Here is a 41,908-nt window from a genome sequence, read left to right as displayed (position 1 = left end):
CAAGGAAGTGGCCTGCGCCATCCAGAACATCGCCCAGGTGACGGAGCAATCCGCCGCCGGCAGCGAGGAGATGGCGTCCAGCAGCGAAGAGCTCGGGGCTCAGTCCGCCGGCCTTCGCGACATGGTCAGCCGCTTCAAGACCGAGTAGACCCACGCCCGCGGCCAACCCTGGCCCGGCGAACCGCGCTCGTGCGGTTCGCCGGGCCGCCGGGGTTTTGGCCCCTCTCCACCGACTCGCTGTTCGAACTCAGTGGGCATAACCCCCCCTCGGAATATGCCGATGCTTACGCCGACCAACCCCTTATCCGCAGCTGCCGCAGTTCCGACCGCGGTCGGCACCGGCCAGCATGAACTCGTCGCCGACGAGTTGATGGCGAAGTATGCCGAGTTGATCTACAAGCAGACCGGCATCCGCATCTCGCCGCAGAAAAAGATCCTGCTGTCTAACCGCGTGCGCCGGCGGCTGCGGGCCACCGGCGTGCCTGATTTTGGCGCCTACTTCCTGCACTTGCAGCGGCTTAACCCGCTCGATCCGGAATGGGACGCGTTCCTGCAGGAAATCACCACCCACGAGACCTATCTGTTCCGCGACGAGGTCCATTGGGGCTGGTTCCGCAACACGTTTCTGCCTGAGCACCATCGCACGCAGGGGGCCACCAAGCGCCGGCTCCGCGTCTGGTCGGCCGCCGCCAGCACGGGCGACGAAGCCGCGACGATTGCCTGCTGCATTGCCGACTGCCTGCCCAACTGGTCGCAGCAATCTCAGGTGCAGATCGTGGCGACCGACATCGGCGTCGGGGCGCTCGAGCAAGCTAAAGCCGGCACGTTCAACGAGCGCGCCATGCGGCTGGTTCCCGACGACTACAAGCAAAAATTCTTCACCAAGGCCATCGGCGCCAACATCTGGCAGCTCAAACCGGCGCTGCTCAGCAAGATCCAGTTCAAGCAGCACAACCTGATGGACCCGCTGCGCGTCGAACCCTTCGACGTGGTGTTCGTCAAGAACGTCTTGATCTACTTCGACACCGAATCCAAGAAAAAGGTGCTGGGGCATATCAAGCAGATCATGCAGCCGCAGGGCTACCTCGTGGCCGGCGCAGCCGAGGGCATCTCCGATCTCGTTCGCGACTTGCGCCGCGTCCAGCCGTGGCTCTTTCAACGGCCCGATCGTGACACGAGGTCCGCATGAGCGCCAATCTGCCCGCCGACGAAATGTTTGAGGCGCTGTTGGGTGACTTTCTCGACGAGTCGTCGCAATTGCTCGACCGTTTGAACGAGAACCTGCTGCAGCTCGACGCGTGGGCCCGGCAATTGGACGAGGGCCAACGGGCCATCTGCGACGCCGAATTACTCAACGAAATGTTTCGCGCGGCCCACAGCTTCAAAGGGCTGTCGGCGATGCTCGGTCTGAGCGAGATCAACGAGCTGACCCACCGCGTCGAGAATGTCTTCGACGCCGCTCGCAGGGCCGAACTCTACCTGACGAGCGATTCGGTCGAACTGCTGTTCCAGGCGGTCGACTGCCTCGTCGGGCTGGTCGCCTGCCTGAAAGAAACGGATCGTCCCGCGGTCGACACGGCGCCCGTCGTCGGCCAGATTCAGCAACTGCTGCAGCAGGCGGGCGCGGAGCGTCAGCCGACAAACCAAGCCGATGCCGAGCGCGCCCTGACAGCCGACTTGCCGCCTGTCGCAGCCGAAACGGCCGTCCCGCGAGTGTCCTCGACGCCTGCCGCGCCGCTCGTCGATTACTTCGTCGACATCTCCGACGAACGAGATGTGCCGGCCAAGTATCTGTCGATCTTCATCGACGAGACCGACCTGGCGCTCGACAGCCTCACGGAGACCTTGCTGGACATCGAAGGCGCCGAGGGCCAGGCAGCCCGCGAAACCCTGCTCGTGGTTTCGCACCGCATCAAAGGTTCGGCGGCCGCCGTCGGGCTGAATCGTCCGGCCAAGCTCGCGCACTTCATGGAAGACGTGTTGCAACAATTGCGAGAGCAGAAAGGCACCTTGTCTCCCGAGCTGGCCGACGCGCTGCTGCGCTGTACCGATGGCCTGCGCGTCTACGTACAAGGCCTGAGGCAGGGCCAACCGGAATCGAATTCGTTCAACCAACTTGCACACGAGCTGTGCGCAGCACAGTCGAGCAAGCCGGCTGCGCCTGCGCGCGTCGCGTCAACCCAAGTTGCCCGCGGCGACGACGCCGCGGCGGCAGTCGAGCTGTCCAACGTGCAAGAACGGCTCGCCGACATCGCGGCCATGGCCCCGCCGCACTCGCCAACGGCGGTGGGCTGCGTGACCTTTGCCTCGGATTTCAATCTCTCTGCGCTGAAGGCACAGCTGCTGCTGCAAAAGCTCTTGCAGTTTGGCACGCTGTACTACTGCGAACCGTCGGCCGATGCCTTGGACGCGCTCGATAGCGTTCATCATTTGTTCTTCGGCCTGCAGACGAACGACTCCCGGGAGACGATTGCAGCCCGGCTCCGCATCGGCGGCGTCCAGGATGTCGTCATCGAATCGTCACGGCCGGAGCCAGCGGCCGAGCCGGTAGCGCCCAGCCCCGCACCGCCCAGCACCGGCGCGAGAATCGAAGTGCCAGCTGCGACCGCCTCCACGGCCACTGCCCCCGCCGAGACGGCTCCGGCTCCGGCCTCGTTGCGGCCTGCGGCGCCGGCAACCCCGAAGTCCAAGCCGGATACCGCCGAAAACCGGCCCACCGAAACGCTGCGCGTCGATATTGAGCGGCTCGACCAGTTGATGAACCTCGCGGGACAGTTGGTCATCAACAAGGCGCGCTTCACCCAGATCGGCGAGGGACTGCGGGGCGTCAGTTCCGGCAAGCAGGCCCAGCAATTGTTCGGCAACCTCGGCCTGCTGCTCGATCGCCTGGTCGAATTGCAGCCCGGCAGCGACCCCCGCGAAGCGCAGCGCGAGTTGGAATCGCTGACTACCTTGGCTCGCCGGATGCAGGCCGATCTCGGCACGGCCCGCGACGAGCTCGATCGCTTCAGCGGGGTGCGTGCTTCGATCAACGAGTTATTCGAGTCGGTGCACCAGCTCGACCGGATTTCCGACGGGATTCAGAAGACCGTAATGGACACGCGGATGGTGCCGATCGGCCCGTTGTTCGGGCGGTTTCGCCGCGTGATCCGCGATCTGACGCGCACCAATGGCAAGCAGATCGAACTCGACATTCGCGGCGAGAAGACCGAGCTCGACAAGCGGATGATCGACGAGCTGGGCGATCCGTTGATCCACATGGTACGCAATTCGGCGGATCATGGCATCGAATCGCCCGAAGACCGGCGGGCAGCCGGCAAGCCGGCCCAGGGCACGATCGTGCTCGACGCCTTCCACCGCGGCAACAGCATCATCATTCAGGTCGTCGACGACGGCCGCGGGCTGAACACCGAGCGGATCCGTCAAAAGGCCATCGAGAAAAACCTGGTCGCTGCCGCCGACGCCGAGCGCCTCACGCCGCACCAGGTCCACCAGTTGATCTGGGAGCCCGGGTTCAGCACGGCCGACAAGGTGACCGAAGTCTCCGGCCGCGGCATGGGCATGGACATCGTCAAGAGCAAGATCGAGGACCTCAACGGAACGGTCGATTTGGAGAGCGTGCCCGGTCAGGGAACGACGTTCACGATCAAGCTGCCGCTGACCTTGGCCATCCTGCCCAGCTTGATGTCCGAGATCGACGGCGACGTGTTCGCACTGCCGATGGAATCGGTCGTGGAGATCGTACGGGTAAAACCGGCCGAGCAATGGACCGTGCATGGTCAACAGACGGCCAATGTCCGGGGTCGCGTGATTTCGGTGGTCCGATTGTCCGACGTGTTCACGTGGAATGATCCGGCTGCCGTCAAGGCGGCGTCGGATGACCTAACCTTGGTCATCCTCGGCCTCGACGGACGCGAGTTGGGCCTGGTCGTCGATCGCGTGCTCGGCGAAGAGGACATCGTGATTAAGTCGTTGGCGGAAAACTACGAAAACGTGATCGGCATCGCCGGCGCGAGCATTCTGGGTAACGGCCGAGTGTCGTTGATCCTGGATATCGGCGCGGTGATCACCATGGCCTCGCGGCGCGTCGCCGCGAACTGAACGAAAGAACTTGTTGCGATGAACGACGTTCGCCGTCTCGAGAACTGCCATCTGGAGCTGCTGCAGCAGTTGCTGGTGGCCGCCACACACGAGGCATCGGCCGCGATGTGCCGGTGGACCAACGGCCTGATCACGCTGTCGCTCGACGAGGTGCGCGAACTGCCGCTCGAGAGCGTCTGCACCGAATTGAACCTGGGCGACGAGTTTCTCACGATGGTCGTGCTCAGCCTGCCCGGCGAAATCGGCGGCGAGCTGATCCTGACCTTCGACGAACACAATGGCCGCCAACTGGCGGCGACGCTGCTCAACCGCCCGGCGCAATCCGACGGACCTTGGTCGCCCATCGAACAATCGGCCCTCTGCGAGACGGGCAACATTCTGGGCTGCGCCTATCTGAATGCACTCCAGCGGCTGATTACTTCGGAACTGGTGCCTTCGCCGCCCTATTTCATCCAGGACTACGGCGCCAGCGTGCTCGAGCAAGCGCTGATGATGCAGGCCGTCGGCACGGACAAGGCGCTGATCTGCCGGACGATTTTCCGCCGCGATGGCGCCGAGTTGAACTGGAACGTGTTTTTCATTCCCACGCACGCGCTGCGCAAGCAATTGGAAGACGCGTTGCACGCCGTCAGTTGAACCACACCTTACGCCCAGCTTCTGGACACCACGCGCCGTTTCACGCGTCGATCATGTTGAGCACCGCCACTCCCACATCCTTCGTCCCGCAGTTGAACCAACTGGTCGGTCTCGGCCAACTGGTGCTGGCCGATGCGCCACATCGGCTTTGGGCCATTCTCGGCTCGTGCGTCGGCGTGGCGATCTACCATCCGCGCAAGCGGGTCGGTGTGCTGGCACACATCGTGCTGCCCAACTCGGGAGAACAAGCGGGCCTCCCGGGGCGCTACGCCGATTCCGCCATCCCGGCGGCCCTCCGCCTGCTCGAAGCTTCTGGCGCGAACGCCGGCGGCCTCGTGGCCAAGATCGCCGGCGGCGCGGCCATGTTTGAAACTCGTGGACCGCTACAGGCAGGCCAGGCCAACATCGCCGCCGTCCGCGCGGCCCTGGAAACTGCCCACATCAAGCTCCTTGCCGAACACGTGGGCGAGACCAGAGGCCGTAAGGTGATCTTTGATCTCGCCACCGGCATTCTCCGGGTGGAGATTGTCGGTCAACCAATCCTTGAACTCTGACCCGCGCGAGCCGACCGGCTCGACCCACGGCGCCCCAGCCCGGAATTAACGACGATGACCAGGAAATTGCTCGTTACTGATGACGCGATGATCATCCGCGAGATGGTCAAGGAAACGGCGCTGGCCGCCGGCTGGGAGATCGCAGGCGAAGCGGTCAACGGCCAAGAGGCGATCGACCTTTACCGCGAGCTGCGGCCCGACGCCGTGACGCTCGACATGGTCATGCCCAAGTACGATGGGCTGCATGCCTTGCGCGGCATTCTCGAGTTCGATCCCGAGGCCAAGATCGTCGTCGTGAGCGCCTTGGAACAAACGGCCGTGTTGAAAGAGGCGTTCCAAATCGGTGCGGCCGACTTCATCGTCAAACCGTTCGACAAGGCCCTGCTGGCCGAGACCCTGGACAGAATCGTGCCCGCCACGGTGGACGCGAACTGAGCCCGCTACAGATTGAGGCCGCTGCGAATCGAGCCATCGCGCCCGCGGCTACGCCAGGAAACGCGAGAGCTGTTCGCGGATCGTCGATTCGATCCGGCCGCGGAACAACAGCAGCGACAGCGGCAGATCGCCACGCAGCGAGACCTGGTTGGGCTCGACAGTCACCCGGCCGCGGCTGGAAAAGCCCATGGCCGTGATCGAGTAGCTCCAGGTGTGGCCGTCCCAGCTTTCTTCCCAGTGGGCGATCTTCGAGCCATACGCATCGCGGGCAAACTCGACGATCCGCTGCAGCCGCTCGACCGCCTCGTCGGGCGTCAGCTCGTGAGCGTGCTGAATGTTGATCTGCGGCATCCGCGCGTTCCTGGTCTGGATGATGCGACTTGGGTCACCCCAGCTTGGCCTTGAGCGCCGCGAGCAGGCGGACTGCGGCGCCGATCTCCTGCTTTTGCCGTTCGGGCTCCTGCGGGATTTCCCGTTCAATCGTCAGCGGCCCGCGATAGCCGATCTCGTCGAGCGTCCGCAGGTAAGTCTCCATGCCGACTTGCCCTTCGCCGAGCGGTACCTCACGACCCCATTCCTCGCCGGGCCGCAGCGCCCAAAGCGCGTCTTTGCAATGCACGCTCCGCACAAACTTGCCAATCTGCCGAAGCGCGGCGATCGGTTCGCCCGACCCGTAGAGGATCATGTTGGCCGGGTCGAAATTCACGAACAGGTTTTCGCGGCCGACGTCGGCCATGAACGCCAGCAGCGTCTCGGCCGATTCCTGCCCGGTTTCCAGGTGCAAGGCCAGCTTGCGCTCGTGGCAGTAGTCGCAGAGTTCCCGGGTCACTTCGAGCACCCCGGCATAGAGCGGATCGTGCCGGTCGTGCGGGACGAAGCCCAGGTGCAGCGCCACGACCGACACGCCCAGGTGACGGGCGAAGTCAGCGATTTCCTTCATCTCGGCGAGCCGCGCCGCGCGGGTTTCCGGCGGCACCAGACCGACGGTCCGGACCACGGTCGGTATGTCGGCGTAGCTCTCGCCGGCAAAGCCGCCGAAGACCGCGGTCAATGTGATGCCGTAGCCGCGCAGGCGCTGCAAAAAGGCGTCGGCCGCGGCCGGCGTGCGGTGACTGCGGCTCGGGGCGTGCAATTGGATGGTCGGCACCCCCAGCTCGTGCGCCACTTCGAGCCGGACGCCCAAACCTTCATCGATGCTGGCAAACACACCCAGGGGCCATTTTTCCACGCGGGCTACCTCCCCATGCGAAACGCTACCCGGCTCCGATTGTGCCGCACGGCTCAGACCGAAACCGACGGCTTGACGTCCTCGGGGGTCGCATCGTTGTCGATGTCGAACCACTCTTCCTGGAATTCGATGCGCCGCTTCTCGCGGATCGCCTGATTCGTCGTCAAGGCGATGATGGCATCGGCCATTGCCACCTTGGGATGGCAGCGCGGGACGTTTTCCGGTGCGCGATTGCGAATGCACCAGGCCCAGTGCTCGATTTCTTCGGTATAGCCGCGGCTGATCGCCCCGCCGAGCGCCGTCTTGCCCACGTCGGCGCCGGCGCGCGGGCCGCCGCCGGTCTCGTACGAATCGAGCGCCGGCCCCGAGCTGCCGGGCTTTTGCACCACGGCCACGCTCGTCGTGGTCGCCGAGTCCTTGAACAGCATGACTTCCTTCTCGCGTTCGAGGATCAGCGTGCCCTTGGTGCCCATCACGACTTCGCCGTATCCGCCGAAGCCGTTGCCGTTGATCGACGAATAGGTCAAGCAGATCAGCTTGTTCGGGTCTTCCTTGTAGCCCGGTCCCGGGAACTCGTACGTGGCGTAAACATGATCGTCCGAGTCACGATCGGGAGGGAACAAATGGCGCCCGCCGACGGCGCTGACGCTCAGCGGGTGCACCTTCTTGCCGTCGGGTTGCATCGAGCTGACGAAAATGCTCGCCGCGTCGAGCTGATGGCTGCCCAATTCGGCCATCAACCCGCCGCCGGTGCGATTCCACAGCCGCCAGCGAATCAGCTCTTCGAGCGCCGGGCGCAGCCGGCCGTCGGACAGGGTCATGTCTTGATAGCCGTACTTCGCGGCATCGACGACGGCGTCGAGCGCCTGCAGTTCCCATTGCCGCTTCTTCTTGAGCAAAGCCTCGTACTGCGCGCCAGGCTTGGCGCCGTCGATGTCGGCCTGCAGCTTGACCAGGTCTTGCTTGAGCTGGTCGGGCAATGGGTTGGCCCAACTGTCTTTGCCCGGCAGATTGCCGCGGTGCCATTGGGCACGGATGTAATGAATCTCACCGATCAGCCCGCGGCGAATCGTGTCAACCGCGTTGTCGTACAGAATGCTGTAATGCCGTTGGTGACCGACGGCCAGCAGCTTGTCGGTCTGCCGCGCGACGCGGGCCATGTCCTTGCATTCGTGCACGCTGTGCGCCATCAGCTTTTCGGTCAGCACGTGCTTGCCGGCCTTCATCGCCTCGATCGCCACCTGGGCATGCAGGTGCAAGGGCAGGGCGATAATCACGCCCTCGACGTCCGGATCGTTGATCAGGTCGTGGTAGTCCTGGTCGTAAACCTTGACGTTTTTGCGGGCCTCGTCCTCGGTCGACCAGCCGTATTTCTTCATCAGCCCGGGCCGCGCGTCGAGCACCGCCTCGTCGCCATGAAACGCGCGATGGATGTTGTACGGACGGATGTCGGCGATCGCCACGACCCGGACGAACTCCGGCGTGTGGGCGCCGATCAGCACGCTCCCTTCGTCGCCCGTGCCGATCACGCCGACCCGCACCGGGTCGCCGACCGACTTGCCATAGGCGAAGTAGAACGAGCCCAGTCCGGCTCCCGAGACGACGCCTGCGGCAATAGCGCCCTCGAGAAACTCGCGGCGCGTGAGCTTGTCGCCGACCGCGGCGTAGAAGTTTTCCTGGCCAATCGCGCGTTCTTCAGGCGAAAGATACATCACGTTTCCTCCGGCTGGTCCACGGACGAACCAGCAGGTGATAGACGAAAAAGTCCAAGCCCCCCCAACGGCCGACGCCGGTGGTCGCCAACACGGCCAGGGCAATCATCTCGACAAATTCCTTGTTGACCAGCAGCGCATGGCCCGCCGAGGGGTGAGCCAGCGGATAGATCGTCGGCCACTCGGGCTGCGAGAGCCCAATGATCAACAGAAACAGGATTCCGCCGACGGCTGCGGCGCGCGTGAACAACCCGGCCATCAGCAACAGGCCGATGATGGCGTTGACCGGGCCCACGGTGCTATCGATCAGCGACAACCAGGTGAACGGCTCGGGCGGCAGACCCTCTGCCTGCTGGTCCTTGTCGAGCAGGCCTTGCAGATCCTGCTCCAGGTCGTGTTGCAACGCGTCGACTTGCGCCAGCCAAGGGGCCGCCGTCGCGGACGTGCGCTGCCGCGCCTCGGCAATCCGCTTTCTCTGGAAGGGCACATCGCGCAATTGCGGGTTGGCGCTCGCCTGCTCGAGCCGCTTCAGTTCGTGGAAATAGTCGTCGATCGCCTCGCGGTTTTCCGCCAGGTAATTCTGCAGTTGGGTCTTGCGGGTCGTCAGCACTTTTTCCGCCTCGGCACGTTGCTCGTCGCCCAGGTTGTAGTGCTTGAGCATCGTCTGAAGCTGGCTCGTCCAGCGGGCAGACAGCTTGTCGTAATTCAGCCGTTCGTAGCCCTGCCGATCGGGAATCAAGTTGAGAAAATGATCGGCCAAGGGCCCCTTGGCCTGCTGCCAGAAGCCGGCCGAGCTGTAGTGGGGCTGCTCGAGCTTCCACAGGCCTTCGTAGAAGAAATGCCAGCCGATGCAGATGCGCAGCAGCACCAGCATGCATACGGCAACGATGCTCAGACGAAAGCGATAGGAATTCAGGGCAGTCTCTCCCCCGGCATGTGCGCAACGGAACGGGCGGATGCCGGCTCGAAAGCTCGCACAGGCAGGACCCCGGACGCCGAGGCGCCCCAATGCACAGGGCAGTGCGAGGCTATTTCGAGAATTGTAGCGGGCGTGCGCACGTCCGCCTAGCGGCCGGAGAACCGTTAAACCTTGCCCGGCTTCACCCCATGAGGACCCGCTGCACCGTAGCGGCGAACGCCACCGTGTCGACGATCGAGAACTATGCACGCCCACCAGGCACAAGCCAGTAGCGCGCCGCCAGGGTCAGCAGTTAATCGGATGCGGGCAGCAACTCGATTTGCCCGACGTCGGAGCGCACGCAGCCGGCGCGCGGACCGTCATGTCTTTGTTCCTGCCAGCGCAGAAATTCGTCTCGATGCGGACACATGACTCGCGGAGCGCGGCGCGGGCTCGCTCAGGCGAACGCAGGAACAATCCCCAGCCCACAACGGGGCGTTCATTGCCGCACCGCCGCCGCTGGCAGGCGTTGCTGGCAACTCACTCCGCTTGACGCTACGCGGCAGGTTTGCGAAGGTTCGCCCCCGCGGTGGCTCGGAGAAAGGAATCTTCATGCGCTCGACGCAAGTTGCGGGGCTCCGCACGGCGTTTGCCGGTTTGTGGACTCCCGGCCTGTCGATGGCGGTCGCGGTTGCCGCAGGACTGATGACCTGGTTTCAAGTGCACCGCGCGGGTTTGTTGGCGGCCAATTGGCCGCTCGCCCAACTCAGCACCTGGAATGATCTCGCCGCCGCGTTCGCCGTCGGACTGCGATTCGATCTCGCGACGACGGCCTACGCGATGACGCCGTTGATCGTGGCCGCGGGACTCGCTCACCGGGCGCGCGGGCCGCGCGTCGAGCGCGGCGTGTACGCCGTGGGGCTGTTTCTCTATATCGCTGCCTTCGCGTTCCTGGGCATCGCCGAAATCGGCTTCTTCGACGAGTTTCACACCCGCTTCAACTCGCTGGCCCTGCAATACTGGTCGCAACCCGGCACCGTCTTGAGCATGATCTGGTACGGTTTTCCGGTGATTCGCTACTTGTGCCTCCTCGGCGTGTTCCTGGGCGTCGTCGCCTGGGTAATTCGCTGGTTGGCGCGGCGCGTCATGCCCGACGATCTGCCGCCGGCGCAGCTCCATGGCCCGCAGCAGGCCATTCAGGCCGCGTTGCTTGTCGTTGTGCTGGTGATGAGCGCACGCGGTGGCGTCCGCGGCACCCCGCTGAACTGGGGCGACTCGGTGCTATCGAATTCGATGTTCGTCAATCAATTGACGCTCAATGGCGTCTGGTGCCTGGGACGCACGGTCATTTCCCGAGGCCGCCACGACCAGCTCGAACAGCTCTGGCGCAAGCCGCTGACCAAGAATGCGGCCATCGATCGAACCCGGGCCATGCTGTGTTTGCCGGGCGAGAGCATCGCGGTCGACGACGAGAGATTCCCCCTGCTGCGGAACTTTCAACCGACGGCAGCCAATGCTACGACCGGTCCGCGCAAACAGATGAACGTCGTTGTCGTACTGATGGAGAGTTTTTCGGCGCGTTTCGTCGGTGCGGTCGGCTCGGACGAAGACTACACGCCCGAATTCAACCGCCTGGCGCGCCAAGGCATCCTCTACGATCGCTGTTTCTCCGTGGGCACCCACACGCATCAGGCCAATTTCGCGGTCTTCGGCGGCTTCCCGAACCTGCCGGGATACGAGTCGCTGATGGAGAACGAGCGCGAAGGATCGCAACCGCTCGAATCGCTGCCGCGCACCCTCAAGCGGCTCGGCTACGACACGCACTATTGCTACAACGGCGACCTGGCCTGGGAAAACCTCCGCGGTTTCTTCCGCACGCAAGGGGTCGAGCACTTCGTCGAGCGCAACAATTTCTCCGCCGAAAGCTCGTTCGATCACACCTGGGGCGTGCGCGACTACGACTTGTTTCGCCGTGTCGATCTCGAATTGAGCCGCGCCAAACAGCCGTTCTGCGCGAGCGTGTTGACCATTTCCAACCACACACCGTTCGATCTGCCCAATCCGCTGCCGTTCCCGCCGGTCACGGACCAGGGCGCGATGAACCAGCGCCTGAACGGGATTCGCTATGCCGACTGGGCCTTGGGCGAGTTCTTTCGGCATGCCAGCCAGCGGCCCTGGTTTCGCGACACGTTGTTTGTCCTGGTCGGCGACCATGGCTTCAGCATCGCGCCCATGTTGACCGAACTGCGCTTGCTGCGGTTTCATGTGCCGCTGCTGTTCTACGGTCCGGGCGTGCTGAAGACCGAAGGGAAACGGATCCATTCGGTCGTCAGCCAGCTCGACATTATTCCCACGCTGTTGGCGCTGATCGATCCAGAGCGGCCGCATCAATCGTGGGGGCGCAACTTGTTCGCGGTACCTGACGACGACCCGGGCCTCGCGGTGTTCAAGCCGAGCGAGAACGCGCCGGACGCCGGACTGGCCCGGGGCGACTTGCTGTTTGTGCGAACCGCGGACGGCCGTGACCGGCTCTACCGCTATTCGCTCGCGTTCCCACCCCAGGCCGATCTTGTGCAGGACAACCCGCAACAGACGCGCGAAATGGACGCCGATTTGCACGCCTTCTTGCAAACCGCCACGCGCGTGCTGCGCGAGCGCACGGCCGCCGCGCCCGAGGAAGTCATCGCCCGGCTGAAGCACGATCAACCCACGCCCGCGCCGGTGCTCGCCAACTGAGCCCGCGCGCCGCGCCAGCAGCGGTCAGCGTTTCGCGGCGCGCCGGGGTGCAGGCTGCCCGGCCTTCCTGGCGGCAGTCTTTTTCGCGGGCCGCGCCGCGCGGATCTCCCGAGCCCTGAATTGGACGATGCGGCGGATCAAACCGAGCGGCAGCGGCTCGTCGAACGGAAACTGTACGGTCCCTTTGCCGCCCTTGTACCTGGCCAGTTCGGCGGCGAACGTCGTGCGCGTGGCGCCCGTCATCGGGTACATGCCGAGGTGCGCGGTGAATGCCGCGAAGTAGACGAGCGGCTTGCCGTGGAGCTTGTAGGCCGGCATCCGATAACTGATCGATTCGACCGCATCCGGCGCCGCGCGGCGGATTGCCTGGCGAACCTTGCGCAATAGTGCACCGACGCGCGACGAATGCTCGGCGATATAGGCCTCGACGGTGATCGGCTCTCGCTTGCTTTTCGCCATATGCGATCGTCAACTCGCGTTGGCGCAATTGACCATCCACCGCACGCCAAAGCGGTCGGTCAGGCTGCCGAAGTAAGCGCCCCAGAAGACGTCCTGCAGCGGCATCTCCACCTGGCCGCCGGCACCAAGCGCCCGAAACAACCGCTCGGCCTCGGCCCTCGTATCGGGCTCGAGGTTGATTGAGATGTTGTTGCCGAACTGGACCTGCAAGCCCATCGACTCGGGCGCATCGGTGCCCATCAGCACGTGTTCGCCCAACGTGCGCAAGGCCACGTGCATGACCAGGTCCTTGTCGGCCTCGGCCAGGGGCGGCTGACCGGGGCCAGGCGGCATGTCGCGGAAGCGGTGGATGCCGCCGATGAATTCGCCGCCGAAGACCGAACGATAAAACTCGAAGGCCTGCTCGGTCGAGCGGCCAAAATTCAGATAGGTGCTGACCTTCGCCATCGAAAACACCTCTAGCTTGAGGACCAATCACATCAGCCGCCTGACATGGCTCCCACGACCATGAAGGGCTCTTCGCCGCGCTGCACAGCCTCGGGCAGCAGCGCATCAGGCAACTCGAAGGAGATGTCGCGCTCGCAGGCAAAATAGCGCAGATAAGCGCGACGCTCGAGTGTGTCGTGATCGCGAATCGTACCGCGCAACATCGGGAAGGCCGCTTCGAGGGCATCCAGCAGCGCCCGCTGCGTGACCGGCGCAGGCAAATCGATCCGCACTTCGCCGGCGACCTGGGCCAGGTTGCGCAGATGAAAGGGCAACACGACGCGAATCATGACAACGACTGCACCTCGACCGACAACACCGGCGGCAAGTCGCGAACGATCGGTATCCACGAATCGCCCGCGTCGGACGAGCCGTAGACCTGGCCGCCGGACGTGCCGAAATAGATCCCGCATGGCTGCAGCTTGTCAACCGCCATTGCCGTCCGCAGCACGTTCACGTAGCAATCTTTTTGCGGCAAGCCTTCGGTCAGGGCTTCCCATTGGTTGCCGCCCGTGCGGCTGCGGTAGACCCGCAATTTGCCGTCGGGCACGAAGTGCTCGGAGTCGCTCTTGATCGGCACGACGTAAATCGTCTCGGGCTCGTGCGCGTGCACGTCGATCGGAAAGCCGAAATCGGTCGGCAAGTTGCCGCTAACCTCGTACCACGAATCGCCGCCGTCGTCGCTGCGCATAATGTCCCAATGCTTTTGCATGAACAGCACTCCCGGCCTGGAGGGGTGCATGGCGATGCGGTGCACACAGTGGCCGACTTCGGCCGTCGGATTGGGAATCTGCTCGCTGCGCAGACCGCGGTTGATCGGCGTCCAGGTGTGACCGCCGTCGTCGGTGCGAAACGCCCCGGCCGCGGAGATCGCGCAATACATGCGATTTGCGTTGGTGGGGTCGAACAGCAGCGTGTGCAGACACATGCCGCCGGCGCCGGGCGACCAGACGTTGCTGGTCGGATGCGTCCGCAGCCCCGCCAGCTCGCGCCAACTTTGGCCGCCATCGTCCGAACGGAAAAAGGCCGCGTCCTCAGCGCCGGCGTAGATCACATCGGGGTCGGTCAACGACGGTTCCAGGCACCAGACGCGCTTGAATTCCCAAGGATGCGGCGTGCCGTCATACCAGAGGTGCGTGCCGGTCGGACCGTCGTAGCTGAACTTGTTGCCGACCGGGGTCCAGGTGCGGCCGCCGTCGTCCGAACGCTGAATCAATTGTCCGAACCAGGCCGACGACTGCGAGGCGAAGATCCGATCGGGCACGATCGGTGAGGCCTTGAGATGGTACACCTCCCAACCGGCAAAGTGCGGTCCACTCGTCTCCCAATTCTGACGTGATTCATCCGACGTGAGGACAAAGGCCCCTTTGCGCGTGCCGACCAACACTCGAACGGCGCTCATCGTTGGCTCCCAAATCAGCAACGGGTGGTGTAGGCAAAGCTGTAGCGGCGGAGATCGCCGATGCAGCGTCGCTCGTTGCAAGCGGCGCGTTAGCCTACCAAGCGGTTAAGCATTTGCCAGACTCCGCGTCAACGAAATTTTCGCCCGCAGCGAGGCCACCACAAGAAAGGGGCCACGCGATCCATGCTTGCCAGCCTACGCCGCGCAATGGGGGCGAATAATCCGAGGCGCGCCCACAAACGCCGCAGCGCTACTGAGCTGCACGCCGTGCTGCGCCCGCTGGACGCGCGCTCGCTTGACGCTTCGACTCAACTGCGGGCCTCGCCGCACGCCAACCTTGCGCCAGTGCTTGACGCAGCGTCTCGACCGCTGACGCGAAATTCGGATTCGCCGCGCGATTCTGAAACTCGTGCGGATCGTCGGTGTAGTCGTAATACTCGCGGCTGCCGTCGGGCCATTCCGTGTAGCGGGCCTGCTCCGTACGTACAGAGCGCCCCAGCCGATCGGGATCAAGCCGATCGCCTCCTTGGATGCCGCCGACGTGGCTCACCACCGTGAACGCCGCGCTTTTCCAGGGGCGCTGCGGCTCGTCGAACAGCGGCACGAAGCTGGTGCCTTCGAGGTGCTCGGGCAGCGGCATGCCACAAAACTCGGCCAGCGTCGGGTAAAGATCGACCAGTTCGACCAGCCGCGGCGAAGCGGCAGCCCGCGCGCCGTGCGGCGCGACGACGATCAACGGCACCCGGGCCGATTGCTCGAACACGGTCATCTTGTGCAGCAAGCCACCGTGCTCGTACAGGTGATAGCCGTGGTCGCTGGTCAGGACGACGAGTGTGTTGTCCCACAGACGTAGCGCGTCGAGCTCGGCTATCAACCGCCCCACGAGGGCGTCGAGATAGGCCGTCGTCGCGTGATACGCGGCAATCGTCTCGCGACGCTGCTGCTCTGAGGGCAGCGGCGTGCCCGGCTTGTACGTCAACGCAATGGCCGGGATCCCGGCCAGGTGTGCGGCAGGCTCTTGCGGCAAACCCATCGCATCCGGGGGAAACAGTTCAAAATAGCGCCGGGGAGCCATGTAGGGCGTATGCGGCCGGCGGAATCCGACGACCAACAAGAACGGTTGCTCGCCGGCGGTCGCCGAGGCAAGCAGGTCGACGCCCCGCTTTGCTAGCCGGCCGTCCCATGCGTCTTCATCCGCCACGTTCAACACGATCCCGCCGTCGCCTTGGCGCCGCTCGATCGTCGCGGGCGCCGGCTGCTTGGCGCGGGGATCCTCCGGCAGGTTCACGTCCCAAACCGGCGGATCTTCGAAACCGGTGCCCGTGTGAAACACCTTGCCGGCTTTGATCGTGCGATAACCGTGTTGGCGGAACCACTCCGGCAGCCAAACCACATCGGGCAGGGCGTCTTGCGGCCGGACGCGGTTGTCGACCACGCGCGTGGTCTCGGGCCGCAGCCCCGAGAGGAATGATGTCCGCGACGGATTGCAGACTGGGTACTGGCAATAGGCGCAGTCGAAGCGAATCCCCCGCGCCGCGAGGCGATCGATGTTCGGCGATTGCGCCGTGGTATCGCCGTAGCACGAGAGCGCGCAGCGCAGATCGTCGCACACGATCCACACGACGTTGGGACGCCGCTCGGGCTCGGCGGCCACGACCGGGCCGCGGCCGATCAACATGATGACGATCCATCCGCAGTACAGACCGATCGACGGCAGCCCGCCGAGCATATTCGCCTTGGGCACGGTCGTATCTCCCTCGCCTCGACGCACGGGGCGGCAAACTCACGCGGACGACATTCTAACCGCGCGGGTTACTCGATGCCCGCGCCTTCGAGCACCAGTTCGGCGTCCGGCTCGTCGATCATCTGGGCCTCGATCACGCGCATCGACTTCCAGCGGCCCTGCAAGAACCGCGCGAGGTAAATCAATCCCAGCAGAATCACCCAGACGGTGATGATCACCCAGGTGGCCATCAACCCAAATCCGAAATGCTCGATGCCGACCCAGGCAATCGTGCAGGGAATCGTCGACATGATCGCCGAGTTGATCATGATGAACCGCGTATCGCCGGCGCCCTTCAAGGCGCCAATGAAGATCAAGTTCATCGCATCGAAGAGGCAGTACAGCGCCACGAACCGCAGCAACACGACGGCCAGATCCCGCGTGGCGGCAAACTGCGCGGCGTCTTCGCCCGCATGCAGCGAAAGAATCACATCGGGAAAGACGGTAAAGACCGTGGAGACGACGGCGATGTAAACCGTTGCCACGTGAAACGCCGTCCAGGCGCCGCGCGCGGCGAGGTCCGGGCGGTTTTCGCCGAGTTTCTGGCCGACGTAGGTCGTTGCCGCGACACTGAACCCGTACAGCGGCAAGAAGCCGATGTTGCCGACGTTGAACACCAGGTTCGTCACGGTCAGCTCGTGTTGTCCTAACCGGCCGACGAGCATCACCAGCCCGGTAAACCCGCCAGCCTCGAGCAGCCATTGCATGCCGCTAGGCGTGCCGAAGCGCAACAACCGCGACAGCAGCTCCCCGTCGAAGCGACAGCCGCTCCAGGTGCCGAAGGCGGCACGGAACTGCGGTTGCAGAAACAGCCACAGGCAAATCACGGCCTTGAGCCATTGGGCAAGGATCGTCGCCCAGGCTGCGCCGGCGATCCCCAACTCGGGAAATCCGCCGCGGCCGAAAATCCACAAGTAGTCGAAGAAGATGTTCACCGCCGCCGCCAGCAAGTCGACCACCATGATCGTGCGCACATCGCCGCGGCCCGTGAAGAAGGCCGACAGCGCCGTGCCGATGACGACGGCCGGCGCGCCGAGCGTACAGATTTGGTAGTAGACCACTTCCTGGTGCTGCACCGCCGCGTCGTGGCCGCTCAAGCTGAACAGCCACGTTGCCATCGGGATCGTCGCGAATAGCGGCGGCGTGATGAACAGCGCGATCCAGACGCCCTGCCAGACTGCCAGCCCGATCCGCTCCGACCGGCCCGCCCCGTAGTATTGCGACACAAACGTGTTGACGTACGAGGCGACTCCGAAGAACACGCAGCAGGACAAGAAACTCACCAGCGCCGACGGCAGCGCAGCGGCCAGCGCCACGGGCGTGTACCAGTAGAGGAACAAGCGATCGATGAACTGCATGATCGTCCACGAGGACGTCGAGATGCACAGCGGGATCGCCAGCGCGAGGATTTCGCGCCCCCCGGCCTCGCGGTTCCACCAGCTTGCCAGCACGGTCTTCATGACGGTCTCTTCGGTGGCTCGTAGGGTGGGTCGGGGCCTTGCTGTCGCGGCCTGGCCTGCGGAACTCGACGCTCAGCGATCCGCGCTTCGCGGCCGGGCACTGCATACGCCGCGCTGCCCGTGCGCCGGCGCCTGCCCCCTTTTGAACCGGGACGCAGCCCGACGTGCGAGACAGGACGCCGGCCCCCGGCGCCAGGTTCGCGCCAGCGACGCGGCCGCTCGCCATGACTTGTGCGGCGCATGCCTTGCCGGCCCGGGTCTTTTGACCACAATAGCCTCGCCGAGGAAATGGGGGGAGTGGTCGCGAGGTGGCCCGTGCGCATTGTGCTTTGCTATCCGGTCGAGCCGCATCACATCGCCGAGATCCAGGCTGTTGCGCCGCACGACGAGATCGTCGACGCCGGGCAGGAGCGGATCGCCGAAGCATTGCTCGAGGCCGATATCTTCTGCGGCCATGCCAAAGTGCCGGTGCCTTGGGAAGAGACCGTGCGTCGCGGCCGACTGCGCTGGATTCAATCGACCGCGGCCGGCACCGACCACTGCCTGGTACCCTGCGTCATCGAGTCGGACATCCCGGTCACGAGCGCCTCGGGAGTGCTGGCCGACCAGGTGGCCGAGCACACGCTGGCACTGTTGACCGGACTCTGCCGGGGCATGCCGGTGTTCTACCGGGCCCAGCAGCGCAAGGAGTTTATCCGCCGCCCCACGCGCGACGTGCATCACTCGACGATCGGCATCGTCGGCTTGGGGGGGGTTGGGCGGCGCGTAGCACAATTGCTGGCGCCGCTCAAGACGCGCATCCTGGCAACCGATACGTTTCCCGTCGATCGGCCGACCGAAGTCGCCGAACTCTGGCCCGCCGAGCGGCTCGATGATCTGTTGCGCGCCGTCGACGTCTTGATTCTCTGCGCTCCGTTGACCCCCTTGACCCGAGGGCTCATCGGCGAGCGCCAATTGGCGCTGCTGCGGCCGGGCGCGCTCGTCGTGAACGTTGCGCGCGGACCCATCGTTGTTGAGCAAGCACTCGCGGGGGCGCTCGAGTCGGGACATCTGGGCGGCGCGGCGCTCGACGTGACAGAGACCGAACCTTTGCCGAGCACTAGTCGTCTCTGGGACCTGCCGAACGTCATCATCACACCGCATGTCGGCGGTCAAAGCGCGCGGCGCATCGACGATATGACGCGCTTCTTCTGCGAAAACCTGCGCCGCTGGCACGCTGGCCTGCCGCTGAACAATCTCGTCGACAAGCGGCTCGGCTACCCCGTGCGGCGCGCGATGCAGCGCGCTTAGACGGGTGCCAGCATGCAATTCTGCTGGACGCAATTCGCGCCGTGGAACTACAATCGGGGCTCTTGATTGGGGGAGTGTCTCGCGCGGCAGGGGAATCCGCGATGTCGAATACTACGATGTTGGCCGGCAAGACCACGCTTACGTTTGCGGGCGAGCTCGAGGTGCGCTGTCCCGAGGAGTTGCTTGCGCGCTACGATGCGCTGATCAACGAGCAGCGACTTAGCTGGACCGATCACCATCGGCTGTTGCGGCTCTTGGGTGCCGGAGGGCAGGGCGTCGTCTATCTGACTGAACGCCGCGGCGCCGATCAGTTCACCTTGCCTGTGGCGCTGAAGATCTTCTCGCCCGAGCGCTATCCCGACGCGGCCGCGTACGACATGGCCATGCAGCGGATCGCGCACATCGCGGCGCGGGTCGCACAGATTCAGCAGGACAATCTGCTGGACGTGCACAACTTCATCGACCGCAATCGCATCCGCTTGATGGAGATGGAGTGGATCGACGGGTACGACCTCGGCCGGCTGCTGACCAAGAACATGTTGAGCCGCGTCCACGACCGCGTCAGCCAGCGGCGGTGGGAATATCTCAACAACGTGATCGTCACCGACGGTCCGCAGCAACCGCGGCTGAAGCCCGGAATTGCGATCGCCGTGTTGCGCGAATGCCTGGCTGCCCTGGCCGCGCTGCACCGCGAGGGCATCGTGCACGGCGACGTCAAGCCGTCGAACATCATGCTCAAGCGGACCGGCAACGCGAAGATTATCGATATTGGCTCGGCCTTCGAGTGGGAAAAGGCCCCGGTTCGGCAAACCTGTACGCCGGCCTACGCCGCGCCCGAGGTGCTCGACGCCGGCCAATGTACGCCGCGCAGCGATCTGTGCAGCCTGGGCTACGTCCTGATTGAGATGCTGTCGGGGACGCCGTTGTTTCTGGGCAAGCGCACGCTGGCCGAGCTGCTCGAAGCGAAACGCACCCTCGTCCATCGCTTGCACGAGTACCTGCCGTACGACGTGACCTGCAACGAGCTGCTGCTGAACCTCTGCCGCCGGCTGGTCGCGCCTGACCCGGCGCTGCGGTTCCCCAGCGCCGAGGCCGCTGACCTGGTGAAGGAAGGGGCCGCCAGTTTCTTGCGGCAATTGATCAAGGTCGATCTGGCGAGCGAATACGAAAACGAGATTCGCCTCTGGCTCGAGGAGCTCGAATGAGCGCGCGGTTTGCGCCTCTCGTGCTGCTCCTGGCCCTCGGGCAGAGTGCCTGGCTGGCGGCCGACGAGCCGCCGCCATTCTATCCGGACAAGCTGCGGCTGCTGGTCTACCGCGATGCGTCGGGGGTGGAGCACCCGATCGATCGAGCCGACGCCTGGCCGCGCAGGCGCGAGCATATTCTGCTCGGCATGCAGCAAGCCATGGGCCCCTTGCCGGGGCCCGAGCGCCGAACACCGCTCGAGCTGGCGATCGAAACGGAAACCGACGTCGACGGCTTCTACACGCGGCGCCGCATTCACTTCACCCCCGAGCCGGGCGATTCGCTCCCCGGATGGCTGCTGGTGCCCAAGCAGCGGAATGGTCGGCTGCCGGCCGTGCTCTGTTTGCACCAAACGATCAAGATCGGCAAAGACGAGCCGGTCGGCCTGGGCGACGATCCGAACAAGCGCTATGCCGACGAACTCGCCAGGCGGGGCTACGTGACGCTGGCGGTCGACTACCCCAACTTTGGCACCTACGAATTCGACCCCTACGCGCACGGCTACGTCAGCGCGACGATGAAGGGCATCTGGAATCATCTCCGCGCCGTCGACCTGTTGTGCGCGCTGCCCGAAGTCGATGCCCGCCGGATCGGGGTCATCGGGCACTCGCTCGGCGGTCACAACAGCTTGTTCGTGGCCGCATTCGATCCGCGCATTCGCTGCGTCGTGACGAGCTGCGGGTTCAACAGCTTCCGGCACTATTACGGCGGCGACCTGACGGGCTGGAGCCACAAAGGCTACATGCCGCGAATCGCCGACGTGTATGGCCGCGACCCGGCGCGGATGCCCTTCGATTTTCCCGAGGTGCTCGCGGCGATTGCCCCGCGGGCGGTGCTCGTCGTGGCGCCGCAGCGCGACGCGAATTTTGCAGTCGAGGGCGTGCGCGAATGCGTGACCGCGGCCCAGACGGTCTATGCCCTGCTGGGAATTCCCGACCGGCTGCGCGCCTTGTACCCCGACGCCGAACACAATTTTCCGCCGGCCGAACGCCAGGCGGCGTATGCCTGGATGGACCAGTGGCTCGTGGCCGATCAGGAGCCTTAGCGTCAAGTTGGCCGGCGGCGCCGCGTCATTCCTCGCCCTGGATGTAGGTCCAGTTGAACCGTTCCAGAAACGTGGTGCGGAAATAGTTATCCGGCTTGCGGACCGCCTTCTTCATCTTTTCCAGCCCGTTGCGGAAGTCGACGTCGAGCTGATAGGTGTCGACCTTGAGGCTGCCGTTGACCTCGACAAACAGCCGCTCCCCGAGCTTTTCGAATCCACCGTTCTTGACATAGGCCCCGTGGGCCAGCCCGTTGCGGAACGAGTCCCAAAGCCAGCGCCAGTAATAGTCGATGCCCGAGGGCGGTTTCTGCGGGCGTTCGCGCCACGCAGCATCCATGAACGAAGTGACGAACGTCTGAAACGCCTGCGAGTTCGTGGCGACGCTCGGCGTGAGAAAATGCCCGGCCGCCTCGATCGCGCACATCAAGGCATTGCCCCAGATGATCAGCACCGGGTAGGGCTTGTCGTTGAACGACAACATATGTTCAAGCGGGTTGAGCACGACCAATTCGAAGCGCTTTTCGAAGTACTCGATCTTCCCGTCGTCGGAGAGTTGGCCCAGCCGGGCGCGATCGTAGTCGATAAACAGGCTCAACGCCTGCCCATCGATCTGGGCCCGGATGCCGTGGTCTTCGGGTTGATCTCGTACCATGTCCCGCGTTTGCCGTCCCGCGCGGCGCGGCTTGCTGCCGCGGCGCGCACGCCGAGCCTCGAACTGCAATGTCACGGACGCCAATACGCATTCCGCCCGGCCACGGTTCGCGCAGCCGGGCGGGCGTTTCGCCCGATCGCCGGAGCCGCGTACCCGGGCCTGTCAGGGCCCGGGCGCGTTGCCGCGCGGCTGCCTTTTGATTATTTGCCCTTGCGCAGCGCTGGGTCGTAGTCCGTCTCGAACTTGTTGAGCCAACGGATCAACGCGGCCCATTGGAACGGCCAGCGACCGTCCTGGGTCAGCACGGTACGGGCTTGCAGTGCCACCTCGCGCGGGGCGGTTTGCAGCGGTCTGCACGTTGCCAGGGCCTTGAGGTTGATCTCGCAGCTCCGTTCCATATCGAGCATGTCGATCAACGCCTGCTCGATGGTCGAAGCGGCCGTGAGCAGGCCGTGGTTCGCCAGGATCAACGCCCGGCGGTTGCCGACGGCGCTGACGATCGATTCGGCCTGCTCGCCGCTGATCACGATGCCCGTGTACTCGCGGTAGATGGCGTGATCTTCGAAGAACGAGCAGCACGTCTGATCGATCGTCTCGATCAACATGTCGAGGGCACTAAAGGCGCTGCCGGCAGGCGGGTGCGTGTGGCACGCGCAATTCACGTCGGGCCGAGCCTGGTGAATCGCCGAATGGATGCAGAAGCCCGCATAATTGATCGGAAAATCACCCTGAATGATCTCGCCGTGATGGTTGACCAGCACCAGGTTGTCGGCCGAAACCTCGTGAAAGTAGAGGCCGAACGGATTTACCCAGAAGTAATTGGGCGCACCGGGCACGCGCATGCTGATGTGCCCGGCCACACCATCGTCGAGGCCCTTGCGAGCCAAGATGCGGTAGGCGGCGGCGAGCTTGACCTTTTCCGCTTGGGCGAGCGGCGTGTTCGCCAGGCGAATAACTTCGTCTTTTTCTTGTTCGTTGTGCGACTGCGTGTCGAGCACGATGCGCGTCGGATCGATCTTCGTATCGAGCTGGGTCATGGCGGTCTCCCTCGCTGCGGGCGGGCCAGGTGGATACTTGAATTGGCGCGATCGGCGCAGAGGCCTGCGGACGGCCTGCCACGCCGAATCCGACGCATCGTACAGCGCGCGCGGATTTGGTCACAACAAACGATCCGCCCCTGGCGACGATTCGACGCAGGTTGCCGGCACTGTCGGCGGCGAGCCCGTGGATAAGCCCATCAGTCCCGGATCAATTCACTGCCGTCGGCCGCCTTGAGCGTTCCGTTGAGGATGCGGATCAGGTCGACCGCCGCCCAGATCAGGCAGCCGCCCAGGGTCACAAGCTGCAGCGTCCCGATGAGCCAGTAGCCCAGGTAGAAACGGTGCAGGCCCAGGCCACAGATGCCCGCCAACAGGGCGGCCGTGGACATGCGTTTATGAGGCGCGGGGGGGTAAACCGGTTCCGGCGAGGAGTTCATGCAGGGAAATCTCGCGGTTTTTCCATCTCTTACCGTTTCCGGTGGCTCGGCGGTCTGGACCGGGCCTTCGAGCACCTCGAACCTTGGCCGGGGTGAAGACCACCCGCAGTGCGCCCTGCCGGGGAAAACCCCCGCGAGCGAAGGGCCCAGCCCACTCGCCAAAATCCTTGACACAGTAGCCCCTTACGTTAAACTCCGTCGATGAGGCTCAGCATTGCTGGCGCCTCGGTCTGGGGCGATTGTGCAGGTCAGATGCGCGGTCGTCAGCGGGCCCTGATCGTAGCAAGCTCGTTCGAGTTTGTGGGCCTCTTGCGAGTTTGGGGGAGGACGTTCAGTCGAGTCTGGATGGACATTGCATGATTTGCACGCCCGATCGCTGGCGTGCGACTGCCGGGGCCGTGATCACTGGGGCCAGGCTGAGCAGACCAAGTTGGGGCAGACGAATTTACAGCCCGTCGGCCAGCGATGCCGGCGCGCAAGGGTCCTGATTGATAGCCGTCGTATTGCCTTATTTCTCCGGTTTTTCTGCGAAGAGGTGAAGTTATGGAATCCCGTGGACCACGCCGCGGTTTCACGCTGGTGGAACTGCTGGTGGTGATCGCCATCATCGCGATCTTGATCGCGCTGTTGCTACCCGCCGTTCAAGCCGCACGTCGCGCGGCCCAGCGCATGACCTGCTCGAACAACCTCAAGCAGATCGGCTTGGCCCTGCACAACTACAATACGTCGTTGGGCTCGTTCCCCTCGGGGATCCAATTCGGCCGTTACACCGATCCTCCGCACCTGCTAGGCGGTAGCCCCGATCTCGGTTCGGCCGACTTCTTCGCCAACGGCATCGTGTCGCTGCTTGGCTATTTGGAAGGCACTGCCATCGTCAACTCGTTTGATAAGACCAAGCCCTGGTACGGCCAGGGCAGCAATGTCAACCGTCTGTTGGCCTCAGCAGTGATTCCGGCCCTGGTTTGTCCCTCCAATGCGAAAGACAACCCCGTCAAGCTACGCTGGGTTAACCAGGTGATTGACCAAATCGCACAGCTGGCTGGTTCAAGCGTGGATACAGCGCAAGTCAAGGCCGATCTCGACAGCACGTTTGCCTTGACCGACTATCTCATGTGCAAAGGTGCAACGGACGGCTGGTGCGCAATGCCGGGCTGGGTGCTGACGTACGGTGAAATTGATCTTCTGGACGGTAATCAGGATGGCCAGCCGCCAGCGGGGACCGTGGGAAATGCCGGCGCCGAACGCGGCATGTTTGACCTGTCGATTCCTAGCACTCTGGAACTGCCTGGTGCGAGCTTCGCCTGTACCATCTCCATGATCACCGATGGCACGAGCAATACTTTCGCTTTCGGCGAAGGTGCCCAGGGCAATTCGTGGCCCATTTGCCCGCTTGGAGCTGGCCCCCGGTATAATAAAGACTACAGAATGCAGCCTGCTCAGGACAAATGTACGACTGATTCCGCGACGGTGGCCTTGACTAAGTTGCCATCGGAATTCGGCGGTAATGGCATCGATCCGTATCCGATTTACCAGCCCTGGTTCTTGACACCCAGTATCTATGCTCTCACAACTGCAAAAGTTTACCTGGGTGCCCCGATCGGCGCTACGACTATTCGCTTGAACACCCGACCGGTATCCCACACCGTGATCGGTGTGAATGATGGCACCGACGCACTCAATCTGCTTGACTGCCGGGCCACGATCGACCTCGATGGTCCGTCGCCTAGTGGCCAGTTGAACGCGACGCCGGCTGTCTTCGGTGTAGATCGTCATGCCACGAGCAACTTCCGTAGCGACCACGAGGGTGGTGCTCACTTCCTCTATGCGGACGGCACCGTGCGGTTCATACAGGACAACATTGACGTGAATACCTACCGCGCCTTGTCGTCGATTGCCGGTGGCGAAACCCAGGGCGTCGGCAACTAGCCGTCGCACCTTGGCTTTGCCGTACGTGGCAAAACTTTCAACCCAGGGCCGACTCACCCGAGTCGGCCCTGGGTTTTTTTGTTTCTCCGCGCTTGGCACCACTCCCGAGGGTCGCACCTACGACCGTCAAAAATTTTGACAACCGCTAGCGTCGGCGGTTACGATCAGCATGGATCAATGGATGTTGTTGCGTGCTTGGGAGTTGGCCTGCGGCGAGCCCGTTGTCTGGCCGCATGCGGCCTGCCGGCACGCGACAGGCCTGACGTTTCCGCAGCCGGAAGTGCTGCGAGGCAACTTTCCGGTCGCCAACATCCGTCCCCCGCCCATTGATGCCTACCCGATCCCGCCGCGTGCCGAAAATGTCGCCTGCCCGCTTGTCTGCGCTGTGCCTGGTCTGCTTGACGGTTGTCGCCTTGGTCGCGCCGCGCGCTGCGGCGCAGCCGGCCGTGGCGTTCATGTCACCCTCTGCCGTTGCACCCGGCGCACCAGCCGATGTAGTGATCTACGGCGACAACCTTGCCGGCGCGACCGGACTTTGGACCGGTATACCGGCGGCGGTCGAACTCACTCCCGGCGTCGAAGGCAATGGCAACCAGCCCAAAGAAGTTCGGTATCGCATCACCTTTCCCGCGGAAACGCCCGTCGGCATTTACGGCTATCGCCTCGGCACCAGCGGGGGCGTCTCGAACTTGCGGTTGCTGATGGTCGACGACCTGCCGACCGTGGCCGACAACGGCCAGAACAAGACTCCCGAAACTGCGCAACTGCTCACGCTGCCCGTCGCCGTCGAGGGTGCCTGCGAGCCCGAGAGTTTTGACTTCTACAAGTTCAACGCGGCGGCCGGAGAAACCGTGTCGGTCGATGCCGTGGCCCGCCGGCTCGGTTCGCCGCTCGATCCCGTCGTGCGATTGCTGGACGCGGCGGGCAAGGAGTTGGCCTTCAGCGACGACGAAGGTGGCATCGCGCCCGATGGTCGTTTTGCCTATACCTTCAACGCGCCGGGCGAGTATTACGTCGAGATACGCGACATCACTTACGCCGGCAGCGGCGGTCATCGCTATCGGCTGCGGATCGGCAACTTCCCACTTGCCACGGTCGCCTACCCAACCGGGATCGTGGTTGGCTCGACCACGGCGCTGGAGCCGGTCGCGCCGCTCCTGGCCGCGGGACTCGCTACGACGGTCACCGTGGGCGCACAGGTTGGCAGCCAGGTGCCTGCGGCCGCGCGGTATGCCACGGGGCAGGGTGCGGTGCCCGTAACGCTCATGGCAGCCACGGGAAGCGAGCAGGTCGAGTTCGAACCGAACGACGACGTGGCCGGAGGAGGTTCGCCGGTCCTGGTGCCGGGCGCAATCAGCGGTCGCTTCGCGGCGGCGGGCGATCACGACCTCTTCGGTTTCGACGCCAAGGCCGGACAACGACTGTTGTTTGTCGGCATGACTCGCAGCCTCGGTTCGCCGACCGACTTGCTGATGCGCGTGATGAAGCCCGACGGTGGTGTGCTGGCCGAAGTCGACGACTCCGGCACAGAAGAAGGCACCCTCGATTTCACCGCTCCGGCCGACGGCCGTTATCTCCTGGCGGTCGAGGATCTGCATCATCGCGGCGGCCCACAACACGTCTACCGCGTCGATGTTCAGCCCTATCAGCCCGGTTTCAGCCTGTCGCTCGAGGCGGAGAAATTCGACGTCCCGCTGGGCGGCGTGATGGTCATCAAGGTCAACGCGGCGCGGCGCGATTACAACGGCCCCATCACCTTGTCGCTGGAAGACGTGGGCGAGGGCTTCGGTCTGAACCTGACTCGACAACCAAGCAGCCCGGGTTATCGCGACGTCTTTCTGGCCAGCAACGTCATCCCCGAAGGCAAGAACGACGTGGTGTTGAGCCTCACGTTCCCCGCTTCGATCGCCCAGGGACCGCCGCGCGTGGGCCGCATCGTGGGGCGGGCCAAGATTGGCGAAGTCGACTTCGCAGCCACGGCCTCGACGCTGGGCGCGCTGCGCCCGCAATTCGCCGGCCTGCCCTATCCGCCACCCATGCTCGATGGCTCCGTCGGGATCGGCGTGGGCCCCGCCTTTGGCGATTTCTTCAAACTGTCGCTTGAGGGCGACACGGTGCGCTTCCCGCAATTGGTCGGCACGGGCACCGGCAAGGTCAAACTCGAGAAGCTCGCCGGATTCGACGACGTCGTCAATCTGGCCGTCGAGGGCCTGCCGGCAGGCTTTACGGCGGAGTTGCCGGCGATCGCCAAGGGGCAGACCGAAGCGGCGATCATCGTGCGCGGACCGGCAGCAGCCGCGGCAGGGGATTATCGCTTCCGAATCGTTGGATCGGGCGTGCTCTCGAATCAACCTAAGAGCGTGACCCTCGAGGCCATCTTGCGCGTCGGCCGGCCGCTCGATGTCGCGGCGGCTCCGGCAGGGCCGGTTGTTGCCGGCGCGACGCAGAAGTGCAAGATCTCGCTGACGCGGTTTGGTGACGAGAAGCAGCCGGTGCAACTGAGCTTCGTCAATCTGCCGCCGGGGCTCAGCGTGCCCGAGGGCCTCGCCATCGCTGCCGACGCGGCAGAGCTGGAATTCGACCTGACCGCCGCTGCGAACGCGGGCATTGGCAGCTTCCCAGGCGTACAAGTCGTCGCCACAACCACCGTGGGAGGCAAACAAGTGACGTCCAGCGCCGTGTTCGCCCTGGAGGTCAAGATGCCGTAAGGTCCGCTCTGGGCTCGCCTGCCAGGGGCTCGCCTGCCTGCCCAGCGTGTCATCCGCTCGCCTACTCCTTCAACTAACGCTGGCCGAACTTCCCGCCTTCATGGATGCCGACTGATGAGCCATCGTACACGACGTTCCGCGTGGTCCTTGTTCGCCTGCGCGACTCTTGGCCTGACCCTGTCGCTCGCAGCGGCCCCCTCGGCGAGTGCGGCCACCAATGAGCCCGCGGCAGCCGCCCCGTTGCTCGAGCCGATTGTGCTCGGCACACCCGAGCGGGTCGAAGTCTTTCCCGCGAACATTCAATTGGCCACCCGCCGGCGCACGATGCATCTGGCCGTGACGGGCTATTACGCCGGCGGCGCGGTACAGGATCTGACTCGCGCTGCCGAATTCATTTCGGCTGATGAGTCAATCGCCCGCGTCGAGAGCGGCGTCGTACGGCCCGTGGCCGACGGCACCACGGTGATCATGGTGCGCGTCGCCGGGCAGCAGCTCAGCGTTCCCTGCCAGGTGACGGGGCAAGCCTCGGCCGATCCCGTGTCGTTCCAGTACGAAACGCTCGTCGCGTTGACGAAGCATGGTTGCAATCAAGGAGCCTGCCATGGCTCGCCCAGCGGCAAGGGCGGTTTTCGCCTGAGCCTGCGGGCATACGATCCGGTGCTCGACGCCGAGACTCTCGTTCGTGAGTTTTACAATCGCCGTACCGACATGGAGCAGCCCGATCAGAGCTTGCTGCTGCGCAAGCCGACGATGGAGGTGCCCCACGGCGGCGGGCGAAAGCTGTCGCGCAGCGACCTGTCGTATCAGTTGCTGCACGACTGGATTCTCGAAGGTCAGCAACTCGACCCCGCCGACGCCGCGCAGTGCGTCAAACTCGAGGTCTATCCCGCGCAGCGCATCTTGCATCGCCCTGCGCACACGCAGCAGGTGGTCGCGCTGGCGCATTTTTCCGATGGCACGGTGCGCGACGTGACCGACCTCGCTTCGTTCTCCAGTTCGGACGAGGCGATCGCCTCGTCCGACGCGCACGGCCTGGTCGTCGGTCACGACCGCGGCGAGGCGGCCATCCTGGTGCGGTATCTCGACAAGATGGAAACCGCGACGCTGATGTTCCTCAAGGAGGTCCCCGACTTCGCCTGGAACAACCCGGCGGCGAACAACTACGTCGACGAGAACGTGTTCGCCAAGCTGCAGCAGATGCAGATCCTGCCGTCTGACTTGTGCAGCGACGAGGAGTTTGTACGGCGCGTCTACTTGGACGTCATCGGCGAATTGCCGACGGCCGACGAATCGCGTGCCTTTGCGCTCGACGCCGCGCCCGACAAGCGTGCCCGGCTGATCGATGCGCTGTTGACGCGGCCCGAGTATGCTGAATTTTGGGCGCTCAAATGGTCGGACCTGTTGCGGGTCAACAACAAGAAGGTGACTGCGGCCGGCGTGCACAAGTTCCGCCGTTGGATCGTCGCTTCGCTGCGCGATAACCAGCCGTACGATCAGTTCGTCGCCGATTTGCTCTTGGCCGAAGGCAGCACGTTCGACAACCCAGCCGCGAATTACTACCGCACGGCCGGCGACACGAACGACTGCGTCGAGACCACGTCGCAATTGTTCCTGGGCATCCGCATTCAATGCGCCAAGTGCCACAACCATCCGTTTGAACGCTGGACGCAGGACAACTACTACGGGATCGGTGCTTTCTTCAACCGCGTGCAGCGCAAGCCGGCCACGCGGGCCGACGAGCAGGTCGTCTGGGTGGCCCGCGCCGGAGAAGTCACTCAGCCGCGTACCGGCAAGCAGATGAAGCCATGGCTCCCCTTGGCCGGCGACGCGGACTTGCCCGGCGAGGACGATCGCCGCGCGGCTTTCGTCGCCTGGCTGCGCGGTCCGGAAAATCCATTCTTTGCCCAGGCCGAAGTGAACCGCCTGTGGGCACACCTGATGGGGCAGGGGATCGTCGAGCCGGTCGACGATTTCCGGGCCTCGAACCCGCCCTCGAACACAGCACTATTGCAAGCCCTGGCACAGGATTTCGTCACTCACGGATACGACCGCAAGCACATCTTGCGCACGATTCTCAATAGCCGCACCTACCAATTGAGCGCCCGCAAGAATGCCTTCAACGCGAACGACGCCAAGTACTTTTCGCATGCCAAGACCCGGCTGCTTTCGGCCGAGCAATTGCTCGACGCGATATGCGCCGTGACGGCCGTCGATGAGAAGTTCCCCGGCTTACCTGCCGGCACGCGGGCGACGCAGCTTCCCAGTCCTGATGTGGATCACTACTTCCTCAAGGTCTTCGGACAGCCACCGCGCGAGATGGCCTGCCAATGCGAACGGTCGACCGAATCGAACCTGTCGCAGGCACTGCAGATGATCAATGGTCCGCTGGTGCATGAGAAGCTGCGCCACGCCGACAACCGCTTCCGCAAGCTCGCGGCAGCAGGCAAGACCGATCCGGAGATCGTCACCGAGCTGTACCAGGTCGCACTCGCGCGCCAGCCGAACCAGGCCGAGATCGACGCGGCCTGCAAGCATGTCGCCGCGCAGCCCGATCGACTTCAGGGCCTCGAAGACGTCTGCTGGGCCGTGCTCAACGCCAAGGAATTCCTGTTCCAGCACTAGCTCGCGGCGTGCGCTCAGCAGACTAACCGCAGGCAGCGCGGAAGCCAACCTCGGTGCGCATGGCCAGCCGCGGTCAGCGGCCGCGGATCGTCTGCCGCTGGCCGGATAGCTGGCTGTCGCGGGCGTGCCAGACGATTTCCAAAGCACGGTACGAATCGTCGAGATTGGACCGGTTGCGCACCAGGCTCGTCACTTCACGATAGAACGACTGTAAGAGCAGTTCGCCGACGGGGCGCTCGTGGTCGAGCGATTCCTGGTGTCGCCCCGCCTCGTCGAACCAGATCAAGGTCGAGGGCAGATCGATAAACGCGATGCCCCGCTCGCAGGCGACTTGCAGGGCAGCCGGCGGGCGGTAACCGACAGCCTCTTGCCAGCGCGCCGGCATATACCGACCACAACTGATTTGCGCCACGGTTCCGGTGCCCACCTTGTCCGGCACGGAGAAATCGAGGCTCAGCATCTGATAGTCCTCGTACTCCTGGCCGGGATTGGCCAGGTGCCGGATGCTGATCAAGCTCGTTGGTTCGGTCCCCACGACATACCGGCACCAATCCACGAGCTCGATCATGTAGCTCACCGCCGGCGAGCTGGGGGTCCGCAAGCGCTGCTCGGGCGACGTCGGCTCGCTGACAGGTACGCGATGGTGACAGAACAACAATTGCGGCGCGCCGAGTCGCGTGGCGATGAGTTCTTTCAGGCGAATCGTCGCCGGCGCATGGCGGCGAGGAAACTCCGCCATGAAAGCCACGCCTGACCGTTCGACGCGCTCCTTCAATTGACGCGCTTGCTCAGGATCGAAACCCAGGCCCGTGGCACAGTACACGGCCTTGCCAGCGTCGCAGGCGGCGAACAGCGGCAGCACGCCGTACCAGTCTTGCGACAACATCATGATGGCGTCCACGTCGTCGCGCTCGGCGAGCGTGTGAAAGCCATCGACGGCCACGGCACGCGTTTCGCGCGCCGCCGTTTCGGCGCGATGGGCGACCTGATCGTAGACGGCCCGGACTTCAAAGCGGTCGCTCAGCGTCCGCAGTGCCGGCCGATGATGTTTCTCCCAGTTCGCTCCCAAACCGATCAAGCCGACGCGCAGTTTCATAGCGTTCCAGCGCCCAAGATCAAGACGCGGTTCCTCGCCGCGATCGCCGCGACTCCGCGCGCGAAAAAAAATTTATCGCGCACCCCAACGCAGCGGAGGCGAGTATAGCGAGATCGACCCCCCCCCCACAACGAGCCCCCCCTCGCGAACTTCAAGCGGTACAGGAACTTCGGTTGCGGGAGTACGAAGATGCACCATTTCGGGTGCGACAATGCGCAGCGCTTTTTTCGCATTTTTCACGAGAAAACTGGGCTTTTTGGCAGACCGGAACGTGGCTGATTTTGCTTGACGAGGCGTCCCGCCTCCCTAAAGTACAGACATCGTTTGGCTTGGATTTGTTGATGGATTCATCGCTGCAAGGGAACTGCTGAAGAACATCCGCCGGGAAAGAGATTCCGGCCCTGCCTCACGGGCGTTTTGCCGCCCACTGCGATGTAACCATCACGCACCGCACGCATCTCAGTCGAGGCTGAGATTGTCGGCGGTCAGTCCGAATGCCCACGCCGGTGTACGAAGTGCCTGGCACTACGTCGCCTGGAACGGCGGGCCGAACCCAGATGCTCGCGATCACTCGCCATTCGGTTGCTTCGGTGGCGCGTGTCGCCGGCAAAATTGTTTGCGAAAAAGGAGACGCATAGATGAACGGTATTCCCTTGGCCCTGCTGATTCAGACCGCCGTCATGGCTGCCCCCTCGACGACGTATGAATCTGCCTACACGGACCATGTCCAGAATGGCCGTCCTTTGGTGATACTCGTCGGCGCCGAATGGTGCCCGGCTTGCCAGACCATGAAGCGTTCGATCATGCCCGAGTTCCGCCGGCGCGGAGGTTTGTCGCGCGTGGCATTCGCCCAGGTCGACACCGATCGGCAAGGTGAGCTGGCTTCGCGGTTGACGCACGGCGGACCGATTCCGCAATTGATCGTGTTCCACCGCTCGCGCCGCGGCATTCTGCGGCAAAAGCTCGTGGGCGCGCAAAGCATCGAGACGCTGCACCGCGTCGTCGATCAAGCCGTAGCGGCCACGGCCGAAGCGGAGCAACCTGCTCCGGACGCGACTCCGGACGCCGACCACGTTGCCGGCATGCCTACCCCGGATAGCACGCAGCAGGTCGACTAACGTTGCCCGGGCACAGCCGTTGGTTCACCGGCATGGGGCTCACCGGAATGGTCCCGCGCGGCTGCCTCCGGCGGATAAGCCCGAGCAGCCTCGCGTTGATCCGACTCGACTGCGCAGCGCTTGTCCCAGCCGAACGGCAAAGAGCGAAGCGCCTTGCGCAGATACGGCCAGCGTACCGCCTGGCGCCAATCGGCGCGCCAGGCGGACAGGAAACACGCATTCGCGACACGAAACTCGCGACGCCGGTAGTGCGCACGAAACAGGGTCAGCAACTGACGTGCGCGAAACGTGGGCTCGTAGGCCATGAACTCGACCGGCAGCCGCCGGGGATCGAACAGCAGGGCCGAAGCCCGTAGGCCGTCGTTCACGACGCCACGGTAATCGTCGCGCAACCGTCCCGGGTGTGCGAATTTTTCGACGACGATTTCGTCGACGACCACATAGTCGTCGGTCGCCACGAGCCAGGCAAAGAACACGACGTCGTCCAGAGTGCGGATCGACTCCGGATACTTCACCCGGGAATACACGGCGCGGCGGACGGCGACCGCACCGTTTTGGAACTCGATCGCGCCGCTGATGCAGTTGCAGAAATCGGCTTCGCGGTGGCCCGTGATCGCCGGCGGTCGACGCGGCTTGCGCCGGCCATTTTCCGCGATCGAGGCATAAGCAGCCCCGACGAGATCGGCGCCCGGGCGCAGTGCGAGGCCCCACGCGAAGGCCCCGATTGCTCCCGGCAGCAGGCGATCGTCGGCATCGAGCAGCACGATGTATTGCCCTGCCGCCGCGGCGATCCCCGTGTTGCGCGCCGCAGGCGCTCCGCGATTCGCCGTGTGGATGATCTGTGCCCGGCAGCGGTAGGGCTCGAGCACCTGCGGCGTATCGTCGGTCGAGCCATCGTCGACGACGATCAATTCCCAATCGGTCGATTGTTGGGCCAGCACCGAATCGAGCGCGCGCGGCAGGTACGTAGCATGGTTATAGGTCGGCACGACGATCGAAAACGTTGGCATCGCAAGTCCGGCTGCTAGGTCGCGTTGGTCTCGTTCAGGCCGCCGTAGCGCGTTGTTCGCTCGGCTCCGGCCGCGTGGCGCGTAACAAGTGCACCTGGCGTGCTGCATGCAGATCGAGCTGCGGAGCGGTCACATAAAACCCGGCCTGCTGCAGTCGGCCGACAAGCGCGTCGAGCCGCTCGGGCAGCAACGTCTCGCGATCGACATGCACTTCCAGCACGATCTGATCGATCCGCCGCAGCAACTCAATGGGCGCTGCGCCAAAGATGTCGTACTCCGCGCCCTCGACGTCGCACTTCAGCAGCGAGCAGCGATCGACGTGCTGCCGGGCAAACAACTCGGCCAGCGACAAACAGGGCACCTCCTCGTAGCCGAACGTGCCGAAGGCGGCCGCGTGCGCTACCGCGATCGAGTGACCGCCGCTGTTGCCGCTGAGATGAATCCGCGTCGATGCCGCAGCCCCCCCATCGATGGCCGCGGCCACCAACCGTACGCGTCCGTTGGCCAGGTACCGCGACAGATTTCGGCGCGCGGTCTCTCGATTGACGGAGATCGGCTCGACGGCAATCACGCGCCGGGCAAGCCCGGCGGCGCGGAGGCTGAACAGGCCGATATTCGCCCCGAGGTCGACCACGGTGTCGAGCGGTGGCTCTCCCTCGCACGCGCCCGTCGCCACCAGTTCATCCAGGCCGTAACAGTCGTCGAGAAACACCTCACGGAAGACGTACGCATCGTGGGTGTCGGGCCGCAATGCCAGGCGCTGCCCTTGAAACTGAAAATGGACCCTGCCGTCGGTCCACGACACCGGCAAGGGACTGTCGCGACCGCTAAGCAGCACCTCGAGCACCGGCCGGAAACTGCGCGGCCGCTCGACGGTCATTTTCCCGCCGGTCCGAAACACCAGGTCCAGCGGACCGCGCCGCAGCAGGCTCAATCGAACGTGGCTCCGCCACGGATCGGTAAAGATCGCCCGGGTGCGGCGCCAGCGCCGCCAATCGAAAATCCGGCGAAGCCACATCCGTGTGCACCTCACTCGCGACGGTCGAACCGCGCCCGCTGCCTGCCTGGCAAAAGACATCCCGCCAGCGAGCAGTTGCCAGCAGCACGGCCGTGAATCTACAAGAAGTACGACGAAGTGGTCGAGTCGAATCGCACGTTCCCAGCGGCGGCCCCCAGGTTCGCACGCCATGCTGGCGCTGCCAGCGTCGAATTCCCCCTTTACCCAGCAGGCACCATGCGCGTCAGCGTGATCATCCCGACGCTCGACGAGGCCGAGTCGATTGCCACGGGGATCGATCGTGCGTGGGAAGCCGGCGCCGACCAGGTGATCATCGCCGATGGCGGCAGCCGCGACGCGACAATCGAACGGGTCGCCGCGGCGCGCGCCGAACTGGTGAGCGGGCCTCCCGGGCGCGGCCGACAATTGAGCCAGGGAGCTGCACAAGCCACGGGCGACGTCCTGCTGTTTCTCCATGCCGACTGCTGGCTGCCCGCGGGCACCATCGACCAGGTACGCCGCGCGCTGACCGAAACTACCGTCGCGGCGACTGCGTTTCGCCAGTCGATCGATGCGCCGGGGTTTGCCTATCGACTGCTCGAATGGGGCAACGGATTCCGTGCGCGCCGGCGGCAGTTGCCCTATGGAGACCAGGGGATCGCCATGCGACGAGCGACGTTCGAGTCGCTCGGCGGTTTTGCCGAAGTACCGCTCTTGGAAGACGTGCTCCTGATGCGCGCCGCACGGCGCCAGGGTCGCATCGCGCTGCTGCCGGGCCCCTTGCACATCAGCGCCCGGCGTTGGCAGAAGCACGGCGTGATCCGCCAGACCATGCGGAACTGGACGATCTTGACCGCATTTGCACTTGGCGTCTCCCCCGAGAGGCTGGCCAGGTGGTATCGACCGCACGCACGGTAGGGGCCGATTCGGCGATTTGCCGGGGCCCCGGCACAAGGCCGCTTGCGAGTCTCGGGGCTGGCAAGTCAGAATGGGGCTGCGTTTTAGCTCAGCGGCCGAACCAGGGGATTGCCGCTGGAGCCATGTGAGGGAGCGCCGCCGGCCCGGAGGGGCTGGGGATTCGACCGGGAGGGCCAGAATGGCCATTGTGCTGCACATGCGGCCACAACTGGAACCGATGTACTGGAACCAGTTTTGTGCCGCCACCGAGCCGTTTGCCATCGCCTTGGATGGCTACGTAGCCGCCGGCCCGCGCTTTCAGGCCGAAGGCCCGCGGCTCAACCTGAATCACCATACCGAGGTCGATCGACTGGCGACCCGTTCGACCTGCGCCCAGGTGCTGTTGGCTATCCGGCAGGGGCTATTCACCCGGTTCCGCGACGAAAACGGCCCTCGCGCTGACATCTATTGCAACGACTGCGACGAAGACGTCTGCACGTCCTGGTTTCTGCTGAAGCACAGCTACCTGGCCGGGCACACCATGAATCCGGTGCTCAATCGCCTGGTCGTGATGGAAGACTTGCTCGACGCCACGGCCGGGGCCTACCCGTTCCCCGTCGACCTGCCCATCCTTCAGGAACTGGCTTGGGTCTACGAACCTTACCGCCGGACGCGGCTCGACGGTCAGCTAGACCTCCGCGATCCCGAGGTCTGCACGCGCGTCGTGTACGACGTCGAAGACCGGATCATGCGGTATGTCACCGGCCGCGGGAAATCGATCCCGCTCGATACGCACTACGAGCGTACCGGTGGCGGCCATGGTTGGGCGATGATCCGCGAAATCGGCGACCAGGCGCGGACCGGCGTGTTTGCCGACGGCATTCAGGCCTATGTCGCGGCACGCAAGCGCCGTGATGGTCGCTGGAGCTATACGATCGGCCGCATGTCGCCGTTCATCCCGTTCGACGTTCCGGCCATTCTCGAAGCCCTCAACGTGGCCGAAGGCGCCACGACCAACCGTTGGAATGGCGATAACACGACCGGCACCAGCCCCCGGGTCAGCGGCAGCCGTTTGAGCCCGGACGACGTCACGCGCGTGATCGAAGACGTGCTGCGCAAACGCGGCGCATAGCGCTGCCTTGTGACGTGCCGCCACGCGACAGGGCCCATGCGTCGCACTCACCCGGCGAGCATCGTCAGCGGGCTTTTGCGATTGGCCAAGGGGAACGATACCCGGCCGCCCAGACGCTGCGATTCGAATACCGCCACGATCATCTCAATGGCCGCCCGAGCGTCGTAAACGCTGCTTTGGGGTTGCCGATCTTCGGCAATCGCAGCGAGCAGGTCTTTGACGGCCAGCACGTTTCCGGCCGGCAGACTGCCGTCGGGCAGCGGTTCGGGCTTGCCGATCCCCGCCGTGCTCACTTCTTGCCAACGCGGATCCTTGGGGCCGAATCCCCAACCTGGATCACCCAGGAAAGCCACCTTCGGCAGATAGCCGGTGCCCATCACCAGGGCGCCGGCAGTGCCAAGCACCTGGATGCCGAAGCGCGCGGGCCGCCCGGCGGCATTGCGTTGCGAGTTGAAATACGCGGTCACCCCCTCGGGCAATCCGTACATGGCACAAACGACATCGCCGGCCAGGGGACCCAGCCCTTCGTTGCCTTCGACCAGGTCGCTTGCCGCCAGCGGCTTGCCGGCGACCGTCACGGCGCCTTGGCACCACTGCGGGTCGCCCGCCAGCGCGCGGGTCAAATCGAGTACGTGCGTCCCCAGCACCCAGAGATCCTCCGCGCCGCCGCGAGCGTCCTCTTTGCCGCGGGCACGAATCTCGAGCAGCCGCCCCAGCTTGCCTTCGGCAATCAGCTTGCGCACCACGGCGAGCTTCGGGCTGTAGCGTGTCTGGTGGGCAATCGCCAGTTTGACGTGTGATCGCTCGCACGCCGCGACCATTGCATCGGCTTCTTCCAGCGAGCGGCAAAAGGGCTTTTCAAGGTAAACGTGAATGCCGCGCTCGCAGGCCGCCTGGACCATCTCCGCATGCCGATCGACCCAGCGGGGCGCAATGCTCACGACCTCGGGCTTCGTTTTGTCGAGCAGCTCGCGGTAATCGGCAAAAGCTGCTTGGACGCCCAGCCGCTTGGCCGCCTCGGCCAGGCCCTGCTTGTTGTCGTCGGCCACACCGACGATTTCCACGTCGGGCACTTGCTGCCAGACGACGTCCAGGCCATGACCATAGTCGCCGCGCCCGGTGCTGCCGATCACGGCCACGCGCGTCTGCTTCAACATCGCTGAGTCCCTCGCCAGGCGTCAAAACCGTTGCGTGCTCAGCGCGGCAGTGTACCGCCGACACTTGCGCAAGGCCACCGCGCCAATTCGAGGTCATACGGCGGGGCAGGCCCGCGCCGCGCTCGTGCGAGATTACAGCCGCAGCATCGACAGGCTGACTTGCAGCAGCCGGTCCTGCAGCACGAGCGATTCGGGATCGTGGTGCTCGAAGGCCACGCACAAGAAATCAAGCCCTTTGGCATAGGCGATTTGATAGCCCCGCCCCACGATCACGCTGGGCACGGTGATATGCGAGAACGCGCGATCGGTGCTCGACATGGCGCTCTTGATGCCGCCCACGATGATGTTGGTGATCTCGCCCATGCCGTCGATCACCTGTGGAGACAGGGCGCCGAACTGGTCCTGCAACAGGCCTTCGACCAGCCGCACGGCGCAACGGTTGCCGACGTTCACGGTCACGAACCCGGACACCTTGCCGTGAATGCCGATCATCCCCGTCACGTCACCGCCGTCGACCGGCGGTACCGAAGAGATGCCCACGCAGCGTGCACGTGCGTTGCACATCGTCAGCGCATTCGATACCGAGTCGGTCACCGCGCGCAATAGATTCGGATCTACGGTCAGTCGGGTGACCGATTCGGCGGCGACGGTCGACATGCGAAGCTCCTCGAATTGTCTGGCGCAGCGGCGGGGGGTTGTTCCCCCTCGTTCCGTGATTGGATAGATAACTTTCGGTCACGAATTCGCCACGGGCGCCGCGGCCAGACGCTCCAGAGCAACATTTCCCCGGTCCGCGAGCCGGCCCAGGTCCGGTCGTGGCCGGTACAATCGCTCCAATCAGCACCCCGATCGGCGATGCGTACGCGGCCAGAATCGCCGCTTGCAATGATTCGGCGCGCCGTTAGTAGATCGGCCGGCGTGGCTCTTCGACCAGCTCGTAGCGGCGAATCTTGCGATCGAGCGTCGAACGCTCGATCCCCAGAATCGTCGCCGTCTGGCTCTTATTCCACCCGGTCGCGTTCAAGGTCGCCAGAATGTGCCGGCGTTCGACTTCGTCGAGCGTCAGCGGCGTGTATTCGCCCTCGGCAATCTCCTGCGAATCACCGGCCGTGGCCAGCTTCGAGAGCATCAGGTCGTCCTGGTCGATCAAGTCGGTCCGGGCCAGCACGATCGCCCGTTCGATGACATTTTTTAATTCCCGCACGTTGCCCGGCCAGCGATAGCGCACGAGGTGATCGATGGCCCGGGTGGTAAAGCCGCGCAACCGGCGCCCCGTCTCGGCGTTGAACTTTTGCAGGAAATAGTTGCACAGCACCGGGATGTCTTCCGGTCGTTTCCGCAACGGCGGGACATAGATCTCCAGTACCCGCAGGCGGAAGTAGAGGTCGCGGCGAAACACCCCGGCGGCGACATCGCGCTCCAGGTCGCGGTTGGTCGCGGCGATCACGCGGACGTCGGCCTTGACCGGCTCGCTCCCACCGACGCGCTCGAACGGATGCCCTTCGAGCACGCGCAGGAATTTCGCCTGAATGGTCGGGCTCATTTCGCCGATTTCGTCGAGCATCAGGGTCCCGCCGTGAGCCGCCTCGAACTTGCCGATCTTGCGCTCGGTGGCGCCGGTGAACGCCCCCTTTTCGTGGCCAAACAATTCACTTTCCAGCAGGCTCTCGGTCAGGGCAGCGCAGTTGAGACAGACGAACACGCCCTTGCGGCGCTGGCTCGAATAGTGCACCGCTCGGGCGACGAGTTCCTTGCCGACGCCGCTCTCGCCGCGAATCAGCACCGTGGCGCGGCTCGATGCCGCCCGGGCGATTTCCTCGGTGATACGGCGGACGACTTCGCTGCAGCCGATAATCTCGCTGTTGACGCCGAGCCGCTCGCGCAGCTGCTGGTTCTCGTCCTGCACCTTGTTCAGATCGGCGGCCAATTCCTGCTGCCGGCTCAACGTCTCGAGCACCACGGCCGTCGTGTCGGCCACGGCCAATGTGAATTCCAGATCGTCCGGATCGAGGGCCCGGTTCGCGTCGGTCGAATACAAGTGCAACAGGCCGACCACTTCCTTGGCGCGGCGAATCGGCGCGCAAATGACGCTGGTCGCGTGGATCTCACCCTTGCTGTCGCGACGGGCCAACATGCTGTCACCCATCACGTTGCGGGCCAGCACGGCTTCGCCGTCGCGCAAGACGGTCGAGGCCAAAAAAGGTGGCACGCGATAATACGTCGACCCGTCGCTGGTGCGAGAAGACACGACCTCCAGATCGGTCTGCGTTGGATCGCCTTTGAAATCGCGCGGCAGCAATAGCACCGCGCCGGCGTCGACTTCAATGCCGGCGAACAGGCCGTCGAGCGACAGCTTGGCGAGCGTTTCCACGTCCGGGGCCTTGGCCATCGTGAAGGCCAGCCGGGCCAATTGCACGGCGGCGCGACCAATCCGCGACGACGACCCGGCTTCCTCGCTCGGGCTGCTTTCGGCCGGCGCCAAGAACCGCGTCTGGCCGCGGCGATGCGTAATCAGCGGCGGCTCGGTCAACACGCTCGAATCGCCGGCACCGACGGCCTCGGTCGGCGCATAGTCACTGACCACGTTTCCCGCGCCGCCGTTGCCCGCCGAACCATCGGCAAACGCGTTCGACAGGTCGTGGACAAATGCCAGCTGCGAGCGGCCGATGCGGATGATGTCCCCGGCCTTCAGGGTGTAATCGCCGTGGACGATTTCAGCCCCGACGGCCGTGCCGTTACGGCTGTCGAGATCGCGCAGGAACCAGCGTCCCTCGGAAAAGAACACCTCGGCGTGCGACCGGCTGCAGCGTTCGTCTTTGATCGTGATCTGGTTGATCGGGGCGCGTCCGATCGTCACGGACTGGCCCGGCACGAGACGGAAGACGTCCGTCCATTTTGTGCCTTCGCGTACTACGAGGTAGGCCAGCATGAGCGCCCTTCGCACCCCACCTGCGGCTGGATTCGCCGGAGAGAACAGACCGTCCCAGCCCAGGCGTTCGGCACGGCTGCAAAAACCCAGCCTTTACCTTAGCCCCCCTTGTCGGCCTCGCAAGCCAGCGGAGGTGCCCCGGGTCGCCCGCCGGGCGAGCTCCCCCCTGCAATCGTTACGAAAGTCCTACCGCGGACAAGGTTTCGGCGCCGAGTTTTCTTGCTGCCTTTGCACAACCCAGATATTCTGGAACGGTTGAAGCACTTGTGCGGCTGGCGATTGCAATCGTCGCTGCGCGCGTGCCCGGAACGAACGAGTCGAGGCCTCCAGTCTCGCCCCCTCTCGGGGCATTTGCGTAAGGAACTCTTGCCATGTTGCACGTCCTTCGTTGCCGTGCGTCGCGCTCCGTGAGTTGCACACTCGCCTTGGGGCTCCTCCTGGCGGTGCCCGTCTTGGCGCTGCTCGATGCCCCGTCGCTGGCCCAGAACAATGGCAACGGCAATAACAACGGGAACAATAACGGCAACAACAACGGCACGACGACGCCCACGGTCACCACCGGCGTCGTCGTTTCGCAGAGCGCCGTGGGCGGTGTGGCGGTCGATGCGCAGGGCGTGTTGAGCAATGCCGTGTTCGATGCCTCGGGCGCTCTGGCCGCGGCGCGGAAGCGCGCGGCGCTGGCCGTCGAGGGCGACCTGGGCCGGTTTTCGCCGTTGC

The 41,908-nt window shown here is 64.4% G+C and carries 35 protein-coding genes; 16 read left to right on the top strand and 19 right to left on the bottom strand.

Translation table 11 applies throughout. The features are described from left to right. Positions 1-280: 280 nt before the first annotated feature. Genes K1X74_20890 through K1X74_20870 form a run of 5 tightly spaced genes read left to right on the top strand, consistent with a single transcriptional unit; the run spans position 281 to position 5,726 of the window. Positions 281-1,189, top strand: coding sequence for a protein-glutamate O-methyltransferase CheR (locus K1X74_20890; protein ID MBX7168805.1), 909 nt, complete (start codon positions 281-283; stop codon positions 1,187-1,189). Further along, complete coding sequence (locus K1X74_20885; protein ID MBX7168804.1) at positions 1,186-4,101, top strand: chemotaxis protein CheA; 2,916 nt, start codon at positions 1,186-1,188, stop codon at positions 4,099-4,101. The genes K1X74_20890 and K1X74_20885 overlap by 4 nt, the downstream gene beginning before the upstream one ends. 18 nt (positions 4,102-4,119) lie before the next feature. Beyond that, positions 4,120-4,737, top strand: coding sequence for a chemotaxis protein (locus K1X74_20880; GenBank protein MBX7168803.1), 618 nt, complete (start codon positions 4,120-4,122; stop codon positions 4,735-4,737). Between the two features lie 53 nt (positions 4,738-4,790). Continuing rightward, positions 4,791-5,291: a chemotaxis protein CheD gene (locus tag K1X74_20875; protein MBX7168802.1), complete on the top strand. Its 501-nt coding sequence runs from the start codon at positions 4,791-4,793 to the stop codon at positions 5,289-5,291. A gap of 54 nt (positions 5,292-5,345) precedes the next feature. Further along, positions 5,346-5,726, top strand: a complete 381-nt coding sequence (locus K1X74_20870; GenBank protein MBX7168801.1) for a response regulator — start codon at positions 5,346-5,348, stop codon at positions 5,724-5,726. A gap of 48 nt (positions 5,727-5,774) precedes the next feature. On the opposite strand, the gene K1X74_20865 is transcribed toward K1X74_20870, so the two are convergent. Genes K1X74_20865 through K1X74_20850 form a run of 4 tightly spaced genes read right to left on the bottom strand, consistent with a single transcriptional unit; the run spans position 5,775 to position 9,540 of the window. Then, complete coding sequence (locus K1X74_20865) at positions 5,775-6,077, bottom strand: polyhydroxyalkanoic acid system family protein (protein ID MBX7168800.1); 303 nt, start codon at positions 6,075-6,077, stop codon at positions 5,775-5,777. 34 nt (positions 6,078-6,111) lie between these two features. Next, positions 6,112-6,954: a sugar phosphate isomerase/epimerase gene (locus K1X74_20860; GenBank protein ID MBX7168799.1), complete on the bottom strand. Its 843-nt coding sequence runs from the start codon at positions 6,952-6,954 to the stop codon at positions 6,112-6,114. Positions 6,955-7,007: 53 nt separating this feature from the next. Next, the gene (locus K1X74_20855; GenBank protein ID MBX7168798.1) at positions 7,008-8,666 is read right to left on the bottom strand and encodes a Gfo/Idh/MocA family oxidoreductase; all 1,659 of its coding nucleotides are present in this window, start codon (positions 8,664-8,666) and stop codon (positions 7,008-7,010) included. Continuing rightward, complete coding sequence (locus K1X74_20850) at positions 8,650-9,540, bottom strand: DoxX family protein (GenBank protein MBX7168797.1); 891 nt, start codon at positions 9,538-9,540, stop codon at positions 8,650-8,652. Before K1X74_20850 ends, K1X74_20855 begins: the two co-directional genes overlap by 17 nt. A 636-nt stretch (positions 9,541-10,176) precedes the next feature. Between K1X74_20850 and K1X74_20845 the strand changes: the two genes are divergently transcribed. Then, the gene (locus K1X74_20845) at positions 10,177-12,300 is read left to right on the top strand and encodes a sulfatase-like hydrolase/transferase (GenBank protein MBX7168796.1); all 2,124 of its coding nucleotides are present in this window, start codon (positions 10,177-10,179) and stop codon (positions 12,298-12,300) included. A 24-nt stretch (positions 12,301-12,324) separates the two neighbouring features. On the opposite strand, the gene K1X74_20840 is transcribed toward K1X74_20845, so the two are convergent. The 6 genes from K1X74_20840 to K1X74_20815 form a co-directional block, all read right to left on the bottom strand. Then, positions 12,325-12,684, bottom strand: a complete 360-nt coding sequence (locus K1X74_20840) for a DUF1801 domain-containing protein (protein ID MBX7168795.1) — start codon at positions 12,682-12,684, stop codon at positions 12,325-12,327. Between the two features lie 84 nt (positions 12,685-12,768). Next, positions 12,769-13,206, bottom strand: a complete 438-nt coding sequence (locus K1X74_20835) for a VOC family protein (GenBank protein ID MBX7168794.1) — start codon at positions 13,204-13,206, stop codon at positions 12,769-12,771. Between the two features lie 32 nt (positions 13,207-13,238). Beyond that, positions 13,239-13,535 (bottom strand): hypothetical protein, encoded by a 297-nt coding sequence (locus K1X74_20830; protein MBX7168793.1) that lies wholly within the window; start codon positions 13,533-13,535, stop codon positions 13,239-13,241. After that, on the bottom strand, positions 13,532-14,647 hold the full coding sequence (locus tag K1X74_20825) for a glycoside hydrolase (GenBank protein ID MBX7168792.1): 1,116 nt from the start codon (positions 14,645-14,647) through the stop codon (positions 13,532-13,534). The genes K1X74_20830 and K1X74_20825 overlap by 4 nt, the downstream gene beginning before the upstream one ends. Before the next feature lie 250 nt (positions 14,648-14,897). Beyond that, the gene (locus tag K1X74_20820; GenBank protein MBX7168791.1) at positions 14,898-16,391 is read right to left on the bottom strand and encodes a sulfatase; all 1,494 of its coding nucleotides are present in this window, start codon (positions 16,389-16,391) and stop codon (positions 14,898-14,900) included. Between the two features lie 68 nt (positions 16,392-16,459). Further along, positions 16,460-17,890: an MATE family efflux transporter gene (locus K1X74_20815; protein MBX7168790.1), complete on the bottom strand. Its 1,431-nt coding sequence runs from the start codon at positions 17,888-17,890 to the stop codon at positions 16,460-16,462. A gap of 288 nt (positions 17,891-18,178) precedes the next feature. Between K1X74_20815 and K1X74_20810 the strand changes: the two genes are divergently transcribed. From K1X74_20810 to K1X74_20800, 3 genes are all read left to right on the top strand, one after another. Next, entirely contained in the window at positions 18,179-19,180 is a 1,002-nt protein-coding gene (locus K1X74_20810) for a D-2-hydroxyacid dehydrogenase (GenBank protein ID MBX7168789.1), read from the top strand. Between the two features lie 101 nt (positions 19,181-19,281). After that, the gene (locus K1X74_20805) at positions 19,282-20,385 is read left to right on the top strand and encodes a serine/threonine protein kinase (protein MBX7168788.1); all 1,104 of its coding nucleotides are present in this window, start codon (positions 19,282-19,284) and stop codon (positions 20,383-20,385) included. Next, on the top strand, positions 20,382-21,470 hold the full coding sequence (locus tag K1X74_20800) for an alpha/beta fold hydrolase (GenBank protein ID MBX7168787.1): 1,089 nt from the start codon (positions 20,382-20,384) through the stop codon (positions 21,468-21,470). Before K1X74_20805 ends, K1X74_20800 begins: the two co-directional genes overlap by 4 nt. Before the next feature lie 25 nt (positions 21,471-21,495). Here K1X74_20800 and K1X74_20795 read toward each other — a convergent pair whose 3' ends face one another. The 3 genes from K1X74_20795 to K1X74_20785 all read right to left on the bottom strand — a co-directional run bounded on the left by K1X74_20795 (position 21,496) and on the right by K1X74_20785 (position 23,551). Further along, positions 21,496-22,122, bottom strand: coding sequence for a hypothetical protein (locus K1X74_20795; GenBank protein MBX7168786.1), 627 nt, complete (start codon positions 22,120-22,122; stop codon positions 21,496-21,498). Between the two features lie 200 nt (positions 22,123-22,322). Further along, a complete protein-coding gene (locus tag K1X74_20790; GenBank protein MBX7168785.1) occupies positions 22,323-23,159 on the bottom strand; it encodes a class II aldolase/adducin family protein in 837 nt (278 codons plus the stop codon). Positions 23,160-23,359: 200 nt separating this feature from the next. Beyond that, positions 23,360-23,551 (bottom strand): TM2 domain-containing protein, encoded by a 192-nt coding sequence (locus K1X74_20785; protein MBX7168784.1) that lies wholly within the window; start codon positions 23,549-23,551, stop codon positions 23,360-23,362. A 591-nt stretch (positions 23,552-24,142) separates the two neighbouring features. Between K1X74_20785 and K1X74_20780 the strand changes: the two genes are divergently transcribed. From K1X74_20780 to K1X74_20770, 3 genes are all read left to right on the top strand, one after another. After that, the gene (locus K1X74_20780) at positions 24,143-25,525 is read left to right on the top strand and encodes a DUF1559 domain-containing protein (GenBank protein ID MBX7168783.1); all 1,383 of its coding nucleotides are present in this window, start codon (positions 24,143-24,145) and stop codon (positions 25,523-25,525) included. A 359-nt stretch (positions 25,526-25,884) separates the two neighbouring features. Beyond that, the gene (locus K1X74_20775; protein ID MBX7168782.1) at positions 25,885-28,233 is read left to right on the top strand and encodes a PPC domain-containing protein; all 2,349 of its coding nucleotides are present in this window, start codon (positions 25,885-25,887) and stop codon (positions 28,231-28,233) included. Positions 28,234-28,347: 114 nt separating this feature from the next. Further along, positions 28,348-30,855: a DUF1549 and DUF1553 domain-containing protein gene (locus K1X74_20770; protein ID MBX7168781.1), complete on the top strand. Its 2,508-nt coding sequence runs from the start codon at positions 28,348-28,350 to the stop codon at positions 30,853-30,855. A 73-nt stretch (positions 30,856-30,928) separates the two neighbouring features. Here K1X74_20770 and K1X74_20765 read toward each other — a convergent pair whose 3' ends face one another. Next, positions 30,929-31,951 (bottom strand): Gfo/Idh/MocA family oxidoreductase, encoded by a 1,023-nt coding sequence (locus tag K1X74_20765; protein MBX7168780.1) that lies wholly within the window; start codon positions 31,949-31,951, stop codon positions 30,929-30,931. A gap of 638 nt (positions 31,952-32,589) precedes the next feature. Here K1X74_20765 and K1X74_20760 point away from each other — a divergent pair. Then, positions 32,590-33,069, top strand: a complete 480-nt coding sequence (locus tag K1X74_20760; GenBank protein ID MBX7168779.1) for a thioredoxin family protein — start codon at positions 32,590-32,592, stop codon at positions 33,067-33,069. Here the strand turns inward: K1X74_20760 and K1X74_20755 are convergent. Then, a complete protein-coding gene (locus K1X74_20755) occupies positions 33,066-34,079 on the bottom strand; it encodes a glycosyltransferase family 2 protein (GenBank protein MBX7168778.1) in 1,014 nt (337 codons plus the stop codon). The two genes, K1X74_20760 and K1X74_20755, sit on opposite strands and share 4 nt — an antisense overlap. Before the next feature lie 34 nt (positions 34,080-34,113). Then, positions 34,114-35,097, bottom strand: a complete 984-nt coding sequence (locus tag K1X74_20750) for an FkbM family methyltransferase (GenBank protein ID MBX7168777.1) — start codon at positions 35,095-35,097, stop codon at positions 34,114-34,116. Between the two features lie 216 nt (positions 35,098-35,313). Between K1X74_20750 and K1X74_20745 the strand changes: the two genes are divergently transcribed. Then, on the top strand, positions 35,314-35,994 hold the full coding sequence (locus K1X74_20745) for a TIGR04283 family arsenosugar biosynthesis glycosyltransferase (GenBank protein ID MBX7168776.1): 681 nt from the start codon (positions 35,314-35,316) through the stop codon (positions 35,992-35,994). Between the two features lie 178 nt (positions 35,995-36,172). Further along, positions 36,173-37,105: a hypothetical protein gene (locus tag K1X74_20740; protein ID MBX7168775.1), complete on the top strand. Its 933-nt coding sequence runs from the start codon at positions 36,173-36,175 to the stop codon at positions 37,103-37,105. A 47-nt stretch (positions 37,106-37,152) separates the two neighbouring features. Here K1X74_20740 and K1X74_20735 read toward each other — a convergent pair whose 3' ends face one another. The 3 genes from K1X74_20735 to K1X74_20725 all read right to left on the bottom strand — a co-directional run bounded on the left by K1X74_20735 (position 37,153) and on the right by K1X74_20725 (position 41,191). After that, positions 37,153-38,262 carry a Gfo/Idh/MocA family oxidoreductase gene (locus K1X74_20735; GenBank protein ID MBX7168774.1) on the bottom strand — a complete coding sequence of 370 codons (1,110 nt, stop codon included), beginning with the start codon at positions 38,260-38,262 and terminating at the stop codon, positions 37,153-37,155. Positions 38,263-38,394: 132 nt separating this feature from the next. Beyond that, entirely contained in the window at positions 38,395-38,919 is a 525-nt protein-coding gene (locus K1X74_20730) for a chemotaxis protein CheX (protein MBX7168773.1), read from the bottom strand. A 244-nt stretch (positions 38,920-39,163) separates the two neighbouring features. Next, a complete protein-coding gene (locus K1X74_20725) occupies positions 39,164-41,191 on the bottom strand; it encodes a sigma 54-interacting transcriptional regulator (GenBank protein ID MBX7168772.1) in 2,028 nt (675 codons plus the stop codon). 371 nt (positions 41,192-41,562) lie between these two features. On the opposite strand from K1X74_20725, the gene K1X74_20720 reads away from it, so the two are divergent. After that, positions 41,563-41,908: hypothetical protein (locus K1X74_20720; GenBank protein MBX7168771.1), on the top strand; the 346-nt coding region annotated here is incomplete at its 3' end.

Source organism: Pirellulales bacterium (genome assembly GCA_019694435.1).
GTDB lineage: Bacteria > Planctomycetota > Planctomycetia > Pirellulales > JAEUIK01 > JAIBBZ01.
The sequence above is the reverse complement of the archived record's forward strand: the minus strand, read 5'-3'. Positions and strand labels throughout refer to the sequence as shown.

Bases quoted from the DNA above. Each gene is read 5' to 3' on its own strand.
- K1X74_20890 (MBX7168805.1), top strand. From the start codon at position 281: ATGCTTACGCCGACCAACCCCTTATCCGCAGCTGCCGCAGTTCCGACC.
- K1X74_20885 (MBX7168804.1), top strand. From the start codon at position 1,186: ATGAGCGCCAATCTGCCCGCCGACGAAATGTTTGAGGCGCTGTTGGGT.
- K1X74_20880 (MBX7168803.1), top strand. From the start codon at position 4,120: ATGAACGACGTTCGCCGTCTCGAGAACTGCCATCTGGAGCTGCTGCAG.
- K1X74_20875 (MBX7168802.1), top strand. From the start codon at position 4,791: ATGTTGAGCACCGCCACTCCCACATCCTTCGTCCCGCAGTTGAACCAA.
- K1X74_20870 (MBX7168801.1), top strand. From the start codon at position 5,346: ATGACCAGGAAATTGCTCGTTACTGATGACGCGATGATCATCCGCGAG.
- K1X74_20865 (MBX7168800.1), bottom strand. From the start codon at position 6,077: ATGCCGCAGATCAACATTCAGCACGCTCACGAGCTGACGCCCGACGAG.
- K1X74_20855 (MBX7168798.1), bottom strand. From the start codon at position 8,666: ATGTATCTTTCGCCTGAAGAACGCGCGATTGGCCAGGAAAACTTCTAC.
- K1X74_20850 (MBX7168797.1), bottom strand. From the start codon at position 9,540: ATGCTGGTGCTGCTGCGCATCTGCATCGGCTGGCATTTCTTCTACGAA.
- K1X74_20845 (MBX7168796.1), top strand. From the start codon at position 10,177: ATGCGCTCGACGCAAGTTGCGGGGCTCCGCACGGCGTTTGCCGGTTTG.
- K1X74_20835 (MBX7168794.1), bottom strand. From the start codon at position 13,206: ATGGCGAAGGTCAGCACCTATCTGAATTTTGGCCGCTCGACCGAGCAG.
- K1X74_20830 (MBX7168793.1), bottom strand. From the start codon at position 13,535: ATGATTCGCGTCGTGTTGCCCTTTCATCTGCGCAACCTGGCCCAGGTC.
- K1X74_20825 (MBX7168792.1), bottom strand. From the start codon at position 14,647: ATGAGCGCCGTTCGAGTGTTGGTCGGCACGCGCAAAGGGGCCTTTGTC.
- K1X74_20815 (MBX7168790.1), bottom strand. From the start codon at position 17,890: ATGAAGACCGTGCTGGCAAGCTGGTGGAACCGCGAGGCCGGGGGGCGC.
- K1X74_20810 (MBX7168789.1), top strand. From the start codon at position 18,179: ATGGGGGGAGTGGTCGCGAGGTGGCCCGTGCGCATTGTGCTTTGCTAT.
- K1X74_20805 (MBX7168788.1), top strand. From the start codon at position 19,282: ATGTCGAATACTACGATGTTGGCCGGCAAGACCACGCTTACGTTTGCG.
- K1X74_20800 (MBX7168787.1), top strand. From the start codon at position 20,382: ATGAGCGCGCGGTTTGCGCCTCTCGTGCTGCTCCTGGCCCTCGGGCAG.
- K1X74_20795 (MBX7168786.1), bottom strand. From the start codon at position 22,122: ATGGTACGAGATCAACCCGAAGACCACGGCATCCGGGCCCAGATCGAT.
- K1X74_20790 (MBX7168785.1), bottom strand. From the start codon at position 23,159: ATGACCCAGCTCGATACGAAGATCGATCCGACGCGCATCGTGCTCGAC.
- K1X74_20785 (MBX7168784.1), bottom strand. From the start codon at position 23,551: ATGTCCACGGCCGCCCTGTTGGCGGGCATCTGTGGCCTGGGCCTGCAC.
- K1X74_20780 (MBX7168783.1), top strand. From the start codon at position 24,143: ATGGAATCCCGTGGACCACGCCGCGGTTTCACGCTGGTGGAACTGCTG.
- K1X74_20775 (MBX7168782.1), top strand. From the start codon at position 25,885: ATGTCGCCTGCCCGCTTGTCTGCGCTGTGCCTGGTCTGCTTGACGGTT.
- K1X74_20770 (MBX7168781.1), top strand. From the start codon at position 28,348: ATGAGCCATCGTACACGACGTTCCGCGTGGTCCTTGTTCGCCTGCGCG.
- K1X74_20765 (MBX7168780.1), bottom strand. From the start codon at position 31,951: ATGAAACTGCGCGTCGGCTTGATCGGTTTGGGAGCGAACTGGGAGAAA.
- K1X74_20760 (MBX7168779.1), top strand. From the start codon at position 32,590: ATGAACGGTATTCCCTTGGCCCTGCTGATTCAGACCGCCGTCATGGCT.
- K1X74_20755 (MBX7168778.1), bottom strand. From the start codon at position 34,079: ATGCCAACGTTTTCGATCGTCGTGCCGACCTATAACCATGCTACGTAC.
- K1X74_20750 (MBX7168777.1), bottom strand. From the start codon at position 35,097: ATGTGGCTTCGCCGGATTTTCGATTGGCGGCGCTGGCGCCGCACCCGG.
- K1X74_20745 (MBX7168776.1), top strand. From the start codon at position 35,314: ATGCGCGTCAGCGTGATCATCCCGACGCTCGACGAGGCCGAGTCGATT.
- K1X74_20740 (MBX7168775.1), top strand. From the start codon at position 36,173: ATGGCCATTGTGCTGCACATGCGGCCACAACTGGAACCGATGTACTGG.
- K1X74_20735 (MBX7168774.1), bottom strand. From the start codon at position 38,262: ATGTTGAAGCAGACGCGCGTGGCCGTGATCGGCAGCACCGGGCGCGGC.
- K1X74_20730 (MBX7168773.1), bottom strand. From the start codon at position 38,919: ATGTCGACCGTCGCCGCCGAATCGGTCACCCGACTGACCGTAGATCCG.
- K1X74_20725 (MBX7168772.1), bottom strand. From the start codon at position 41,191: ATGCTGGCCTACCTCGTAGTACGCGAAGGCACAAAATGGACGGACGTC.